Origin of the sequence: Citrobacter sp. Res13-Sevr-PEB04-36 (genome assembly GCF_015672735.1) — a bacterium.
GTDB lineage: Bacteria > Pseudomonadota > Gammaproteobacteria > Enterobacterales > Enterobacteriaceae > Citrobacter.
The window spans coordinates 1-57671 of sequence record NZ_JADABY010000014.1; the positions used below are offsets into that span (position 1 = coordinate 1).

The 57671-nt window shown below is 50.1% G+C and carries 47 protein-coding genes and 1 other RNA gene (1 of these 48 running past the window's edge); 31 read left to right on the forward strand and 17 right to left on the reverse strand.

Annotation, left to right across the window (positions count from 1 at the left end; genetic code table 11):
* From IMQ48_RS03470 to IMQ48_RS03505, 8 genes are all read left to right on the forward strand, one after another.
* Nucleotides 1-75: non-coding RNA, RtT sRNA (locus tag IMQ48_RS03470), on the forward strand; the annotation flags it as partial.
* 584 nt (nucleotides 76-659) lie between these two features.
* Nucleotides 660-896: a hypothetical protein gene (locus IMQ48_RS03475; RefSeq protein WP_137398959.1), complete on the forward strand. Its 237-nt coding sequence runs from the start codon at nucleotides 660-662 to the stop codon at nucleotides 894-896.
* Nucleotides 811-2418: a dipeptide ABC transporter periplasmic-binding protein DppA gene (dppA, locus tag IMQ48_RS03480; RefSeq protein WP_196207923.1), complete on the forward strand. Its 1608-nt coding sequence runs from the start codon at nucleotides 811-813 to the stop codon at nucleotides 2416-2418. The genes IMQ48_RS03475 and dppA overlap by 86 nt, the downstream gene beginning before the upstream one ends.
* 193 nt (nucleotides 2419-2611) lie before the next feature.
* Nucleotides 2612-3631 carry a dipeptide ABC transporter permease DppB gene (gene dppB / locus IMQ48_RS03485; RefSeq protein ID WP_096759162.1) on the forward strand — a complete coding sequence of 340 codons (1020 nt, stop codon included), beginning with the start codon at nucleotides 2612-2614 and terminating at the stop codon, nucleotides 3629-3631.
* A 9-nt stretch (nucleotides 3632-3640) separates the two neighbouring features.
* Nucleotides 3641-4543, forward strand: coding sequence for a dipeptide ABC transporter permease DppC (gene dppC, locus IMQ48_RS03490; protein WP_096759163.1), 903 nt, complete (start codon nucleotides 3641-3643; stop codon nucleotides 4541-4543).
* Between the two features lie 10 nt (nucleotides 4544-4553).
* Complete coding sequence (gene dppD, locus IMQ48_RS03495; protein WP_196207924.1) at nucleotides 4554-5537, forward strand: dipeptide ABC transporter ATP-binding protein; 984 nt, start codon at nucleotides 4554-4556, stop codon at nucleotides 5535-5537.
* On the forward strand, nucleotides 5534-6538 hold the full coding sequence (gene dppF / locus IMQ48_RS03500; RefSeq protein ID WP_196207925.1) for a dipeptide ABC transporter ATP-binding subunit DppF: 1005 nt from the start codon (nucleotides 5534-5536) through the stop codon (nucleotides 6536-6538). Before dppD ends, dppF begins: the two co-directional genes overlap by 4 nt.
* Before the next feature lie 176 nt (nucleotides 6539-6714).
* Entirely contained in the window at nucleotides 6715-7917 is a 1203-nt protein-coding gene (locus IMQ48_RS03505; protein WP_196207926.1) for a sigma 54-interacting transcriptional regulator, read from the forward strand.
* 46 nt (nucleotides 7918-7963) lie between these two features.
* Here the strand turns inward: IMQ48_RS03505 and IMQ48_RS03510 are convergent, their stop codons facing one another.
* Together IMQ48_RS03510 and megL are read right to left on the reverse strand one after the other, a co-directional pair.
* Entirely contained in the window at nucleotides 7964-9262 is a 1299-nt protein-coding gene (locus IMQ48_RS03510; protein ID WP_196207927.1) for an amino acid permease, read from the reverse strand.
* A gap of 118 nt (nucleotides 9263-9380) precedes the next feature.
* Complete coding sequence (megL, locus tag IMQ48_RS03515; protein WP_196207928.1) at nucleotides 9381-10577, reverse strand: methionine gamma-lyase; 1197 nt, start codon at nucleotides 10575-10577, stop codon at nucleotides 9381-9383.
* Between the two features lie 427 nt (nucleotides 10578-11004).
* Between megL and IMQ48_RS03520 the strand changes: the two genes are divergently transcribed.
* From IMQ48_RS03520 to IMQ48_RS03535, 4 genes are all read left to right on the forward strand, one after another.
* On the forward strand, nucleotides 11005-11112 hold the full coding sequence (locus tag IMQ48_RS03520) for a type I toxin-antitoxin system toxin Ldr family protein (protein ID WP_196207929.1): 108 nt from the start codon (nucleotides 11005-11007) through the stop codon (nucleotides 11110-11112).
* A gap of 225 nt (nucleotides 11113-11337) precedes the next feature.
* Complete coding sequence (hmsP, locus tag IMQ48_RS03525) at nucleotides 11338-13323, forward strand: biofilm formation regulator HmsP (protein ID WP_196207930.1); 1986 nt, start codon at nucleotides 11338-11340, stop codon at nucleotides 13321-13323.
* A 178-nt stretch (nucleotides 13324-13501) separates the two neighbouring features.
* On the forward strand, nucleotides 13502-14788 hold the full coding sequence (locus IMQ48_RS03530) for a dicarboxylate/amino acid:cation symporter (RefSeq protein ID WP_196207931.1): 1287 nt from the start codon (nucleotides 13502-13504) through the stop codon (nucleotides 14786-14788).
* 221 nt (nucleotides 14789-15009) lie between these two features.
* On the forward strand, nucleotides 15010-16503 hold the full coding sequence (locus IMQ48_RS03535) for a pitrilysin family protein (RefSeq protein ID WP_196207932.1): 1494 nt from the start codon (nucleotides 15010-15012) through the stop codon (nucleotides 16501-16503).
* 99 nt (nucleotides 16504-16602) lie between these two features.
* Here IMQ48_RS03535 and IMQ48_RS03540 read toward each other — a convergent pair whose 3' ends face one another.
* Nucleotides 16603-17532 carry a sugar kinase gene (locus tag IMQ48_RS03540; protein WP_196207933.1) on the reverse strand — a complete coding sequence of 310 codons (930 nt, stop codon included), beginning with the start codon at nucleotides 17530-17532 and terminating at the stop codon, nucleotides 16603-16605.
* A 229-nt stretch (nucleotides 17533-17761) separates the two neighbouring features.
* Here IMQ48_RS03540 and pdeH point away from each other — a divergent pair, with 229 nt between their 5' ends.
* Both pdeH and IMQ48_RS03550 read left to right on the forward strand, forming a co-directional pair.
* Nucleotides 17762-18529, forward strand: coding sequence for a cyclic-guanylate-specific phosphodiesterase (gene pdeH, locus IMQ48_RS03545; RefSeq protein ID WP_196207934.1), 768 nt, complete (start codon nucleotides 17762-17764; stop codon nucleotides 18527-18529).
* Nucleotides 18530-18607: 78 nt separating this feature from the next.
* Entirely contained in the window at nucleotides 18608-20668 is a 2061-nt protein-coding gene (locus tag IMQ48_RS03550) for an AsmA family protein (RefSeq protein ID WP_196207935.1), read from the forward strand.
* 84 nt (nucleotides 20669-20752) lie between these two features.
* Here the strand turns inward: IMQ48_RS03550 and IMQ48_RS03555 are convergent, their stop codons facing one another.
* The 3 genes from IMQ48_RS03555 to IMQ48_RS03565 form a co-directional block, all read right to left on the reverse strand.
* Nucleotides 20753-22075: an MFS transporter gene (locus IMQ48_RS03555; RefSeq protein WP_196207936.1), complete on the reverse strand. Its 1323-nt coding sequence runs from the start codon at nucleotides 22073-22075 to the stop codon at nucleotides 20753-20755.
* 300 nt (nucleotides 22076-22375) lie between these two features.
* Nucleotides 22376-23401 (reverse strand): inner membrane protein YhjD, encoded by a 1026-nt coding sequence (yhjD, locus tag IMQ48_RS03560; protein WP_196207937.1) that lies wholly within the window; start codon nucleotides 23399-23401, stop codon nucleotides 22376-22378.
* A gap of 47 nt (nucleotides 23402-23448) precedes the next feature.
* Nucleotides 23449-24348 carry a LysR family transcriptional regulator gene (locus IMQ48_RS03565; RefSeq protein ID WP_196207938.1) on the reverse strand — a complete coding sequence of 300 codons (900 nt, stop codon included), beginning with the start codon at nucleotides 24346-24348 and terminating at the stop codon, nucleotides 23449-23451.
* A gap of 119 nt (nucleotides 24349-24467) precedes the next feature.
* On the opposite strand from IMQ48_RS03565, the gene IMQ48_RS03570 reads away from it, so the two are divergent.
* On the forward strand, nucleotides 24468-25226 hold the full coding sequence (locus tag IMQ48_RS03570) for an SDR family NAD(P)-dependent oxidoreductase (protein WP_196207939.1): 759 nt from the start codon (nucleotides 24468-24470) through the stop codon (nucleotides 25224-25226).
* A gap of 366 nt (nucleotides 25227-25592) precedes the next feature.
* Entirely contained in the window at nucleotides 25593-26195 is a 603-nt protein-coding gene (locus IMQ48_RS03575) for a response regulator transcription factor (protein ID WP_196207940.1), read from the forward strand.
* A gap of 18 nt (nucleotides 26196-26213) precedes the next feature.
* On the opposite strand, the gene IMQ48_RS03580 is transcribed toward IMQ48_RS03575, so the two are convergent.
* Together IMQ48_RS03580 and IMQ48_RS03585 are read right to left on the reverse strand one after the other, a co-directional pair.
* The gene (locus IMQ48_RS03580) at nucleotides 26214-26564 is read right to left on the reverse strand and encodes a lysozyme (protein WP_196207941.1); all 351 of its coding nucleotides are present in this window, start codon (nucleotides 26562-26564) and stop codon (nucleotides 26214-26216) included.
* Nucleotides 26565-26636: 72 nt separating this feature from the next.
* Entirely contained in the window at nucleotides 26637-27188 is a 552-nt protein-coding gene (locus tag IMQ48_RS03585) for a GNAT family N-acetyltransferase (RefSeq protein WP_196207942.1), read from the reverse strand.
* A gap of 178 nt (nucleotides 27189-27366) precedes the next feature.
* Between IMQ48_RS03585 and IMQ48_RS03590 the strand changes: the two genes are divergently transcribed.
* Entirely contained in the window at nucleotides 27367-28956 is a 1590-nt protein-coding gene (locus tag IMQ48_RS03590) for an STY4199 family HEPN domain-containing protein (RefSeq protein WP_196207943.1), read from the forward strand.
* Between the two features lie 37 nt (nucleotides 28957-28993).
* On the opposite strand, the gene IMQ48_RS03595 is transcribed toward IMQ48_RS03590, so the two are convergent.
* Nucleotides 28994-30643 (reverse strand): alpha,alpha-trehalase, encoded by a 1650-nt coding sequence (locus tag IMQ48_RS03595; protein ID WP_196207944.1) that lies wholly within the window; start codon nucleotides 30641-30643, stop codon nucleotides 28994-28996.
* 427 nt (nucleotides 30644-31070) lie between these two features.
* Between IMQ48_RS03595 and IMQ48_RS03600 the strand changes: the two genes are divergently transcribed.
* Nucleotides 31071-32465, forward strand: coding sequence for a cytochrome-c peroxidase (locus IMQ48_RS03600; RefSeq protein WP_196207945.1), 1395 nt, complete (start codon nucleotides 31071-31073; stop codon nucleotides 32463-32465).
* A gap of 91 nt (nucleotides 32466-32556) precedes the next feature.
* On the opposite strand, the gene IMQ48_RS03605 is transcribed toward IMQ48_RS03600, so the two are convergent.
* The gene (locus IMQ48_RS03605) at nucleotides 32557-33279 is read right to left on the reverse strand and encodes a hypothetical protein (protein WP_196207946.1); all 723 of its coding nucleotides are present in this window, start codon (nucleotides 33277-33279) and stop codon (nucleotides 32557-32559) included.
* A gap of 191 nt (nucleotides 33280-33470) precedes the next feature.
* Between IMQ48_RS03605 and IMQ48_RS03610 the strand changes: the two genes are divergently transcribed.
* A complete protein-coding gene (locus IMQ48_RS03610) occupies nucleotides 33471-33899 on the forward strand; it encodes a hypothetical protein (RefSeq protein WP_196207947.1) in 429 nt (142 codons plus the stop codon).
* A 19-nt stretch (nucleotides 33900-33918) separates the two neighbouring features.
* On the opposite strand, the gene gorA is transcribed toward IMQ48_RS03610, so the two are convergent.
* Together gorA and IMQ48_RS03620 are read right to left on the reverse strand one after the other, a co-directional pair.
* Complete coding sequence (gene gorA, locus IMQ48_RS03615) at nucleotides 33919-35271, reverse strand: glutathione-disulfide reductase (protein ID WP_196207948.1); 1353 nt, start codon at nucleotides 35269-35271, stop codon at nucleotides 33919-33921.
* A gap of 104 nt (nucleotides 35272-35375) precedes the next feature.
* A complete protein-coding gene (locus tag IMQ48_RS03620; RefSeq protein ID WP_196207949.1) occupies nucleotides 35376-36218 on the reverse strand; it encodes a 23S rRNA (adenine(2030)-N(6))-methyltransferase RlmJ in 843 nt (280 codons plus the stop codon).
* A 214-nt stretch (nucleotides 36219-36432) separates the two neighbouring features.
* Between IMQ48_RS03620 and prlC the strand changes: the two genes are divergently transcribed.
* Together prlC and rsmJ are read left to right on the forward strand one after the other, a co-directional pair.
* A complete protein-coding gene (prlC, locus tag IMQ48_RS03625) occupies nucleotides 36433-38475 on the forward strand; it encodes an oligopeptidase A (RefSeq protein WP_196207950.1) in 2043 nt (680 codons plus the stop codon).
* 8 nt (nucleotides 38476-38483) lie between these two features.
* A complete protein-coding gene (rsmJ, locus tag IMQ48_RS03630) occupies nucleotides 38484-39233 on the forward strand; it encodes a 16S rRNA (guanine(1516)-N(2))-methyltransferase RsmJ (protein ID WP_196207951.1) in 750 nt (249 codons plus the stop codon).
* 107 nt (nucleotides 39234-39340) lie between these two features.
* Here rsmJ and IMQ48_RS03635 read toward each other — a convergent pair whose 3' ends face one another.
* Nucleotides 39341-40540: an NAD(P)/FAD-dependent oxidoreductase gene (locus tag IMQ48_RS03635; protein ID WP_196207952.1), complete on the reverse strand. Its 1200-nt coding sequence runs from the start codon at nucleotides 40538-40540 to the stop codon at nucleotides 39341-39343.
* Between the two features lie 229 nt (nucleotides 40541-40769).
* On the opposite strand from IMQ48_RS03635, the gene IMQ48_RS03640 reads away from it, so the two are divergent.
* Complete coding sequence (locus IMQ48_RS03640; RefSeq protein ID WP_196207953.1) at nucleotides 40770-41273, forward strand: Rrf2 family transcriptional regulator; 504 nt, start codon at nucleotides 40770-40772, stop codon at nucleotides 41271-41273.
* Between the two features lie 87 nt (nucleotides 41274-41360).
* On the opposite strand, the gene dtpB is transcribed toward IMQ48_RS03640, so the two are convergent.
* Nucleotides 41361-42833, reverse strand: a complete 1473-nt coding sequence (dtpB, locus tag IMQ48_RS03645) for a dipeptide/tripeptide permease DtpB (protein ID WP_196207954.1) — start codon at nucleotides 42831-42833, stop codon at nucleotides 41361-41363.
* A gap of 292 nt (nucleotides 42834-43125) precedes the next feature.
* Complete coding sequence (gene uspA, locus IMQ48_RS03650) at nucleotides 43126-43563, reverse strand: universal stress protein UspA (protein ID WP_003023368.1); 438 nt, start codon at nucleotides 43561-43563, stop codon at nucleotides 43126-43128.
* Nucleotides 43564-43956: 393 nt separating this feature from the next.
* Between uspA and uspB the strand changes: the two genes are divergently transcribed.
* Entirely contained in the window at nucleotides 43957-44292 is a 336-nt protein-coding gene (gene uspB, locus IMQ48_RS03655; protein ID WP_096759190.1) for a universal stress protein UspB, read from the forward strand.
* A gap of 67 nt (nucleotides 44293-44359) precedes the next feature.
* Here the strand turns inward: uspB and pitA are convergent, their stop codons facing one another.
* Complete coding sequence (gene pitA / locus IMQ48_RS03660; RefSeq protein WP_196207955.1) at nucleotides 44360-45856, reverse strand: inorganic phosphate transporter PitA; 1497 nt, start codon at nucleotides 45854-45856, stop codon at nucleotides 44360-44362.
* A 229-nt stretch (nucleotides 45857-46085) separates the two neighbouring features.
* On the opposite strand from pitA, the gene IMQ48_RS03665 reads away from it, so the two are divergent.
* From IMQ48_RS03665 to IMQ48_RS03700, 8 genes are all read left to right on the forward strand, one after another.
* The gene (locus IMQ48_RS03665) at nucleotides 46086-47315 is read left to right on the forward strand and encodes an NAD(P)/FAD-dependent oxidoreductase (protein ID WP_196207956.1); all 1230 of its coding nucleotides are present in this window, start codon (nucleotides 46086-46088) and stop codon (nucleotides 47313-47315) included.
* A 114-nt stretch (nucleotides 47316-47429) separates the two neighbouring features.
* On the forward strand, nucleotides 47430-48272 hold the full coding sequence (locus IMQ48_RS03670) for a TnsA endonuclease N-terminal domain-containing protein (protein ID WP_063161222.1): 843 nt from the start codon (nucleotides 47430-47432) through the stop codon (nucleotides 48270-48272).
* Nucleotides 48259-50382 carry a transposase gene (locus IMQ48_RS03675; RefSeq protein WP_196207957.1) on the forward strand — a complete coding sequence of 708 codons (2124 nt, stop codon included), beginning with the start codon at nucleotides 48259-48261 and terminating at the stop codon, nucleotides 50380-50382. Before IMQ48_RS03670 ends, IMQ48_RS03675 begins: the two co-directional genes overlap by 14 nt.
* A complete protein-coding gene (locus tag IMQ48_RS03680) occupies nucleotides 50382-51830 on the forward strand; it encodes an ATP-binding protein (protein WP_196207958.1) in 1449 nt (482 codons plus the stop codon). The genes IMQ48_RS03675 and IMQ48_RS03680 overlap by 1 nt, the downstream gene beginning before the upstream one ends.
* Nucleotides 51831-51870: 40 nt before the next feature.
* Nucleotides 51871-53427: a TnsD family Tn7-like transposition protein gene (locus IMQ48_RS03685; protein ID WP_196207959.1), complete on the forward strand. Its 1557-nt coding sequence runs from the start codon at nucleotides 51871-51873 to the stop codon at nucleotides 53425-53427.
* 11 nt (nucleotides 53428-53438) lie between these two features.
* A complete protein-coding gene (locus tag IMQ48_RS03690) occupies nucleotides 53439-54365 on the forward strand; it encodes a hypothetical protein (RefSeq protein ID WP_196207960.1) in 927 nt (308 codons plus the stop codon).
* Nucleotides 54366-54717: 352 nt separating this feature from the next.
* Entirely contained in the window at nucleotides 54718-55017 is a 300-nt protein-coding gene (locus tag IMQ48_RS03695) for a helix-turn-helix transcriptional regulator (RefSeq protein WP_032705312.1), read from the forward strand.
* Between the two features lie 563 nt (nucleotides 55018-55580).
* Nucleotides 55581-57407 carry an AAA family ATPase gene (locus IMQ48_RS03700; RefSeq protein ID WP_196207961.1) on the forward strand — a complete coding sequence of 609 codons (1827 nt, stop codon included), beginning with the start codon at nucleotides 55581-55583 and terminating at the stop codon, nucleotides 57405-57407.
* A gap of 167 nt (nucleotides 57408-57574) precedes the next feature.
* On the opposite strand, the gene IMQ48_RS03705 is transcribed toward IMQ48_RS03700, so the two are convergent.
* A protein-coding gene (locus IMQ48_RS03705; protein WP_196207962.1) for a DUF305 domain-containing protein crosses the window boundary here: on the reverse strand, nucleotides 57575-57671 show its 3' portion. Its footprint extends 254 nt past the window's final position; only the last 97 of its 351 coding nucleotides appear in the window; the start codon falls outside the window, past its right edge — the gene reads right to left on this strand; its stop codon occupies nucleotides 57575-57577.

Here is a 57671-nt window from a genome sequence, read left to right on the forward strand (position 1 = left end):
AGTGAGAGAACGTTGCGGCAGCAACGGCCCGCAGGGTGAGCCACGTAGTGGCGAGTAATCCTCTATCACCGACCAAATTTAAAACCCTGCTCAACGAGCAGGGTTTTTTGCATTTGAGGCAGAGAGGATTTGTAGGCCTGATAAGCGCAGCGCCATCAGGCAATTAAAGCGCGTGGGGGCCGGTATCGCCGGCCTATCTGTGTGGTGCTGGCAGGACGTATTTTGCGTTTTCCCGTCCCTATTTTGACCTTCATTTTATCTGCAAAAATTGTGTACCACTTCCCACTGTTTGTTAACGACTCTGTGACATATTCCATTGTCTTTTTTTATATTTGCTTGAAACTTTTTTTGCGCTACTTATGGCTGAACCTGGCATTTTACGCTGTGCGCTTTAACGTTCGTGGTATTAATCGCTCAGATATGCAGCATTTATTAAGAAATTTTTCACATTTTGCATAAATGTTAATCACTAAATGTTGCTAAATATGAAGATATTTATTCTGGTATAGGCCGCGTAGCACAAATTTCCCTGCTGAAAATGCCCCTCTGCACTTTTTTTAATCTTTGTTTGTGGATTCTCACCGTTGGCGTAAATCACGGTTACCTGTATTGACGTTTTCACATTCTGTTGACAGATTGTAGGGCATGAGGGGCATTTCATGGAGAATCCGCACTGCAACTCAGTCGCTTATGTGAACGGAATCCCCATCCTCTTAACGCCGACCCGGCCGGGTAAAAAACAAAAAAGGCCAGGCGGTGCAAACCCACTGCAAAGGGTAAAACAACAAACATCACATTTGGAGCAGAAGAATGAGTATTTCCTTGAAGAAGTCAGGGATGCTGAAGCTTGGTCTGAGCCTGGTGGCTATGACCTGCGCCGCAAGCGTACAGGCTAAAACTCTGGTTTATTGTTCAGAAGGATCTCCTGAAGGCTTTAACCCACAGCTTTTCACTTCTGGCACAACCTATGATGCCAGTTCAGTACCGATCTATAACCGCCTGGTTGAGTTCAAAACCGGTACCACTGAAGTGATTCCGGGCTTGGCTGATAAGTGGGAAATCAGCGAAGACGGTAAAACCTATACCTTCCATCTGCGTCAGGGTGTGAAGTGGCAGGACAATAAAGAATTTAAACCGACCCGTACTTTCAACGCTGATGACGTTGTTTTCTCCTTCGACCGTCAGAAAAATGCTCAAAACCCGTACCATAAAGTCTCTGGCGGCAGCTACGAATACTTTGAAGGCATGGGTCTGCAAGACCTGATTAGTGAAGTGAAGAAAGTCGACGACAACACGGTTCAGTTCGTGCTGACTCGCCCGGAAGCGCCATTCCTTGCGGATCTGGCGATGGACTTCGCTTCTATTCTTTCCAAAGAATATGCCGATAACATGCTGAAAGCTGGCTCCCCGGAGAAAGTGGATCTGAACCCAATCGGTACCGGTCCGTTCCAGATGCAGCAGTACCAGAAAGACTCGCGCATTCTGTATAAAGCATTTGACGGTTACTGGGGTACTAAGCCGCAGATCGATCGTTTGGTCTTCTCCATCACGCCTGACGCGTCCGTGCGTTACGCCAAGCTGCAGAAGAATGAGTGCCAGGTCATGCCGTACCCGAACCCGGCTGACATCGCGCGTATGAAGCAGGACAAAAACCTCAACCTGCTGGAGCAGGCGGGCCTGAACGTCGGCTACCTCTCTTTCAACACCGAGAAGAAACCATTTGATGATGTGAAAGTGCGTCAGGCGCTGACTTACGCAGTGAACAAAGAAGCGATCATTAAAGCGGTTTATCAGGGCGCTGGCGTTGCCGCGAAGAACCTGATCCCGCCAACCATGTGGGGTTATAACGACGACGTTAAAGACTACAGCTACGATCCGGAAAAAGCCAAGGCGCTGCTGAAAGAAGCGGGTCAGGATAAAGGCTTTACCGTTGAGCTGTGGGCAATGCCGGTACAACGTCCGTACAACCCGAACGCTCGCCGTATGGCTGAGATGATTCAGGCTGACTGGGCGAAGATTGGCGTACAGGCCAAAATCGTAACCTACGAGTGGGGCGAGTACCTCAAGCGTGCTAAAGCAGGCGAGCACCAGGCCGTTATGATGGGCTGGACTGGTGACAATGGGGATCCGGATAACTTCTTCGCTACCCTGTTTAGCTGTGCGGCGGCGAAAGATGGCTCCAACTACTCCCGCTGGTGCTACAAGCCGTTTGAAGACCTGATTCAACCGGCACGCGCGACCGACGACCACAACAAGCGTATTGAACTCTACAAACAAGCTCAGGTAGTGATGCATGACCAGGCGCCTGCGCTGATCATTGCTCACTCCACCGTGTATGAGCCAGTGCGTAAAGAAGTCAAAGGCTATGTGGTTGATCCATTAGGCAAACACCACTTCGAAAATGTCTCTATCGAATAATTAAAACTCAGGGGTGTTCATGCACCCCATGCCTGGCGGCGCTACGCTTGCGCAGGCCTACGAGAGTAGGCCGGATAAGCGTAGCGCCATCCGGCGTAGTGCTTTACCCACAGTTGTTTATGCGTGGGATAAGATTTGTGAGCAATACAGATTCACGGTTCCAGGCCGTGCGTCATTAGAGAGAATCCGGGTTATGTTGCAGTTCATTCTCCGACGTTTGGGACTCGTCATCCCTACGTTTATCGGTATCACTCTTCTCACCTTTGCTTTCGTCCATATGATCCCCGGCGATCCGGTAATGATCATGGCGGGTGAGCGTGGGATCTCCCCTGAGCGTCATGCTCAACTGCTGGCTGAACTCGGTCTGGATAAACCGATGTGGCAGCAGTACCTCCATTATATTTGGGGGGTTATGCATGGTGACTTAGGCATTTCGTTAAAAAGCCGCTTACCAGTGTGGGAAGAGTTCGTGCCGCGCTTTAAAGCGACACTGGAACTCGGCGTCTGCGCCATGATGTTTGCCACTGCAGTAGGCATTCCGGTCGGCGTACTTGCTGCGGTTAAGCGTGGCTCCATTTTCGATCACACCGCTGTGGGTCTGGCGCTGACCGGCTACTCCATGCCTATCTTTTGGTGGGGCATGATGCTGATCATGCTGGTTTCCGTGCAGTGGAACCTGACGCCGGTTTCCGGGCGGGTGAGCGATATGGTGTTCCTTGATGATTCCAACCCGCTGACCGGCTTTATGCTGATCGATACCGCCATCTGGGGTGAGGAGGGCAACTTCATTGATGCCGTGGCGCATATGATCCTGCCCGCGATGGTGCTGGGCACCATTCCACTGGCGGTGATTGTGCGTATGACCCGTTCGTCAATGTTGGAAGTGCTGGGCGAAGATTACATTCGTACCGCGCGCGCCAAAGGGCTGACACGGATGCGTGTGATCGTCATTCATGCTCTGCGCAACGCCATGCTGCCCGTGGTGACCGTTATCGGTCTGCAGGTTGGTACGCTGCTGGCAGGGGCTATTCTGACCGAAACCATTTTCTCGTGGCCGGGTCTGGGGCGCTGGCTGATTGATGCGCTGCAACGCCGTGATTATCCGGTAGTGCAGGGTGGTGTATTACTGGTAGCGACGATGATTATTCTCGTCAACCTGCTGGTAGACCTGCTGTACGGCGTGGTGAACCCGCGTATTCGGCATAAGAAGTAAGGGGCCATCATGTCACAGGTTACTGAAAATAAAGTTATTGCTGCACCGGTGCCGATGACCCCGTTGCAGGAGTTCTGGCACTATTTTAAACGCAACAAAGGTGCGGTTGTTGGCCTCGTTTATGTGGTCATCGTGCTGTTTATTGCCATTTTCGCCAACTGGATTGCGCCCTATAACCCGGCGGAACAGTTTCGCGATACGCTGCTGGCACCTCCTGCGTGGCAGGAAGGGGGCTCGTGGGCGCATCTGTTCGGTACTGACGACGTGGGACGCGATGTGTTATCGCGCTTGATGTATGGTGCACGATTGTCGCTGCTGGTCGGCTGTCTGGTGGTGGTGCTGTCGCTGGTGATGGGGGTTATCCTCGGCCTGGTGGCCGGTTATTTCGGCGGTATTGTTGATAACATCATCATGCGTGTGGTCGATATCATGCTGGCGCTGCCGAGTCTGTTGCTGGCTCTGGTGTTGGTCGCCGTATTTGGCCCGTCGATTGGTAACGCTGCGCTGGCGCTGACGTTCGTGGCACTGCCGCACTATGTGCGTCTGACCCGCGCGGCCGTGCTGGTGGAAGTGAACCGTGACTACGTCACCGCATCTCGCGTGGCGGGGGCCGGGGCGATGCGCCAGATGTTCGTCAACATTCTTCCTAACTGTCTTGCGCCGCTGATTGTTCAGGCGTCGCTTGGCTTCTCTAACGCCATTCTCGATATGGCCGCGCTTGGCTTCCTGGGTATGGGTGCGCAGCCGCCAACACCGGAGTGGGGCACCATGCTCTCTGATGTGTTGCAGTTCGCGCAAAGTGCCTGGTGGGTCGTGACCTTCCCGGGTCTGGCGATCCTGCTGACGGTGCTGGCATTTAACCTGATGGGTGACGGTCTGCGTGACGCGCTCGATCCCAAACTGAAGCAGTAAGAGGCTCGAGATGGCGTTATTAAATGTAGACAAATTATCTGTACATTTCGGCGACGTTGGCGCCGAATTCCGAGCCGTAGACCGCATCAGCTACAGTGTGAATCAGGGCGAAGTGGTGGGGATTGTCGGGGAATCTGGCTCTGGTAAGTCTGTCAGTTCACTGGCGATTATGGGGTTGATTGACTACCCTGGCCGCGTGATGGCGGAAAGCCTGGAGTTTAATGGCCGTGACCTGAAACGCATCTCTGAGAAAGAGCGTCGGCAGCTGGTGGGTGCCGAAGTGGCGATGATCTTCCAGGACCCAATGACCAGCCTCAACCCGTGCTATACCGTCGGCTACCAGATTATGGAAGCCATTAAGGTGCATCAGGGCGGCAACAAGAAAACCCGCATTCAGCGGGCAATTGACCTGCTGACGCAGGTGGGTATTCCCGACCCGGCCTCACGCCTCGATGTGTATCCGCACCAGCTGTCCGGCGGGATGAGCCAGCGCGTGATGATCGCCATGGCGATAGCCTGTCGTCCGAAGCTGTTGATTGCCGATGAACCGACAACTGCGCTGGATGTGACTATTCAGGCGCAGATCATCGAACTGCTGCTGGAGCTACAGCAGAAAGAAAATATGGCGTTGGTGTTGATTACGCATGACCTGGCTTTGGTGGCGGAAGCAGCACACAAAATTATCGTGATGTATGCTGGTCAGGTAGTGGAAACCGGGGCCGCGCATGATATTTTCCGCGCGCCTCGCCATCCGTACACCCAGGCATTGTTGCGCGCGTTGCCGGAGTTTGCGCAGGATAAAGCGCGTCTGGCCTCGTTGCCGGGCGTGGTGCCGGGTAAATACGACCGTCCGAACGGTTGTCTGTTGAACCCGCGCTGCCCGTATGCCACAGATACATGCCGTAGCGTGGAACCTGAGCTGAACATTCTGGGCAATGGTCGCCAGTCGAAATGCCACTACCCACTTGATGATGCCGGGAGGCCCACACTATGAGTACGCATGAGGCCACCACGCAACAGCCTCTGTTGCTGGCCACCGATCTGAAAAAATACTATCCGGTGAAGAAAGGGCTATTCGCTCCGGAACGTCTAGTGAAAGCACTGGATGGCGTCTCGTTTACCCTTGAGCGTGGCAAAACGCTGGCAGTAGTGGGTGAATCTGGCTGCGGCAAGTCAACGCTGGGCCGCCTGCTGACGATGATTGAAACCCCTACCGGCGGTGAGCTGTATTATCAGGGGCAGGACTTGCTCAAGCATGACCCGCAGGCGCAGAAGCTGCGTCGGCAAAAAATCCAGATTGTGTTCCAGAACCCGTACGGTTCGCTGAACCCGCGTAAGAAAGTGGGGCAGATTCTGGAGGAGCCGTTGCAGATCAACACCAGCTTAAGCAAAGAGCAGCGACGTGAAAAAGCGCTGGCGATGATGGCGAAAGTCGGCCTGAAAACCGAGCACTACGATCGCTATCCGCACATGTTCTCCGGCGGCCAACGTCAGCGTATTGCCATCGCCCGCGGTCTGATGCTCGACCCGGACGTGGTGATTGCCGACGAACCGGTCTCCGCGCTGGACGTTTCCGTGCGTGCACAGGTGCTGAACCTGATGATGGATCTGCAGCAGGATCTGGGTCTGTCCTATGTCTTTATCTCCCACGACCTGTCGGTGGTGGAACATATTGCCGATGAAGTGATGGTGATGTATTTAGGTCGCTGCGTGGAGAAAGGCACCAAAGATCAGATCTTCAACAATCCGCGTCATCCGTACACCCAGGCGCTGCTCTCCGCGACGCCGCGTCTGAACCCGGACGACCGTCGTGAGCGTATCAAGCTGACCGGCGAGCTGCCAAGCCCGCTGAATCCGCCGCCGGGCTGCGCGTTCAACGCCCGCTGCCGTCGTCGCTTTGGTCCTTGTACCCAGCTACAGCCACAGCTTAAAGATTACGGCGGTCAGTTGGTGGCGTGCTTTGCCGTAGATCAGGATGAGAATCCGCAGCAATAAGCGTGGGTTATGACCCAATAACCGGAGCCTTGTGCTCCGTTTTTTTTATATTTCGTTTTTACTTCCACAATGTGAGTCCATTGGCAGAACATTATTCCACAGCGTCTAGAATGTAGTCAGATTATTGAGCGTCACAGAAATATCTACTTCGCAGTTGCTAACTACCTGGAGCAAATGTGGTCACGATACGCTGGGATATTAAAACAATTGATCGCTTGTCTATGGTTGAGGATGTCCTGAAGGAGTTTTCCTGCTGTGATATCAATATCATCTCAATGAAAGTGACGGCTGGCCGGATCCTGATTAAATCCTGGTGCCGTCAGTTGCAGGATATTTCCTGTGTACAATCCTGCTTAAGCCAGCGAGCCGATATTATTAACGTCGCTTACCTTTGCGAAGAGATAAGCGAACTGTCGATGCCTGAACCAGAACGTCCACGCTATTTTTCGGACATTATTTGTAGCAGCCAGAGCATGCAGGCACTGATTGAAAAGGCGATTAGAATTGCGGACAGCAAATATACCGTCCTGATCCGTGGCGAAACCGGGACCGGTAAAGAACTGTTAGCCCGGGCAATCCATAATTCTGGCCAGCGCAGCTTTTATCCCTTTATTCCGGTTAACTGCTCCGCATTACCCGAGTCGCTGATGGAAAGTGAATTTTTCGGCTATGAAAAAGGGGCTTTCAGTGGTGCGGACGGTAAAGGTAAAAAAGGGCTGTTTGAAATGGCCGATAAAGGTACCCTTTTTCTGGATGAATTTGGCGAGATGCCGCTGAATTTACAGGCCAAATTATTGCGTGTACTTCAGGATGGTGGGATTCGCCGCGTGGGTGGGGCGCAGATTATTCCGGTTAACGTGCGTATTATTGTGGCAACCAACGCCAATCTGGAAGATATGGTCGAGCAACGCCTGCTGCGCGCCGACCTCTATTATCGAATTAACGTACTCTCCCTTACTATTCCTCCGTTACGGGAACGTCCGCAGGACCTCAGCCTGTTGATCCGCCACTTTGTGCAGAAATACGCGAAAGAATTTCAGCGCCGGTTAATCCTGGATAAAGCCTGCTTTGATGCTATGCATCATCACGGCTGGCCGGGGAACGTGCGCGAATTGGAAAACACCATCATTCGTCTGATGTTGATGGCAGAATCTGATGTGATTACCCGAGAAGATTTGGGAATAGTGGAGATGTCGTCAGGTAAACAGATTCATGCCGAGCGACCTTTTAAACAGCAGGTTCAGTGCGCTGAGCGTCAGTTGATTGAACAGATGGTAGAAGAGAATGTCTCGTCGCGGCATATTGCCAAAGCGCTGGGCGTATCGCATACAACGGTGCTGAATAAAATTCGTAGTTATCAGCTGGAGAGTGTGAATTAAGCGCCGTCAGGGGTGTGACGGCGCTGTCATCGGGTTATTCAATCCGTTACTCAATCAGCTTCAACAACGGTGACAGGCACAGCAAAATTCCGTACAGCAGGATAAGCCATGTTTTTACTCCGCGCAGTTTTTCTAGCTGTGCGACTTTATAAATCAGGAAGAACGGAATAATGCACGAGACGATACCGTAAAGTGGGCTTCCTAACTGGAAGAACACCAGCACTGATACGCGGAATGATACCCAAATCACCAATGTGGTCACGATAAAGGCGCAAATTCCCAGCGTCAGCACCAGTGGGTTAATTTTCTCAACGTTGATCACACGACCCATTACGTTAAGAATAATACCCTTCATGGCCTCGTGGAATCCCAGATAAATACCGAAAAATGCCGTCAGTACGGCAAAAATATTCAACACTGTGGAAGTGATATGAATAATTTGCCCCGGGATCACCTGAGCTGCCAGTGCCAGCGCGGAAATATTTTGTTCGAAGGCTGATACCGCTTCTTCATGGCTAATGGAGAAGGTAAAGGAAAATGAGAAGAACAGGATCACCGCAATCAACGTAATATAACTGATGCGGTGGGTGCGAATGACCATACGTGTTGCTAATACCCGGTCTGATACTCGTTTGCGGTAGGCGATATTCATAGGATTCAGCACCTGAATAAACACCGCCGAGAAAAAACAGAACGGGATGGTTAGCAAGACATCGCGGAAGAAGACCCCCGCCTCAGGAAATGCGCTGATATTGCTGAAGTTCCAATGGGGAACCATCGCAAAGCCAAACACGATGATGATACCCACTTTTACCACCACCATCGGGCCGGAGATTTTGAATAGCAGCTTTTCCCCGCCGGAGGCAATGGCAACCAGCACCGCAAAGATCGCGACTTTGTAGATGATCGACTGTGAAAGGTCGGTATCGGTGAGCCCGAAGGTTTTGATATAGGACGCACTGTCAAAAACAACGGATAATGAATAGATAAATATTCCGTGGATAATCATCAGGAAATAGATGACGCCGAGAAATACGCCCCAGTTCTTTCCTAAGTAGTGACTAATAATATCGGTATAGTCATTACAAGTTTCACTTTCAGAGAGCGTTTTTAAATAAATATCCTGCACAATATAGGTGGCGGGATAGGCAATAATAAAGGCGACAATAAATACCCAAATACCGGTTAAGCCAATTTGTACTGGCATCAGCACTGTTCCGGCGCCAATCGCCATGCCGATGCAGAGTAATACCCAGCCAAAATCGTATTTTGTAAAAGGTAGCTTTGTTGAGAAGGATGCGGCGGTTGCTGTAGTGTTGCTTAATTGTAATGTGTTGTCCTGCATAGAACCCCCTGCCGAAAATACGCGCTTTTCCCGGGAAAGGAATTACGCGTATAGCCAGGCTGTTGTACCTTGATTCTCAACGGCCTGAGCCGATCTGCGTCGGTTCAGGCCGTAATAGTCAGAATGTTGCCTTTCTGATGGAGTGTTCAAGGTCGTTAATAATATCTTCTGGATCTTCAAGACCAACAGAAAGACGGATAAGTCCGTCGGTAATACCTGCTTTGAGCCGTTCCTCTGGCGCAACGGGCGAATGTGTCATAGACGCTGGGTGCTGAATGAGGGTTTCGGTATCACCGAGACTGACCGCGAGGAGGCACAATTCTACAGAATTGATCATCCGTCTGCCAGCCTCGAGGCCGCCGGCGATTTCGAAGCTGATAATTCCACCCGGTAGGCTCATCTGGCGTTTACCCAGCTCATACTGCGGGTGTGAAGGCAGGCCAGGGTAATACACGCGGGTAATGGCCGGATGTCCTTCCAGGAAACGAGCAATTTTTAACGCGTTTTCACAGTGGCGCTCCATACGGACGCCCAGCGTTTTAACGCCGCGCAGCGTCAGCCAGGCGTTGAACGGACTCATGCAGCCGCCGGTGATATCTTTCAGCCCGACGAATCGTGCCTGGTCGATAAATTCCTGCTTGCCAACAATCACACCGCCAATTACGTCCCCGTGACCATTGATGTATTTGGTCACGCTGTGTACCACGATGTCGGCACCCAACAGCAGAGGTTGCTGGCAGTAGGGTGACATAAAGGTGTTATCCACGACCAGCAATGCGCCCTGTTGATGGGCGATCCCGGCGACCGTTTCAATATCAACCAGCGAGAGCGTTGGGTTCGCTGGCGTTTCGATATATACCACTTTGGTTTCCGGGCGCATGGCCGCGCGGATTTCTTCCGGCTTGGCGGCGTCAACAAAGCTGACGTTAATGCCGAACTTCGGCAAGCTGTGTGACAGGAAAGCGTGAGTACAGCCATAAATGGCGCTGGCGGAAACGATATGGTCGCCCTGCTGGCACAGGGTCAGCAACGAGGTGGTGATGGCTGAAATACCGGATGCAGTTGCCAGCGCAGCGTCGCCTTTTTCCAGCACCGCCAGCTTTTTCTCCAGCGCGTCGGTGGTGGGGTTTCCCAGACGGGTATAGATGTAGCCGGGTTCTTCAAGCGCAAAGCGGGCGGCGCCCTGTTCAGCACTGTCAAAAACGAAGGTTGACGTCTGGAAAATAGGCGTACTGAGCGCGCCAGTGGAAGGGTCGGGCTGTTGGCCCGCATGAACGATCTGGGTATTGAATCCGTAAGCACGACAGTCAGACATGATATCTCCTTTAATTCGGATCAGAACAGCTCACACTCAAATAGCAATAGCTGTGCCAGAAAATTAAGGTTTAAATATCAATGAATTAGATTGTTTTTGTTTCAGGGGGGCGTCAGAAAAGTTGCCAGCTGGCAAAAAACTTTCCAGCGGTTAGCGGATTTATTAAGCCTTAATTGCGAGGCCTTACGCAGACTGGATTATGCTGGGGTGATGGGGTGGATGTGTTGCCGTAGAATCAAAAACAAGCCGGGATGACCCGGTGAGGCGCAATGTTGCGGGGGCTTGATCCCCGGCGGCATCGGTTGCTGGAAAGAGAAAACCCCCGCACGTTGTTCGGTAAAAACCTGGCAACAAAACGGGGGCTAACTTGAACCTCAACAACTCAAGAATAGCCGTGAACAGTTGCCATTGCAACACAGGCGGCTATATGACGCTCGCACAGTTAGGCGTGGCTTTCTGGCACGATTTAGCGGCTCCAATCATCGCTGGCACTATTGCCAGCCTGATTGTGGGCTGGTTGCGTAACAGGAAGTAATGCGCTTTGTGGGTGTTTGGCTGCTGTGATGGCAACATGCGCCCGAACCGGGCCGCAGGGGTTAACCTTGCGGCCTTTTTCGTCTTTATGTCGATAACTTTCCACGCCAGGCGTCAAACCTGCGGCGATAATACGCGATGGGAAGTTTTCAGATAGCGCCTCTCTTAATGACGCTATGATCGGGTATACTCTGACGGCAGTTTTGTCTATCCATGGAGAGTCAGTTTGCGTGTCAGTCGCTCGTTAACAATTAAGCAGATGGCGATGGTTGCGGCCGTAGTCATGGTGTTTGTTTTTATTTTTTGCACCGTTTTGCTGTTTCATCTGGTACAGCAGAACCGCTATAACACGGCTACGCAACTGGAAAGTATCGCTCGCTCTGTCCGTGAGCCCCTGTCGGCCACCATCCTGAAAGGGGATATCCCCGAAGCGGAGACGATTTTACGACGCATTCAGCCTGCGGGCGTAGTCAGTCGCGCCGATGTGGTGCTACCGAATCAGTTTCAGGCTCTGCGGATGAGCTTTATTCCCGAACGTTCGGTCCCGGTGACGGTGACTCGCCTGTTCGAGTTGCCGGTGCAGATCTCGCTGCCGGTCTATTCCCTGGAGCGCTCAGCCAACCCGCAGCCGCTGGCCTATCTGGTGCTGCAGGCGGATTCGTATCGTATGTACAAATTCGTGATGAGTACGCTCTCAACGTTAGTGACCATTTACTTACTTTTATCTCTGATCCTGACGGTGGCGATTTCCTGGTGCATTAACCGATTGATTATTCACCCATTACGTAAAATTGCACGAGAACTGAATGAGATCCCTCAGCAGGCGTTAATGGGTTACCAACTAACGCTGCCGCGCCTGCATCAGGATGATGAGATTGGTATGCTGGTGCGCAGTTACAACCTGAATCAGCAACTGGTGCAGCGCCACAGTGAAGAACAAAGCGACTATTCAATGCGTTATCCGGTCTCCGATCTGCCCAATAAGACGTTTTTAATGGGGTTGTTGGAACAGGTTGTATCCCGTAAGCAAACGACGGCATTGATGATTGTCACCTGCGAAACGCTGCGGGATACCGCAGGCGTACTGAGCGAAACCCAGCGGGAAATCCTGTTGCTGACAGTGGTTGAAAAACTCAAGTCGGTGCTGGCGCCCAGAATGGTGCTTACCCAGGTGAGCGGCTACGACTTCGCCATTATTGCGCATGGCGTGAAGGAGCCCTGGCATGCCATTACATTAGGTCAGCAAGTACTCACTATCATTAATGAGCGGTTACCTATTCACGGCATCCAACTGCGCCCCAACTGCAATATTGGGGTGGCGATGTTTTATGGCGACTTAACCGCAGAACAACTTTACAGCCGCGCACTCTCTGCCGCACTCACCTCTCGGCGGAAAGGTAAAAATCAGATTCAATTCTTTGACCCGCAGCAAATGGAAGAAGCTCAACAGCGTTTGACGGAAGAGAACGACATTCTTACCGCGCTGGACAACCAGCAATTTGCGCTGTGGATGCAGCCGCAGGTGGAGATCACCAGCGGCAAGGTCCTGAGTGCGGAAGCGCTGTTACGGATGCAGCAGCCGGATGGAAGCTGGGAACTGCCGGAAGGGTTAATCGACAGGATTGAATCCTGTGGTCTGATGATTACTGTCGGGTACTGGGTACTGGAGGAATCCTGCCGCCAGCTTGCTGCCTGGCAGGAGCGCGGCCTGATGCTTCCGCTGTCGGTGAATCTTTCTGCACTGCAGTTAATGCACCCTAATATGGTGTCGGACCTGCTGGAACTGTTAAACCGGTATCGTGTGAAGCCCGGCACGCTGATTCTTGAAGTCACCGAAAGCCGGCATATTGATGATCCCAACGCGGCCGTCGCTATTTTGCGCCCGCTGCGTAATGCGGGAGTGCGTATTGCGTTGGATGACTTTGGTATGGGCTACGCTGGCTTACGCCAGTTGCAGCACATGAAGTCGCTGCCGGTCGATGTGCTCAAAATCGATAAGATGTTTGTCGATGGCGTGCCTGAGGATTGCAGCATGATCACGGCGATTATTCAGTTGGCTCATAGCCTCGATCTGCAGATGATTGCCGAAGGTGTCGAAACCGAAGCACAACGTGAGTGGTTGGCGCAGGCGGGCGTGGAAGTGGCGCAGGGATTCTTATTTGCCCGTCCAGTTCCGGCAGATATCTTCGAAGAATGCTATTTAACGAAGTAATGAGCTGATTACAAAAGTTAAAAAAGGGTGCGCTTGTGCGAGCCAGCTCAAAATTTTTAACATTTTTGTATCAATTATGATCTTTGTACATTTCTGTCATGTTGTGTGGGTGTTACTTTAGGGCCGCAGGTTAAATAAAACCTTACAAGACCTGTGGTTTTTACTTTAAGGACACCCTATGAAAACCTCAATATTTAAAAGCCTTTACTTTCAGGTCCTGACAGCGATTGCCATCGGTATTCTCCTTGGCCATTACTACCCTGAATTAGGCGCCCAAATGAAACCGCTTGGCGACGCGTTCGTTAAGCTCATTAAGATGGTCATCGCTCCCGTTATCTTCTGTACTGTCGTTACCGGCATTGCAGGCATGGAAAGTATGAAAGCAGTAGGCCGCACGGGTGCGGTTGCACTGCTTTATTTTGAAGTAGTCAGTACGATTGCGCTGATCATCGGTCTTATCATCGTCAACGTGGTGCAACCCGGTGCCGGGATGAACGTCGATCCGGCAACGCTGGATGCCAAAGCAGTAGCGATTTATGCTGAGCAGGCAAAAGACCAGGGGATCGTGGGCTTCCTGATGGATATTATCCCGGGTAGCGTCATTGGCGCGTTCGCCAGCGGCAACATCCTGCAGGTATTGCTGTTCGCGGTGATGTTTGGTTTTGCGCTGCACCGTCTGGGCAGCAAAGGCCAAATGATTTTCAACGTGATTGAAAGCTTCTCGCAGGTCATTTTCGGCATCATCAACATGATCATGCGCCTGGCGCCAATCGGTGCTTTCGGGGCCATGGCCTTTACCATCGGTAAATATGGCGTCGGTACACTAGTACAGCTGGGGCAGTTGATTATCTGCTTCTACATCACCTGTATTCTGTTTGTGGTGGTGGTGCTGGGATCTATTGCCCGTGCAACCGGCTTTAGCATCTTCAAATTCATCCGCTATATCCGTGAAGAACTGCTGATTGTTCTGGGCACATCTTCTTCCGAGTCCGCGCTGCCGCGTATGCTCGATAAGATGGAAAAGCTGGGCTGTCGGAAGTCGGTGGTCGGGTTGGTTATCCCTACCGGTTACTCGTTTAATCTTGATGGCACATCAATATATCTGACGATGGCGGCGGTGTTTATCGCCCAGGCAACAAACAGCCATATGGATATCTTCCATCAGATAACCTTGTTGGTGGTGCTGCTGCTCTCTTCAAAAGGGGCTGCGGGTGTGACCGGAAGCGGCTTTATTGTACTGGCGGCGACGATCTCCGCCGTGGGTCATTTGCCGATTGCCGGTCTGGCGTTGATTCTTGGTATTGACCGCTTCATGTCTGAAGCACGTGCGCTGACCAACCTGATTGGTAACGGCGTGGCAACAGTTGTTGTTGCTAAATGGGTGAAAGAGTTGGATAGCAAAAAGCTGGATGACACGCTGAATAATCGTGCGCCGGATGGCAAAACGCACGATTTATCCTCTTAATCTCGTCACTTATGCCCGTAGTCCCTTGTAGGGCTACGGGCACCTGCGCATAATTACCCCCTGTACCTGAAGCCGTCGATCCGATGGCTTCGGGATTTTTTCACTTCTTCCGTGACATTTTTATGTTTTCGCGGTCTAACACGAAGTGTTTTAACGTCATATTCAGAGAGTCCTTTCCAGGGCTGTCTTTTTATTACCAGGATTGTTGATCAGGGGTTCACATGCAGGGCACAAAAATTCGACTTTTAGCGGGCAGCTTGCTGATGATGGCCTCTGCCGGCTATGTGCAGGCAGATGCGCTCCAGCCTGACCCGGCGTGGCAACAGGGTACGCTGGCAAACGGTTTACAGTGGCAAGTGTTGGCCACCCCCCAGCGCCCCAGCGACCGTATCGAGGTTCGCCTGCTGGTTAATACCGGTTCACTCACCGAGAGTACACAACAGAGTGGTTTCAGCCATGCGATCCCGCGTATCGCGCTGACGCAAAGCGGTGGCCTTGATGCCACGCAAGCCCGTTCACTGTGGCAGCAGGGGTTCGATCCCAAGCGTCCCATGCCGCCTGTTATTGTTTCCTATGATTCCACGCTATATAACCTCAGCTTGCCCAATAACCGTAACGACCTGCTGAAAGAGTCGCTCTCTTATCTGGCGAATATCTCCGGCAAGCTGACTATCACGCCAGAAACCATCAACCATGCGCTGAGCAGCGAAGATATGGTGACAACCTGGCCGATGGATACCAAAGAAGGCTGGTGGCGCTATCGCCTGAAGGGATCGACACTGTTAGGTCACGATCCCGCCGATCCACTGAAAACTCCGGTCGATGCTGAGAAAATTCAGTCGTTTTACCAGAAATGGTATACCCCGGACGCGATGACGCTGATTATCGTCGGTAACGTTGACGCGCGCAGCGTGGCTGAGCAAATCAACAAAACCTTTGGCGAATTAAAAGGTAAGCGTGAGACACCGGCCCCGGTACCGACGCTCTCTCCACTACGCGCTGAAGCGGTGAGCATTATGACCGATGCGGTACGCCAGGATCGCCTCTCCATCATGTGGGATACGCCGTGGCAACCGATTCGTGAATCTGCCGCGCTGTTGCGCTACTGGCGTGCTGATTTAGCCCGTGAAGCGCTGTTCTGGCACATTCAGCAGACGCTAACCAGGAACAATGCGAAAGACATCGGCCTGGGCTTTGACTGTCGGGTACTGTTCCTGCGTGCGCAGTGCGCCATCAACGTGGAGTCACCGAATGATAAGCTGAATGCGAATCTGGGTACGGTGGCGCGTGAGCTGGCGAAAGTGCGTGATAAGGGCCTGCCGGAAGACGAGTTTAACGCGCTGGTGGCACAAAAAAATCTTGAACTGCAGAAGCTGTTTGCTACCTATGGCCGAACCGATACCGATATTTTGATCAGCCAGCGTCTGCGCTCACTGCAAAATCAGGTGGTGGATATCGCGCCGGAGCAGTACCAGCGTTTACGCCAGAACTTCCTCAACGGTTTGACCGTAGAAATGTTGAATCAGGACCTGCGCCAGCAACTGTCGCAAGAAATGGCACTCATTCTGCTGCAGCCGAAGGGTGAGCCGGAATTCAATATGAAGGATCTGCAGGCGACGTGGGATGCCATCATGGCACCTGTTACCGCTGCGGCAGTGTCGGTTGAAACCGATGAGACTCATCCTGAAGTGACGGATATTCCGCCGGTACAGTAGAGGGTATCGTAACCTGTAGGCCGGGCAAGCGAAGCGCCCCCGGCGTACCCAATGCCGGATGCGGCGTTAACGCCTTATCCGGCCTACAAGAACAATAAGTTACTGCGGCATGGCATCGCGCGGAATAATCGCCCCGCGATGCTGAATCACTGTGCTTGCCGTCAGGTGACCGCGTTTGGCGGCTTCTGCGGCATCACCACCGGTTAAGCGTACGGCAAGATACCCGGCGCTGAACGAATCGCCCGCTGCGGTGGTATCTATCACTTTCTCTTTCGGCAGTTTTACCGCCGGTACATCAATGAGCTCTTCGCCATTGATGGACACCAGGCACGAGTCTGCGCCGCGCTTCACCACCACTTCCTCTACGCCAGCCGCGTGGGTGCGAGCAATCACTTCAGCAACGGGTTTTTCACCCCACAGCGCGTCTTCATCATCCAGCGTCAGGAACGCGATATTGGTGCACTCCAGCATCTGCTGATACACCTGCTGAGTCTCTTCTTTACTGCTCCACAGGCGCGGACGGTAGTTGTTATCAAAAATGACTTTTCCACCGTTGGCACGGCATTCGCGTAGCAACAAAATCAGTTTCTCGCGGCTGGACGGGCTTAAGATCGCCAGGCTTATGCCGCTCAGATACAGGTAGTCGAATGTCGCCAGCTCTTCGCAAATGGCGGCTGATTGTTCACTCTCCAGCCAAAACTTGGCCGCAGCTTCATTACGCCAGTAGTAGAAGGTGCGTTCGCCAGTGCTGTCTGTCTCAATGTAATAGAGACCCGGAAGGCGGTTTTCCATACGCTGCGTTAATGAGGTATCGACATTTTCACCGTGCCAGGAATCCAGCATCTGTTGGCTGAAACTGTCCGTGCCCAGCGCCGTGACATAATGTACAGAAAGGGCCGCAGAATCGACCTGACGGGCGATATAAACGGATGTATTCAACGTGTCGCCACCGAAACCGCGCTGAACGTCTGCGCCTTTCTGTGACAGTTCAATCATGCATTCGCCAATCACGGCAATCTTGCTGGACATAGTCGTAACCTGCTCTGAAAAAATTAACGGTAGTGTGCGCTGTGGGTGTTAAGTGGTCAACTATATTAAAACATCGTTCCATTAATTTTTTGAGCCAACGCGTATTCTGCGCGATTTTTTGCTGCCTGGTTTTTATTTTGCGATGTGCTGAGCGTAAAGTTCTGCGCCTGAGCGCCGATAACCTTTGACGAGTCCGGTCAGTCACACTCTTATTTACAGGACATCTCAGATGATAAAGCAGGTTACCCAGCAGCTCATTACGCCTGATGCGAGTATAGAAAGCTTGCTGGAGAGACGCTATTGGCTGCAGTGCGAGCGTGCTTACACCTACCAGCCGATTTACCAGACTAATGGGCGGCTGATGGCCGTTGAACTACTGACAGTGGTGAGCCATTCTGATAATCCTTCCCAACGTCTAGCGCCAGACCGCTATTTTGCCGAAATAGCGGTACGTCATCGTATTGAAGTCGTGAAGGAGCAACTTCAGCAGCTCCAGCTGAAAAGCGACTTTTTCAGAGCCCACGACCTGCTGGCATCGGTGAACGTCGATGGTCCGACGCTGCTGGCGATGCGCCAGGATCCCGACATACTGAAAATCATTGAATGCCTGCCGTGGCTGCGCTTTGAACTGGTGGAGCATATTCGCTTACCGAAGGGATCGTCATTTGCCTCAATGTGCGAGTTTGGTCCGCTTTGGCTGGATGACTTTGGCACCGGGATGGCAAATTTCTCCGCCCTGAGCGAAGTCAGCTACGACTACATTAAGGTGGCGCGGGATCTGTTTATTATGCTGCGCCAGACGCCGGAGGGCCGGAATCTGTTCACGCTGCTGCTACAGCTGATGAATCGCTATTGCCGTGGGGTGATCGTTGAAGGTGTGGAAACCCTGGAAGAGTGGCGCGACGTGCAAAACTCGCCGGCGTTTGCCGCGCAGGGCTATTTTCTCTCTCGTCCGGTTCCCCTGGATACACTTGAAGAGGTGATACTGTCGCTTTGATGTTGGTGTTATCTGCCTCCTTTTAACCCTGCTGGACTATCTTTAGGACAGGCAAGGAAGAAAGTAAGGAGGTAAAAGATGACGAAAGCAGGCAAAATAACCCTATCCATACTAGGGGTTTTCTTGTTGTTGATCGTCGTACTCATCATTGTGATTGCGACATTTGACTGGAACCGGCTCAAACCGACCATCAACCAGAAAGTCTCTACTGAACTTAACCGACCCTTCGCGATACGCGGTGATTTGGGCGTGGTCTGGGAACGCCAGAAGCAGGAAACTGGCTGGCGAAGCTGGGTTCCGTGGCCGCACATTCATGCGGAGGATATTATCCTCGGCAACCCGCCGGATATCCCTGACATCACCATGGTGCATCTCCCGCGTGTTGAAGCCACACTCGCGCCGCTGGCGTTGCTGACCAAAACGGTCTGGTTACCGTGGGTTAAGTTGGTGAAACCGGATGCGCGGCTTATCCGCTTGTCGGAGAAAAATAACAATTGGACCTTTACCCTCGCGGGGAGTGAAAACCCCGATCCTAATGCTCCGCCGTCTGCTTGGTCATTTCGACTTGATAACATTCTGTTCGACCAGGGACGCATCGCCATTAACGATAAGGTGACGAAGTCGGAGATTGAGATCCTGGTTGATCCGCTGGGTAAACCGTTGCCCTTTAGCGAAGTGACCGGCGCAAAAGGTAAAGAAAGCAACGCTCGCGTCGAGGACTACGTGTTTGGTTTGAAAGCGCAAGGTCGATATAACGGTGAACCGCTAAGTGGTAGCGGGAAAATAGGCGGAATGCTGGCGCTGCGAGGCGAAGGAACACCGTTCCCGATTCAGGCTGATTTCCGTTCGGGCAATACGCGCGTAGCGTTTATCGGCACGATAAACGATCCGATGAATATGGGCGGGGCGGATCTGCGGCTTAAATTCTCGGGAGATTCGCTCGGGGATTTGTACGATTTGACCGGCGTTCTGCTGCCGGATACACCCCCCTTTGAAACTGACGGGCGACTGGTGGCCAAAATAGGTAGCGGGAAATCTTCCGTGTTTACTTATCGTGATTTTAATGGCCGCATCGGCGACAGCGATATTCACGGCACGCTTACTTACACCACAGACCTGCCGCGCCCAAAACTGGAGGGCGACGTTGAGTCGCGCCAGCTGCGGCTGGCGGATTTAGGGCCGCTGATTGGCGTGGATTCAGGAAAAGGTGCACAACGGGCCAAACAATCTGAACAACGCAAAGGTGAGAAGAATGTTCAGCCCGCGGATAAAGTCTTGCCCTACGACCGTTTCGAAACCGATAAATGGAACGTTATGGACGCTGACGTACGTTTCAAAGGGCAACGCATTGAGCACGGTAGCAGCCTGCCGGTAAGCGATCTCTCCGCTCATATCATCCTGAACAATGCCGACCTGCAACTGAAGCCGCTGAAATTTGGCCTGGCGGGAGGCAGCATCGTCTCCCGTATTCATCTGGAAGGGGATAAAAAGCCTATGCAGGGCCGGGCGACTATCCAGGCGCGTCGTTTGAAGCTGAAGGAACTGATGCCGGATGTGGAACTGATGCAGAAAACGCTTGGTGAAATGAACGGTGACGCTGAGTTTCGTGGGAGCGGGAATTCGGTGGCTGCGCTGCTCGGAAACAGTAATGGCAACCTGAAGTTGTTGATGAACGACGGGTTGATCAGTCGAAACCTGATGGAAATAGTGGGGCTGAATTTGGGCAACTATATCGTCGGACAGATATTTGGTGATGACGAAGTGCGAGTGAACTGTGCGGCGGCGAATCTGGATATCGTCAATGGCGTTGCGCGCCCGCAAATTTTTGCTTTTGATACCGAAAATGCGGTCATCAATGTTACCGGAACAGCAAGTTTTGCCTCTGAACAGCTGGATTTAACCGTCGATCCGGAGAGTAAAGGCATTCGTATTATTACGCTGCGTTCACCGCTGTATGTTCGCGGAACATTCAAAAACCCGCAGGCCGGAGTGAAAGCAGGGCCGTTGATTGCGCGTGGAGCCGTTGCCGCGGCACTGGCAACGCTCGTCACACCGGCTGCCGCCCTGCTGGCACTGATCTCACCGTCAGAAGGTGAGGCCAATCAGTGCCGGACGATTTTGTCGCAAATGAAGAAGTGATGTCTGGCCGGATGTTTACCCGGCCTGGATTTCATGCTCAACGTAGGCCGGATAAGGTGGTTACACCGCCATCCGGCAAAAGAATCACAACGACTGATGACGCGTCTCGTGGGTTAACAGCAGCGCGATCAGCGTTAATGCTGCCATCGAGGCCAGATAAATCCCGACGGCCGGCAGGCCATAGTTGCCCTGTAGCCATGCGGCGATATAAGGGGCCACAGATGCACCGAGAATTGATGAAACGTTATACGAGAACGACGCGCCCGTGTAGCGCACCTCGGTCGGGAACAGCTCCGGCAGCAGCGCGCCCATCGGGCCGAAGGTCAGTCCCATCAGGCTCAGCCCCAGCAGTAAGAAGACAAAGACCAGCGCCGGACTGCCAGAACCCAGCAATGGTTTAAAGGCGAACAGGGCAAACAGAATAATAAGCGTGGTGATGATGAGCATACTCTTGCGGCGACCAAACGCGTCGGCCAGCAGTCCGGCAACCGGAACCATCACACCAAAGCCAATTACTGCCATCATCAGCATCCACAGGACTTCATTACGTGGTAAGCCAAGGCCCACAGGGGCGGCGGCAGTACTGAAGGTCATTGAGTAGACGGTCATGATATAGAACAGCGTATAGGTCGCCAGCATGATAAACGTACCGAGGATCGTGACGCGAACGTGTTTTGTCAGCAGGGTACCCAGTGGAATCTTGACCTGCTTTTTCGCCGCAGCGACTTTGGCGAATACCGGGGACTCATGCAGTGAGACGCGAACGTACAGGCCGATAATCACCAGCACCGCCGAGGCAATAAACGGTACGCGCCAGCCCCAGCTCATAAACTGCTCATCGGTCAGCAGCCAGGAGAGCAGCAGAAACGTGCCGTTGGCAAAGAAGAAGCCGATCGGTGCGCCCAACTGCGGGAAAGACCCGTACAGCGCCCGCTTGCGTGGTGGAGCATTTTCTGTGGCCAGCAGCGCAGCCCCGCCCCATTCACCGCCGAGACCCAAACCCTGACCAAAACGCGCCAGCGCCAGCAGGATCGGGGCAAAAATCCCAATCGTCGCGTAACCCGGTAACAGGCCGATGATCACCGTCGAGATCCCCATGGTCAGCAGCGAGGCAACCAGCGTGACCTTACGCCCGACGCGGTCGCCGAAATGCCCAAACACTGCCGAGCCGATCGGCCGCGCCACAAAGGCGATAGCAAAGGTGGCGAGAGACTGCAGCGTGGCTGCTGCCGGGTCGCCCTGCGGGAAGAAGATGTGGGGGAAAACGATCACCGCGGCGGTCGCGTAAATATAGAAGTCGAAGAACTCAATGGCGGTGCCGATGAGTGAGGCGACGACGACTTTATTGCGCGAATTGACCGGGGTATGTTCCTGTTCGTTGTCGAGCGTTGTGGCGGTTGCTTGCATAATATTTTCTTATTTTTTGTCGAACGAACGGTCATATTACGCACAGCAAAAGAGACATTTCAATCTGTAACAAAGGTTGCGCTTGGTCAAAAATAAGGCAAAAAGGGGATAATATTTAGGCCGGAGATTTCGCTTCTATGAAATGCTTCACATAATTTAAAACTTGGATGATAAAACTGGTTTTAGGTTAAATAAAAGTTACGGGTTGGATTTATTCACTGAATCGGTGAGAGTGGGTGGCATTATACTTGCCGGATAAGCGTAGCGCCATCCGGCAATTCACAACTAATCCGGTGGTGGCTATTGCGTTTTCCCCGGCATCAGTGGGTCATCTTTGTATTCCGCGGTGGCTATCCAGGCGGCGCAGAACAGGGTCAGGCGGGCGAAGAAGTAGAAGAATGCCATTAGACCTAATACCGAGCCAAACGCCGCGCCTGACGGGGATTGCACCAGCGACGGCAGCGTGTAAGTCATAATAATTTTGATTGCTTCAAAGCCAAAGGCCGCAATAAAGGTACCGCGAATGAGTGCCTTTTTACGTGGGCGATGACGCGGGAGCCGCCAGAAAATCCAGAAGAACAGCAGATAGTTGGCGAAAATAGAGATTGCCAGGCCGATCAATCGCCAGGCGGGCTTCAGCCAGTCGATACCATCGAGGTACAGGGCCGAGATTATCATCTGCTGGGCGGAACCGGCGATGGAGGTAATTGACAGGGTGACAATCAGCGCAATCAGTAATCCAATCAGTGAGACAAAATCGCGCAGATATTTAACCCAGATTTTCTCCTGATCCTGCGGCGTGCGTTCCCAAACATCACGCGACTGAGCACGAATGGCCTCGCGCAGGTTTCCCATCCAGTTAACCCCGGAATAAAGGGCGATACCCAGCCCTACCAGGCCCACCGTGGTACGTTGCTGAACGGCGGTATTAATGGTGTTTTTCAGCGTGGATGCCAGCGTCGGATCGCTGACGTTGTTCAGGATTTTGCTGAAGATATCCTGCAACAGCGTGGGGTGCGAGGCGAGAATAAAACCAGCGGCGGCAAACGACACCATCAGGATAGGGATCATCGACAGGAACGAGAAATAGGTAATCGCCGCACCAAACTGGTTCCCCATCCGGTCATTAAAACGTTCTGCGGCGCGGATCAGATGGGCGATAATGGGCTGACGCTGAACGCGTTCTGCCAGCGTCAGTGCCGTTTTCAGCGCCTGATGGGTCTTATTGTTGGTCTCTGTCTGGTCACGCTCTGGTGTGTCAATTTTGGCGATCGGTGCGTGCTCAAGTTCCTGAATGGGGCGTTTTAGGTCTTTTTCCTGCGTCATCAGGGCGGTAGTCCTTATTCTGTGCATTCACTGGACAGTATAGCGTGTCAGTCCACATAGTCCTTCATCACGCCGGTCAGCCATTCCATAAACAGGTGTACCCGGCGGGAGAGATTGCGACGATGTGGATAAAGTAGAGAAACTGGCATCGGCTCAGCGCGATACTGTGGTAAGACTTCGACCAGCGTACCCGCGCGTAATGCCTCACGGACGCCTACGCGCGGGACCTGGATGATACCCAACCCGGCAAGACAGGCCGCATGATAGGTTTCGGTACTGTTTACCGTCAGCATACCGCCGGTTTTTATCCAACGAGTCCCGCTGTTGGTCGCTACTTCGAAGCCCTGCGAGCGCGTGCCCAAATTCACCGCGTAATGCACCACTGCATGCGAGGCCAAATCCTCCAGGTTTTCTGGATAGCCAAAACGGGCCAGATACTGTGGGCTGGCACAGTTTATCTGCGTCAGTTTCCCCAGCGGACGAGCAATCAGTCCAGAATCTTTCAGCGTACCCACGCGCACCACGCAGTCGAAACCTTCACGAATTAAATCCACCAGGCGGTCGCTGCTGCTGAGTTCGAGTTCAAGACCCGGGTACTGATGCAAAAAGGCGGGCAGGCGGGGCATCACCAAATTTCTGGCTACGCCAACCGGCATATCGACCCGCAACTTACCGCTGATGCTGGAGGGATCGTGATGGAACAGGCCGTCCAGTTCGTCGAGATTGCTCAACAGATCTTTCGCGCGTTCGTAATAGATCATCCCGTCCTGGGTAAGTTGAACGCGGCGGGTGGTGCGATGCAACAGTTGCGTCCCCAGATGATTTTCCAGCGCCTGGATTTGGCGCGATACGCTACCCTTAGGCAGTCCAAGAGTGTCGGCTGCGCGCGAAAAACTCTCCAGTTCTGCGACGCGGATGAACAACTGCATTGCGTGAATTTTATCCATTTCTATGCCCTATTGTTGTTCGCAGTGAAACAGTAATGCGTAATTAGACATATTTATTGTTTTTCTAACACCTAATAAGCTCAATCTCAATCTTCACTACAGCGAAAATGAGGTTTTTTATGACACAGCGTATCGCATTGGTGACCGGCGGCGGTCGTGGACTGGGTAAAAACGCGGCGCTTAAGCTGGCGAGCAAAGGAATCGATATCATTCTGACGTGGCACAGTAATGAAAAAGAAGCCCAGAAGGTTGTGGGTGATATTCGCCAACTTGGTGGAAAAGCAGCAGCATTGCCGTTGAACGTCGGCGATATTTCGACATTTCCACTGTTTGTTGAGCAGATGCAGGAAACGCTGCAGACACAGTGGCAATGTGAGAGGTTTGATTATTTATTGAACAATGCAGGGATCGGCATAAATGCGCCGTATTCTGCCTTCACCGAAACGCAATTTGACCAACTGTTGAACATCCAGTTTAAAGGTCCCTTTTTCTTGACGCAGAGCCTGTTGCCGCTGATAAAGCAGGGCGGAAGGATCCTCAATGTGTCGACCGGATTGTCGCGTTTTGCCTTGCCGGGTTATAGCGCCTATGCCGCCATGAAAGGGGCGATGGAAGTGCTCACCCGCTATCAGGCGAAAGAATTGGGAGATCGCGGGATTACGGCGAATATTATTGCGCCTGGCGCGATTGAAACGGATTTTGGCGGCGGGAACGTGCGGGACAATGCACAGCTGAATGCGTATATCGCCTCGCAAACCGCCCTGGGACGTGTCGGGCTGCCGGATGATATTGGGGATGCTATTGCCGCACTGCTCAGCGATGAACTAGGCTGGATGACCGCACAGCGCATTGAGGTTTCGGGCGGGATGTTCCTGTAAACCAGTAACGTGCTTATTTGACTGCAACCTCAGGTTAAATAAGCATTTTATGCTATATTATATTTTGTAACATATTCGCCTGATGTTCTGGATTCCTTCTTTTTTCGAAAAAAAATAGACTTGGATTAATTAATTTTAATTGATGAATGATTTGTGCTGGAAATAAGGAAATCCTTAAATTAAAGCCTTGTTTTTATCTCTTTGTGTAATCCTTTTATTTGAGCTGTAAATATTCATAATTTCTGCTTTTTTATTCTTCTGCTATCGGTAGAATGGCCCATGCCAAATGGTGAGTTCTTATTTTACCCCATGGGTAATACCCTTCCGCGTGTTAAGGCCGATATCTTATTCAGACGGAGAGAAATAATGCAGGTAATAATGTTTGACAGGCAGTCGATATTTATTCATGGAATGAATGTAAGTTTACAAGAAAGTATTCCAGGAGTGGATGTTCAGGGTGTCAGTCAGGCAGATGACCTTTGGCAAAAGCTGGAAGCAAGCCCGGATGCGTTAGTGATGCTTGATGGCGATCTTGATGGTGAGTTCTGCCGCGGATTGCTCCAACAGCTTGCGCAGCGCTACGTGAGAGTAAAAGTGCTGATTACCGCTACGGATTGCCGTAAAAAATGGTTGCAGGAAGTGACGCAGTTGAATGTGCTGGCCATTGTACCACGCGATGCCGACGCAGAAACGTTCACGCTGGCGCTCAATAGTGTGGCAATGGGCATGATGTTTTATCCCAGAGATTGCTTAACGCCAACTGAGAGTGGTAGCCAAAATATTAAAACATTAAGTGCGCGTCAGCGTGAGATCCTGACCATGCTGGCGGCTGGAGAGTCCAATAAACAAATTGGTCGCCTGTTAAATATCAGCACCGGAACGGTAAAAGCGCATCTGGAGTCGCTGTATCAGCGCCTGGAGGTTAAAAACCGTACCCAGGCGGCAATGATGTTGAACGAAGCACATTAACCAACGCTTATTTCACAGTCAGAACATTTCTGGCTGTGAAATATGAGCAGGCCACATTTCTGATGTACAACATCGGGATATCCCCACGCTAAACATCCACGCAATTAACGCTTCCAGTTGAAACAGATCTTTTAGGTGTGGCAGCTTTGCATGGATTAATTCCTCGCAGGTGCACAGATCCGTGAACAGCAGTGTTTCTGCCTTTGCCACTGAAATTGGATTGTTGAAGGTTTCACCTGCGGTGATTTCATGCCCGTAACCAATGACCCAGACCCCGTGTTCATCCTGATATTTTTCCAGTGACAATCCTTGCCCCTGTTTAATAAAGGCGATACAGGCGGGGGTAAAATATGATGAATGGCAGTGCATACTGATTTCTCTGCAAAAAGTCCATTCTAGAGAAAATGTCTCGTTATGGCACCTACCATATAGCCCGTTTTTTCAGTAAAACGGCTTATGACGTGGGGGGGGATATTCCTGCTTTAACAGGCCGAAAACCCAGTCATCGTGCCAGGTTTGCTGCAGCCAGTAGCTCTCGCGCAGTGTACCTTCGAGAATGAATCCCGCTTTTTCGAGCAAACGTCGTGAGGCATAATTGCCTGCGGTGACGCAGGCCGTCATACGGCGCAGCCCACCGGTGGTAAACGCGAAATCACACAAGGCATACAAGGATTCAGCCCCATAACCCTGACCTTGCGCTTCGGGGGCGAGCAGAAACCCCACTTCGGCACATTCATTATTTTCGTGAACATATCCAGTGACGCCGAGCGGCGATCCCGAGTCGTTATCGCACATGACCAGGCATAGCCAGTGCGGGCTTCCAGGAGACCATTCGGCTAAGCGTGAGTCGAATATTGCCCGTACGTCTTGTTCGGAGCGCGCATCGGAGACATAGTGCATTACACCAGGATTCTGCTGTAATGCTAAGAAAAAATCCCAATCGGCTTCCGTCAGCGGGCGGCAGGTCAGACGTGGTGTTTTTAACACTGGCACAGGCTTATCTCCTGAATAATTTTCAATGATTACGAGGTAATCACTGTAAAACATATTTATTTGTTATATGAATGTGTTTCAGTTTACACCAGCACGTTTTTACAGGGTGCTGCGTTTATAAAAAGAGCAATAAAGTTCATCGTGAGGCCGCACTTGTGCAGCCCTTTTAGGGACGATAATGACTAATAGCGCATTACCGGCGACATGTACGCCATTTGAACATTGTTTAGGGATTATCCGCCAGGCATCAGTGGAAATCCTGCTGCTGTTAGGCGTGCATGTTGCAGAAGGCAAAGATCCACGCTGGTTTTTGGAACAGCTCGATCAGGCCCGCCTTAATCTGGGTGGCTGGGGGGTGGTTGCCCGGCGATTGCAGATGAACGATGCACAATTAAGCCAATTTACCTTGCGATTACGCCATCTTCAGCAAAACGTTCCCCAATATGAAAGTGGTCAGGATGTCAGTGAAAACCAGCTTATTTCTGCACTGCGTTTTGTCGCTTCTCTGGAGCAGTTGCGCCAACTTCAACCGCTGCTGAATTATCAAACTGATATTGACGCCGGGAGTGCCGAGGCGCAGATGCAGGCTCAGCGCCAGCTCCGCGCAATAGAGTTAACGCTGAAAGCGCTCGTGGCGAGGGTATGGCCGGACCAGCATCCGCTTAACAGCTTCTTGAAACAGCACTTTGGTGCCGATCGACTGCGCCGCTGGCTTAAGCTTGGCGAGGGGCGTGATGCGCTTGATGGCATGTTGTTTAGCGAACTGGCGCTGATGGTGGTCGATAAGAAACTGTTCGTGCGCCATTTTACTCAGATTTTTAATGACACTTCGGTACTTACGCTGTTTGTTGAACCGCGCTTAACGCTGCGTATGTTTCTTGATGATTGCCGGCTGGCACGTAATAGTATTATTGCTCAGCAGCCGCTGACCCCGGTACAGCTGATGCTATTAAAGTACCAGTACCGACATATCACGCACCCTGTACAGCGGGCGTTTGAAGAACGTCGTGTCCGCATCAATCCCGCATCGTATCTGGAATCAGATGAGAGTCTTGTTCGCCAGTTCTGGGAAACGGCAAAGCAAAAGGCCGAACAGATCGGGGATGATAAACAAGAAATTGCCGACAGCATTGACCCGCCGGAAAAGCGGGCGCAGCGTACGGCTGAAGAACGTGAGCAGCTGATTTCCGGCGTGCTGTGGGGGGCCGTTGGCGCGATGGTGCTTATGATATCGCTGGGCGCGTTCTGGTTATTCAACTCGCCTGCGCCGCCGGCGCCTGCTGGTCAATCGGTTGACATTATACAGGAGGAGCCGCGGCGTGACGCGCCCTCCGCGCGGGACACGGTGACCCGCATGGGCATTTCGTGGGATGCGTTTACCATGCGGGCGGCTATCGATCGCAACGATACCCGCATTACGTCATTGTTTTTGCAGGGTGGGATGGACTGGAAGCTGGCGTGGACAGAACAGGCGTTCTCTGCGGGTCATACCGCTGTGCTGAAGCTGCTGTTGCGCTATCCCTCGCAGATGGATGAAACCCAGCCCTGCCAGCAGTTTATGAGTACGCTAAGTCATGTGATGTCTAATGGGGCATCGCTGACATCGCTACATAAAAGCTATCTGCAAAGTTTTTGCTCCAAACCGGATGTTGTCGCGCGCCAGCGCTATGATGCCGAACAAGCTGAGCTGCGTGCTCGCGCGGAGCCAAACGCTGAAAACAAAAAATGGCAGAAAATTCATACTGCTCTGTATGACGCCATTAACTGACAGCCTGAATCGCCAGCGATATCAGTCTGCCAGACTGTTACGGTTCGCCGTAGAGGCCGATTAATCGACGCACGACGCCGTTGGTCCAGCCAAAGCCATCCTGTAAAGGGTACTCGCCGCCGCCGCCTTCACGCGGCGTGCCGTCGGCGATATGGTACTTCTCGATCAGTTTGTGGTGTTCCAGATAAAAAAGATTAACCGTTTTCAACCAGTTGCGGGCAATCTCATCTCCCAGGTGGTCGTCACCGTATAGCTTGAAGCCCTGAATCGCCATCCACTGCAGCGGCGCCCAACCGTTGGGTTTATCCCACTGCTCACCTGTTTCATATTCCGTCGCCATAATGCCACCGGGGGTTAACAGGCGGCTGCGTATAGCATTAGCGAGCCGGTCGGCTTGTGCATGGGTCGCCATACCGACGTACAGCGGTACGATACTGGCGGCGGAGAAGAGGGCCATTTCTTCTCGCCGCCAGTCATAATCCCGATAACAGCCGTTCTCATCGTCCCACAGATAGTGGTCCACGGCGGCGCGGCGGTCGGTGGCTTTCTGGCGAAACAAGGCCTCCGTTTCCCGTTCGCCTTTCAGTGCAGAAATGTTAGCAATGGCGCTCTCCAGCTTGTACAGGAAAGCGTTAAGGTCAATGGGGATGAATTGGGTGGTGCGGATGCTGGCAAGTCGGCCCGCATCGCGTAGCCAGCGTGAGGAGTAATCCCAACCGGAAGCCGCACCTGCGCGCAGATCCCGATAGACCTCATTGGGCGGGCGACCCGAATGTTTGGCTGTTTCAACGTCTTCGAGCCACGACTCATCGCGCGGGGTATCACGATCGTCCCAATAGCGGTTGAGTAGAGAGCCATCCGGCATTCGGATGACATGGCGGTACGCCTGGTTAAGCGCCAGGGAATCTGCGCCATCCATCCAGAACGCGTATTCCATTTTGAGATGATCCAGATAACGACGTGCACCGCGCACGCCATCTTCTTCAAACAGTTCCACCATCAGCGCAAAGACCGGCGGTTGAGAGCGGCTCAGGTAGTAGGTCCGATTGCCGTTCGGGATATGACCATAGTTTTCAATCATCCAGGCAAAGTTATCCGCCATACATTTCAACAGATCTTCCCGACCGCTCTCCGCCAGACCGAGCATGGTGAAGTAGGAATCCCAGTAATAGGTTTCGCTAAATCGTCCACCCGGCACAATATACGACTGTGGCAGCGCCAGCAGCGAGGACCAGGGAATATGATCCTGCGGTTCGCGCGTGAGCACAGGCCACAACTGGTCAATATGTTCTTTCAGCGAGTCCTCCGGGTTGGAAACGTACTCACTCGAAGGGGTCTCGGGTAGCCAGAAATGGTTCTCGACAAAGCGTTGCAGGTCAAAGTCCCGGTGCCGCTTAACCTTGCGATAGCGGATTAGAATGTCCAGCGGGTCCATTTTTGGCGCACAGTCGGGGAAGGTTTTGCTGTCGGCAAACAGCTTTGACGACTGGACATGCTCGAACAGTTCAAGATAGCGGTCGGCGGGTGTTAGCGCATCTGAGGCGGGTAGCCCTTCAATCATCTCAGGCTCAGGCTCCGCCTCAATCATTTCATCCAGCTTTAACTCGCACGGATCCATTTCATAAAGCAGATCGAGGTCGATCGTCAGTTCTTCTGAAGGGGCGTGGGGTAGTTTCTGGTTGAGCATAATGAGAAAGACCTCCGGTAAAGAGATGTTGAAAGGAAACGGCTATTGCCCGGCTGTCTGTTAAGCGTAGACATTCGCTTCGGTGTCGGGTGAGTAAAGCGTGCTATTGATCACGTTTTTAGGGTTTTTAGAACTTAACGAAAATTATATCCCTATGATAACCATCAATAAAATTTAGATCGTCGTGATCTGGGGGAATATCATTTTCAGAACATTCGATTGCAACGAGGTGTGAACAGCATGACCCCACGCGACGTATGATAATAGGTGCAGGCTATTCTAATGATAGTTCTGGCCCATGTAATTGATTGATACTTATCAAAATAATAACCCCCATATTTTCTATGATGGCTAAGTCTGACAAAGATTATGCATTATTTATTTTAATTTCTGGGTCACAATAACTCACAACGGTGAGGGTAGAATAATGAAAATCATTACCCGTCTTACCGCGATTGCCATAGCAGGCATCGTAATTTGTTATTTTGGATTATCCGGTTATGTGTGGTATCACGATAATCAACGTAGCAAACAGGCTGATGTTCAGGCCTCTACGCAGGAAGCCAATAATAAGGTTTTAGGATTTTTACGCGAAAAGGGATGCGATTATTGTCACACACCTTCAGCTGAATTACCCTTCTATTCTTCCTTTCCTGTCGCTAAACAATTGATGAATTACGACATTCAATTGGGATACAAATCATTCAATCTTGAAGCAGTTCGCGCCGCTCTGGTTACGGATAAACCCGTTTCGCAAAGTGATTTGAATAAAATTGAATGGGTGATGCAATACGACACCATGCCGCCAACGCGTTATACCGCGCTGCACTGGGCCGGTAAGGTTAGCGATACGGAGCGAGCAGAGATCCTGGGCTGGATTGCGAAACAGCGTGAGCAGTACTACGCCAGTAACGATACCGCCACGCAGCATCGTAATGAACCTGTGCAGCCGATACCGGAAAGCATCCCGACCGATACACGCAAAGTGGCGCTGGGCTTTACGCTTTATCACGACCCACGCATTTCCGGTGACAGCACGATTTCTTGCGCGCACTGCCACGCCTTAAACGCAGGCGGCGTGGATGGTCGGAAAACGTCAATCGGCGTAGGCGGCGCGGTTGGCCCTATCAATGCGCCAACGGTATTTAACTCGGTCTTTAACGTGGAACAATTCTGGGATGGTCGGGCGCCAACATTGCAGGTACAGGCCGGCGGTCCACCATTGAACCCCATCGAAATGGCGTCTAAATCCTGGGATGAAATTATCCAGAAACTGGATAAGGATCCGCAACTCAAGCAAGAGTTTATCGCGGTTTATCCGCAGGGATTCAGCGGGGACAATATTACCGATGCGATTGCTGAGTTTGAGAAAACGCTGATCACGCCAAATTCGCCGTTTGATAAATGGCTACGCGGTGACGAGGCGGCGTTAACGGCCCAGCAAAAACAGGGTTATCAGTTGTTTAAAGATAATAAATGTGCGACCTGTCATGGCGGTATTATTTTAGGCGGACGCTCATTTGAGCCCTTGGGTTTAAAAAAGGATTTTAATTTCGGTGAGGTCACTGCTGCAGATATTGGTCGTATGAACGTCACCAATGAATTACGCGACAAGCTGCGCCAGAAAGTCCCTGGATTGCGTAACGTTGCACTGACTGCGCCTTATTTCCATCGCGGTGATGTGCCTACGCTCGATGGTGCAGTAAAACTGATGCTACGTTATCAGGTAGGTAAAGAACTGCCGCAGGAAGATATCGACGATATCGTGGCATTCCTCGAAAGTCTGAACGGCGTGTATACGCCGTATATGCAGGGTAAATAATCATTCCCGCCTTCCAGCCTGTGAGTTTCGCAGGCTGGATTCTTCCCTCAACGAGCAGGTTTACGGTTGAGTGTGAATATTGAGTGATGAGTTAAGCAATTTCTTCCTCTTCTTCCCGCACATAGCTTTCTTGTGCTTGCGCAAATATTTCTTCGGAGGAAACGAGAGCGTGGTGTCCCTGACCTTCAGGTTGAATAACAATCTTCAACGATTGAGAAAGGGGGACTCCGTCTTCTTTTTTGTTCTGGCCGATAACTGCGCCAGGTGCAAAAGGAGCAATTGCTGAGGCGAAAGCCTGAACCATTTTTTCGCGACTACCGTAATGTGATTTTTTGATGTTGAGTGCGTTACTGATGATAGCGCAGTCAATCATCGTTCCGGTCAGCCAGTCGCATGATGAAGAGTATCCTGCGCACCAGCGTAAACCACTTCCCTGGGTGTACTCCTTCAGTAATGGTGTTTTAGTTCCAGCAAAACACGATCCCAGCATCAAACCGCTGATGTTCTTTTCTGCGGCTTTTTCACTGACTGCTTTCAGAATATCTTTTAACAGAATGCCGCTGATGTGTGTTTCGCTACCATGAGCGGCTACGTAAACGACAGTGTTGCGAAAAACCTGCATGCAAAGGCATTCAAGAGCTATTTCGAAGCTCTTTTTATTGTAGAAATTTAGAAAATAGACTTCAGTATCGCCCTGGAGCCTGGCGATCCCTTGAATAAAGGGAACGACAGACGTTCGGTTTGAGTCATGCTCATCCAGTTTCCAGGGTGATTCGATGACCAGAATACAGTTGCTGCTTTTACTTTTTGGCATGAAATATACACCTAAGTGAAATTGATGTTTTATATTTGTGTAATGACTATGTTTTTGAACTTTTATTTTGCTATGCAACTCTGCAAATAACTGGATAGAAACGGTCTTGTTTTCACATGGTAAAACAGGTCATTTAAAGGTCCCTCTTATTTGTTATCCATCCAGATAACATCATAATTATTGGAACCTTTATGAACCTTAACGCTAAGCGTCAGGGGGTTATCCCTTTGTATTTGCAAAATACTCGTGAGAAGAATACTTTGCAATATCAAGAAAATAAACCCACTCAATTTGTTGTAAATGGCTTACATGAAAACCAGCAATTTATCGACCAGCATATTCAGAACCAACCCGTAAAAGCGATTTTCTTTCGCAGTAATTTAATCAAAAGCAGTTTCAAAAATATTCTTATCGAAAATTTAACGTTGAATCGTTGTTATCTCGAAAATCTCGTTTTCGAAGATTGTGCCATGCGAAATGTTTGGTTTTCGTACTGCATGATCACTCAACCTGTGGTTTTGCGGCGTTGTAATGTGGCGGGGATGCGTCTGCTGAATGTACATCGGAGGATGTTTATTTTTGAAGAATGTACCGGCGTCGGGGAATTACTTATTTCCTGACACCGGTAACCGGGGTGTTTTAACGCATGGTCACAAATTCTTCCGACGCGGTCGGGTGAATGGCGACTGTGTTGTCGAAGTCTTTCTTGGTTGCGCCCATTTTCAGTGCCACCGCAAAGCCTTGCAGCATTTCATCCATCCCAAAACCAATGCCATGAATACCGACAATCTTCTCTTCCGGACCGACGCAAACTAGCTTCATACGGCATGGCTGACGGTGTGTGGTGACAGCGGTATACATCGCGGTAAACGATGATTTATACACTTTCACCTGGTCATCGCCGTGTTGTTCGCGAGCCTGCTGCTCGGTTAAGCCTACGGTGCCAATTGGCGGGTGGCTGAAGACTACGGTCGGGATGTTGCTGTAATCCAGATGCTCGTCTGGCTTGTTGTTAAACAGACGCTCGGACAGGCGACGGCCCGCGGCAACGGCAACGGGTGTTAATTCAACGGCACCGGTATTGTCGCCAACGGCGTAAATTCCTGGAACGTTAGTGTTCTGGAATTTATCAACGACGATGTAGCCTTTTTCGTTGGTTTTCACGCCAGTAACTGCCAGGTTGAAGTTGTCGGTGGCGGGTTCACGGCCGATCGCCCAAATCAGGCAATCCACGGTCTGACTGCGGCCATCTTCCAGCTCCAGGGTCAGGCTGCCATCAGCGTTTTTAACTACCGCTTTTGGAATCGCGTGCGTATGCAGGGTTGGGCCTTCGGCATTCATTACCTCAACCAGCGTGTCGACGATCATCGGGTCAAAGCTGCGCAGCGGCGCGTGTTTACGCACGAACAGATGCGTTTCTGCGCCCAGACCATTAATCACGCCCGCCAGTTCTACGGCGATGTAGCCTGCACCAACAACGGCTACACGTTTCGGCAGGGCTGGCAGCTCAAAGAAACCGTCGGAGTCGATACCGTATTCCACACCCGGAATGTTCGGATGGCTTGGGCGACCGCCGGTGGCAATCAAAATATGATCGGCAGTGATGGTTTCACCGTTCACTTCAACGGTTTTGGCATCAACGAAGCGGGCAAAACCTTTGATCACGTCGACGTTATTTTTACCCAGCACGTTATCGTAAGAGGTGTGAATGCGGTCGATATAGGCGGTACGCGTGGCGATCAGCTTGTCCCAGTCGAATTTATTGATGGTGGTATCGAAGCCGTAGTCCGGGCCGTACATATGGATTGCTTCACGAACCTGTGCAGCATGCCACATCACTTTCTTCGGTACACAGCCAACGTTGACGCAGGTGCCGCCCAGTTCTTTGGCCTCAATCAACGCGCATTTCTGGCCGTACATTGCTGCACGGTTAATGGAGGCAATACCGCCGCTGCCGCCGCCAATAGCGATGTAATCATAGTGCTTGGTCATGACCGCTCCTTCATGTTCATTGTAGGGCGGAGACGCGTTACGCCATCCGCCAAAATATTCGCGATTGTATACCTGAAATCAAAAGGTTCCACCGATGGCTGCGATTACTCCGGCACGATCCAGCTTACCGATGTATGACCGGTTCCCGCCGGAACCAGTTTGCGGTGCAGCCATGGCAGCACGTTGTTCATTTGCTGTTCCAGCTTCCACGGTGGGTTAACCACAATCATGCCGGACGCCGTCATGCCGCGCTGATCGCTGTCCGGACGAACCGCCAGCTCAATTTGCAGGATGCGGCGAATGCCGGTCGCTTCCAGCTCTTTGATCATACGCTTGATTTGCTGGCGCAGGACCACCGGATACCACAGGGCATAGGTGCCGGTAGCGAAACGCTTGTAGCCTTCGTGGATGCCGGCGACTACCGCCTGGTAGTCGGTTTTAATTTCGTATGGCGGATCGATGAGGATCAGCCCGCGGCGGGAGACTGGTGGTAATTTCGATTTCAACTGCTGATAGCCGTCGGCTTTTGCCACGCGCGCGCGCTCATCTTTCTGGAATTCGGAGCGCAGCAGCGGAAAATCGCTCGGGTGCAGTTCGGTTAACTGCAGGCTGTCCTGCTCGCGCAGCAGCTGGCGGGCAATCAGCGGTGAGCCCGGGTAGTAGCGCAACTGGCCGCTCCGGTTGAAATGGTTCACTACGCTGATATAGGGTTCCAGCTCTGCCGGCAGGTCGTCCTGCTGCCAGATGCGGGCGATGCCTTCCAGATACTCGCCGGTACGTTCAGCACGTTCACTGCTCAGCTGATAACGGCCCGCACCGGCGTGGGTGTCCAGATAGAGAAACGGTTTATCTTTCTCTTTGAGCGACTCGATGATCAGGCTCTGAACCGTGTGTTTAAGGACGTCGGCGTGGTTGCCAGCGTGAAAGCTGTGGCGATAACTGAGCATGGGTAAACGTGTTCCAGGTTATAAACGTAGGCCCGATAAGCTGTGTGCCATCGGGCGAAAATAGAGCGTATCGCCACAGTATACAGAAAAGTCGCCACTGCCGCGAAAGCGCAACGCCTGGCATTGAAATCCTCTACACTTAACCCCATTCTACAAATAATATGCACAGCGCCGGATACGCGCTTCATTCACTCTTTTCAACAGGACTGCGCTAATGACTAATCCATTGCTGACTCCCTTCGAACTGCCGCCGTTTTCCAAAATTCAGCCGGAGCATGTTGTACCCGCCGTCACTAAGGCGCTAAACGACTGCCGTGAAAACGTCGAGCGCGTGGTTGCGCAGGGTGCGCCGTACACATGGGAAAATCTTTGCCAGCGGCTGGCGGAAGTGGACGATGTCCTGGGGCGTATATTTTCTCCGGTCAGCCACCTGAACTCGGTGAAAAACAGCCCAGAACTGCGCGAAGCCTACGAACAAACGCTGCCGCTGCTGTCTGAATACAGTACCTGGGTTGGGCAACATGAAGGTCTGTACCAGGCGTACCGCGATCTGCGTGATGGCGATCATTACGCCACCCTGAATACCGCGCAGAAAAAAGCGGTCGATAACGCGCTGCGTGACTTTGAGCTTTCCGGGATCGGCCTGCCGAAAGAGAAACAGCAGCGTTATGGCGAAATCGCAACCCGCCTGTCTGAACTTGGCAACCAGTACAGCAACAACGTGCTCGACGCCACCATGGGCTGGACCAAACTGATCACCGACGAATCTGAGCTGGCCGGTATGCCGGAAAGCGCGCTGGCGGCAGCAAAAGCCCAGGCCGAAGCCAAAGAACAGGAAGGTTACCTGCTGACGCTGGATATCCCGAGCTATCTGCCGGTGATGACCTACTGCGACAACCAGGCATTGCGTGAAGAGATGTACCGCGCCTACTCCACCCGTGCGTCCGATCAGGGGCCCAATGCGGGCAAATGGGACAACAGTCCGGTGATGGAAGAGATCCTCGCGCTGCGCCACGAACTGGCTCAGTTGCTGGGCTTTGAAAGCTATGCCTTTAAATCTCTCGCCACCAAAATGGCTGAGAACCCGCAGCAGGTGCTCGATTTCCTGACCGATTTGGCGAAACGCGCCCGTCCGCAGGGTGAAAAAGAGCTGGCCCAGCTGCGCGCCTTTGCGAAAGCGGAGTTTGGCGTTGATGAGCTGCAACCGTGGGATATCGCCTACTACAGCGAGAAACAGAAACAGCACCTGTACAGCATCAGCGACGAGCAGCTGCGACCGTACTTCCCGGAAAACAAAGCCGTTAACGGCCTGTTTGAAGTGGTTAAACGTATTTACGGTATTACCGCCAAAGAGCGCACTGATGTTGATGTCTGGCACCCGGAAGTGCGTTTCTTCGAGCTGTATGACGAGCACAACGAACTGCGCGGCAGCTTCTATCTTGATCTCTATGCGCGTGAAAACAAACGTGGCGGGGCATGGATGGATGACTGCGTCGGCCAGATGCGTAAAACAGACGGCACGCTGCAAAAACCGGTCGCTTACCTGACCTGTAACTTTAACCGTCCGGTCAGCGGCAAGCCGGCGCTGTTTACCCATGACGAAGTGATCACCCTGTTCCACGAGTTCGGTCACGGCCTGCATCATATGCTGACCCGCATCGAAACGGCCGGTGTTTCCGGTATCAACGGTGTGCCGTGGGATGCCGTCGAACTGCCGAGCCAGTTTATGGAAAACTGGTGCTGGGAGCCACAAGCGCTGGCGTTTATCTCTGGTCATTATGAAACCGGTGAACCGCTGCCAAAAGAACTGCTGGATAAAATGCTGGCGGCGAAAAACTACCAGGCGGCGCTGTTCATCCTGCGTCAGCTGGAGTTCGGTCTGTTCGACTTCCGTCTGCACGCTGAGTTTAACCCGCAGCAAGGGGCGAAAATTCTCGACACCCTGGCGGAGATTAAAAAGCAGGTTGCCGTTGTGCCGGGCCCAACATGGGGTCGCTTCCCGCACGCTTTCAGCCATATTTTTGCCGGCGGTTATGCGGCGGGTTATTACAGCTACCTGTGGGCTGACGTGCTGGCGGCGGACGCCTTCTCCCGCTTTGAAGACGAAGGGATTTTCAACCGTGAAACCGGCCAGTCGTTCCTCGATAACATCCTGACCCGCGGCGGTTCTGAAGAGCCTATGGAGCTGTTCAAACGCTTCCGTGGCCGTGAGCCGCAACTGGATGCGATGCTGGACCATTACGGCATCAAGGGCTGAAAACTGGCGTGAAAATTTGTTTACTGGATGAAACGGGCGCCGGAGACGGCGCCTTATCTGTTCTGGCTGCCCGCTGGGGCCTGGAACATGATGAAGACAATCTGATGGCGCTGGTGATGACACCGGCGCACCTGGAACTGCGCAAGCGCGATGAACCCAAGCTCGGCGGCATCTTCGTTGATTTTGTCGGCGGGGCGATGGCCCATCGGCGTAAATTTGGCGGCGGTCGCGGTGAAGCAGTGGCAAAGGCGGTCGGCATTAAAGGCGATTACCTGCCGGATGTGGTGGACGCGACGGCCGGGCTGGGACGCGATGCATTCGTGCTGGCGTCGGTAGGCTGCCGTGTGCGGATGCTGGAACGTAACCCGGTGGTTGCCGCGCTGCTCGACGATGGCCTGGCGCGCGGTTATGCCGATGCGGAAATTGGCCCATGGTTGCAGGAACGTTTACAGCTGATCCACGCGTCCAGCCTGACGGCGCTCACCGATATCACCCCACGCCCGCAGGTGGTATACCTCGACCCGATGTTCCCGCATAAGCAGAAAAGCGCGCTGGTGAAAAAAGAGATGCGCGTGTTTCAGTCGCTGGTGGGGCCGGATTTAGACGCTGATGGCCTGCTGGAGCCTGCGCGCCAGTTAGCCATCAAACGCGTGGTGGTCAAGCGTCCGGACTATGCCCCGCCGCTGGCGGATGTCGCCACGCCAAACGCGGTAGTGACCAAAGGGCATCGGTTTGATATCTACGCTGGGACAGCATAGTTTGTAGATCTGTGCGCTGTGCTGCCTGATGCGCTGCGCTTATCAGGCCTACGACAGCGTGTGGTTTGTAGGCCGGATAAGGCGTTAGCCGCATCCGGCATTACCCATTAAACAAACGGTGCCAGCGGGTCGGCAATCTCAAAAGCGACTGCGCGGTCCGCTTTCGGTGGATAAATCAGCTCGCTGACGATTGATAGCTTCAGTTTCTTCGCCTCTGCGCGCGTCAGTTTCACCTGCTGATCCCAGCCTTCGGTATACACCGCGCCCCATGCGCCGAGATCCAAACAAGTGACATAGTTTTCCTGGCGGTAGGGCAGCGGCATCACATCCAACAGGCTGGCGGCGGCGTTGTTCCCGGCAAATTTACCCAACAGAATCGCGTGCTGACAGGTCATTAAGGCGTGGTTGCCTTTGTCATCGGTGGCGGCCCTGGCAACATCACCCGTCGCGTAGATATCCTCATAGCCTACAACCTGAAGATGCGTATTCACATGCAGGCGGCCCTGGCGATCGCGCGGGGCGTCGATCTGTGCCGTCAAGCCATTCGCCTGCACGCCAACCGTCCAGATAACAGTTTGTGATGCAATCGTCTGCCCGTCTTTCAGCGTCACGCCGGACGCATCCACGCTTTCGACTTCTGCATTGACCTGCCATTCCACGCCCAGTTCAGCAGAGGCTTCGGCGATCACATCGCGCAGCTGCTGGCTCCAGCGTGCACCCGGCTGTGGACCGCGTTCAACTACGACAACTCTGGTCTTAGCATCAGTGCCGAGAATGTCGCGCAGGCGACCCGGTAATTCCAGCGCCATTTCGATCCCGGTAAAGCCGCCGCCGCAAACTACCACGGTATTGCGCGCCTCGCTTTCTGGCCTGTGTGCGAGATCTTTCAGATGCTGCTCCAGTACGGCTGCGCTTTCCAGCTGATCGAGATCGAAGGCGTGCTGCGCAGCTCCGGCAACCCTATTGCGATTAACTTCACTGCCGCTGGCCAGAATTAGTCGGTCGTAGCTGAGAAGTTGTTTTTGGCCCGTCGCGTCCGTCCAGCTCACTTCTTTGGATTGCGGTAGCAACTGGGTGACCGTGCCGCGCAGGAAGTTCACGCCGGTGACATTAAACAGCGGCTGCAGAGGCGCAACCAGCGTCTGGACATCATTCTCATAAAAACGCGGGCGCACGCGCAGCTCTGGCTGCGGCGCAATCACAGTAATATCAATGGGCTGCTGATGTTTATCCGCCAGTCGTGCGGCGCTTAATGCTGCCCACATACCGGCAAAGCCGGCACCTACTATCAGAATTTGTTTACGCATTGGTTTTCTCATTAGTGACCATGAATTATTTACTCGGATTCTATTGGTCGCAGTTAAGGATTGCAATGTGATTCCTTGTCTATTGACTATTTTGTGCGTGGGGTTTTTATTATTTATTTGATATTTAACGAATTATATTTTTAATGAACAAAGGTGGGGTCTGAGTATCTGGCATGTACAAAGTGAAAAAGTTACAATAACTCAGATTAATTTTGGCTGAGATAAGAGAATGGCATTCTACAGTTCCGGGGTTGAGTACGGTATTCATAGCCTGATGTGTATGGTCGACAGCAAAGGCGATGCGCGGGATATGAGCGTACGGGAAATTGCTGAGCTACAAAGCGTGCCGTATGACTATCTGGCCAAAATCTTTACCCGTCTGTCGAAGGCCGGACTGGTGCGCAGCATTGAAGGAAAGGGTGGTGGTTTTCAGCTTGCGAGGCCCGCAGAGCACATCACGGTGCTGGACGTGGTCAACGCCATTGACGGCGACAAGCGCATCTTCGAATGCCGTGAAATCCGCCAGCGTTTAGCTGTCTTTGAGGAGCAACCGCCGGAGTGGGCCTGTGAAGGGATTTGCGGCGTGCGCTCCGTGATGGACATGGCGCAACAACGCATGGAAGAGGCGCTTGGCCAGCACACGATCCTGGATTTGGCGCGTAAGATGTACCGCAAAGCGCCGGATACGTTTGTCGTTGAAGTGCAGGAATGGATCGACGCGCGCAAAGGATAGCAGATAAAAATGCCCGAAAGCACAAGGCTGTTCGGGCACGTTAAATGTGAGCCGGAGAAGACGCGAGTCGCCATCCGGCACTAAGGGTTATTGCTCGGTACTTGGTGTATTAATCATCCGGTTCAGCCAGGGCACCATAATCGCCATTACCACAGTGACTGCCAGCGTAACCAGCCCGATTTTACTGAAGACGTTGGTATAGATAGGTAGCGTTTGTAGCGGATCGGTGATGTTTTCCGGTACAGCGGTGAACGTTGCCACGTAGCCGCCCATCAGGAACGCCGCAGCCTGGGTCAGGAACCACATCCCAAGAATAAAGCCCATCAGATGCTGCGGCACCAGTGCGGCGACCATGGCCAGCCCCAGGGCGCTAATCAGCAACTCACCCAGACTCTGGAACAGATACACCAGCACGATAAACCACGGGGAGGTCAGTCCCTGCGCATCGGCAAACCACATACCGGCGGCGGCAGCGGTCAGGAAGCCCAGTGAGCACAGGAACATTCCGAGCGTAAACTTCATCGGCATGGTCAGGTCTTTGCCTTTGTTGCCCAGACGGGTATAAATCACCGCCAATACCGGGCTGGCAAGAACGACCCAGAATGGGTTCAACGCCTGGAAGCTCACCGGGTTGATGGCGAAGCCGAGGATTTCGTGGTGTACGTTGTTGATGGCAAAGAAGTTCAGAGATGTTGGCATCTGTGCGTACAACACGTAGAACACCACCGCTTCCAGCATCAGGATAAAGGCCACAAACATCTTATTGCGCCCGGTTTTATCCAGTTTGAATGCCTGGCGGAAGAAAATAATGGTGACGATAATTGACAGGAAGATCAGCACCAGGTTGGCAACTTTCACATTGTGCATCAACCAGGCGCACACGAAAATCATCACCACGGTACCGGCCAGAACACACAGCAGGTTGCGGAATACCAGTGGTTTATGGTCTGGCTCAGAACCGATGTCCTTCACCATTCCGCGGCAGGCAAAATAGACCAGCAGAGCAACGATAAGCCCCGCGCCGCACAGGTTGTAGGTAACGGCATAGCCAAATTTATCGGCAATGACCGGCGCCAGGGACAGTGACAGCAGGGAACCGATGTTAATCGACATATAAAACAGGGTGAAGGCGCCGTCCAGTCGGGCGTCTTTTGGCGGATAGCATTTTGACAGCAGGCTTGCCGGGTTGGCTTTAAACAACCCGTTACCCACAGCGATAGTACCCAACGCGATAAAGATCAGGTCGGGTTTCAGCAGCGACATCCCAGTCATGAAGTAACCAATGGCTAACACGATGGCACCGAGAACCAGCGTGCGCTTGGTGCCCAACAGGTGGTCACCGACGTAGCCGCCAATGGAGATCAGGCCGTACACCAGCGCAGCAAACGCACCGAAGGTGATAAACGCCTGTTCCTGAGAGAAGCCGAGTTGTTTAACAAAAAATACCGCCAGGATGCCCTGAACGCCGTAATAGCCAAATCGTTCCCATAATTCTACAAAAAAGATCATGAAGAACGGACGAGGTTGCTGCAGCAAGCCCGTAGGTGCTCGTGTATTCATATTCCTTCGCCTTTCAAAGCCATCCCGAAAAGTATGAACGCGTATTCTAAAACGCGCCGAAAAAGTCTTATTTTGTTATAGACTGCGGTGATTGACCGCGCGGGTAGAGTATTATAGAGATAGTTTTCGATCCAATTAGTTGATCACACTAATTATGATTTATTTGTTGGATTGATGTACTGAGGTGTAATGATTTGTTTGAAAGACACAAAAACAAAAACGCCCGCACAGGCGGGCGCTTACAGGCTTAAATGTTTACATCGGGGCGGGTTATACCCCGGATGCTAGCATTTTATGCTTCTTCGTCATCTCGCAGCGGAACAATTAACATGTCGACGTGAACGGTGTTAATCAGTTGACGCGCAGAGGACATCAGCTTGCTCCAGAAATCCTGGTGATGACCACAAACAACCAGGTCCATATCGTATTTTTTAATGGCATCAACCAGAACCTGACCCAGATCGCCGCTGCCGCTCAGGGTTTCGGTGATAGGGTAGCCTGCATTGGTGGACAGCTCGGTTAATGCGTGGTGAGTTTCTTCAGAAATGCGTTTCTGCATGTCGCCCAGATTCACGTCGATTAACCCGGTGTACAGGTCGGAATAGTTTACGTCAACGTGGATAAGGGAAACTTTTGCATTGTAAGGCCGTGCCATAGAGACCGCTTTTTCAACCAGAACTTTGCTTTCCGGAGAAAGATCAACCGCGATGAGAATGTGTTTATAAGCCATAGTGTTACTCCTTCCATAAGTTGTCGATGACTAGCCTTCTGGCGATCGTTTGCCGCCGCGTCATCCGCATCCTGCGGACCTTATGCGCGGGGCTAGCCCAGTCGTAAAGACGTACCCTATAGGGACTATCCTTACATTATAGCGACCAGGATAATCCGTCAATCCGCCTTGATTGCCAAGTAGTTAAACAAATTTTTCAGTTAATTGTATTGATAGTGATTAACCTTCTGGCAAAAAAATTAACTAATCTCCTACACTATCTAAAGAGGCGTTCGGATGCGTGACACTAACACGAGCGGTTTCGGTAGCACTCTTCACTGCATAGTTTGGTAGGGTATCGGGGAGCGGTAGTCCCGGAGAGGAACTCCGTGGGCGGGTCGCCGGGGAGGGGGTATGATAAGCACCATTGCGTTATTCTGGGCTTTGTGTGTCGTTTGCATTGTTAATATGGCGCGCTATTTTTCGTCGTTACGCGCACTGTTAGTGGTACTTCGTGGTTGCGATCCATTGCTTTACCAGTATGTTGATGGCGGAGGCTTTTTTACCTCGCATGGGCAGCCCAACAAGCAGATGCGTCTGGTGTGGTATATCTACGCTCAGCGTTACCGCGATCATCATGATGATGAGTTTATTCGCCGCTGTGAGCGTGTTCGCGGCCAGTTCATTCTCACCAGTTCGTTATGTGGCCTGGTATTAATCAGTATGGTTGCGCTGATTATCTGGCACTGAATCTGATGGCAGTGTTTAAAAAAAAAGCGGACCTGTTTGCAGGCCCGCTTTTTTATTGTGCATTCGCTTAGATCAGCTTCAGGGAGAGCCAGTACAGCACCCCGGAAAGAATAATCGCTGCAGGCAAGGTGAAGACCCAGGCCATCAAAATGCTGGTCACTGTTTTACGCTGTAAGCCGCCACCGTCAACGACCATCGTCCCCGCAACAGAAGAGGAGAGTACGTGGGTGGTGGAAACCGGCATACCGGTGTAACTGGCGAGACCGATAGAGACAGCGGCGGTCATCTGCGCCGACATCCCCTGAGCATAGGTCATGCCTTTCTTACCGATTTTCTCACCGATAGTGGTTGCCACGCGACGCCAGCCAATCATCGTACCGCAGCCGAGAGCCAGCGCAACGGCCATGATGATCCACACCGGAGCGTACTCAATGGTGCTCAGCATGTCGGTTTTCAGTTTCTTCAACAGACGCTGATCGTCGTTGCTTACGCCAGGCAGTTTCACGACCTTATCGGTGGTATCGGAAATGCACAGCATAATACGGCGCAACTGTCCGCGCTGATCAACGCTTAACTTGTCGTAGGTTTCCAGATTCGCCAGCATACCTTTCGCACGTTCCAGCGCGTTAATGGTGTTAGCCGGGTGACAATGGAACTCTGTCGGTGTCGCAGCGCTGGCTTCCGGTGACGGAATCAGCTGGTCTACGCCGGTCGCCTGCTTGAGCAGGTCAGGGCGTTGCTGGAAGAAGGTTTCGACGTTGTTGATGGCATCGCGAGTACGGGTAATCTCGTAACCGGAAGCATTCATGTTTACCACGAAACCTGCAGGCGCTACGCCGATCAGCACCAGCATGACCAGACCAATGCCTTTCTGTCCGTCGTTTGCGCCATGAGAGAACGCCACGCCGATAGCGGAGAGGATCAGTGCGATACGCGTCCAGAATGGCGGCTTTTTCTTGCCGTCTTTCTTTTCACGCTCAGCAGGTGTCAGGTGAATACGCGCCCGCTTTTTGGTGCCGTTCCAGTAACGGCGCAGCAAAAAGATCAGACCGCCTGCAAACACCAGGCCGACAATAGGAGAAATAATCAGTGAACCGAAAATGTTAATCACTTTCGGGATGTTAAGTGCATCCACGACCGATGTGCCGTTCATCAACGCATTGGTCAAACCAATACCGATAATCGCGCCAATCAGCGTGTGGGAGCTGGATGCAGGCAAACCAAAGTACCAGGTACCCAGGTTCCAGATAATTGCCGCCAACAGCATAGAGAACACCATGGCGAGGCCATGTGCAGATCCCATGTTTAGCAGCAGATCCGTTGGCAACATATGCACGATGGCATACGCTACGCTGAGACCACCCAGCAAAACACCAAAGAAGTTAAACACCGCAGCCATGATCACCGCTAATTGCGAACGCATTGCACGGGTATAGATCACAGTAGCGACGGCATTGGCTGTATCATGGAAGCCGTTAATTGCTTCGTAGAACAGAACAAAAGCCAGAGCAAGCAAGAGTAAAAGCCCGGTATGTAAATCCAGGCCAGCAAACAAATGTAGCATAGGACGTTACGCCATTTTGAGGACATGAACGCGGCGCATTATCAGTGACTTTGGCGGCGCGGGCAAAGTGAAATATAGAGTTTTTTTGATTTGTCTCCTGCTTTGGTTTACCCCACTAAAGAATTATCCTATATAATTCAGATGAATACCTATTATTGGTGGTTTGGTGCTGGTGCGACCACTGAGGAATCTTTACAATTCACGCCCGCTTTTTAGAGAGGATCGCAACGTGGAAAGGTTTGATACCGTTATTATAGGCGCTGGCGCAGCGGGTATGTTTTGTGCCGCGCAGGCAGGACAAGCAGGGAGTCGCGTACTGCTTATTGATAATGGTAAAAAGCCAGGGCGCAAGATCCTCATGTCCGGCGGGGGGCGTTGTAACTTTACCAATCTTTATGTCGAGCCTGCGGCCTATTTGAGTCAAAACCCCCATTTTTGTAAGTCAGCGCTGGCGCGCTATACCCAGTGGGACTTTATTGATCTGGTGGGTAAACACGGTATTGCCTGGCATGAAAAAACGCTCGGCCAGCTTTTTTGCGACGACTCTGCTCAGCTAATTGTCGATATGCTGGTGGCCGAATGCGAAAAAGGTAACGTTACGATGCGCTTACGTAGCGAAGTCCTGAGCGTTACACGGGAGGAGGAGGGCTTCACGCTGGAGCTCAACGGCGCGAGTGTCGGTGCGACGAAACTGGTGATTGCCAGCGGCGGGCTTTCCATGCCGGGCCTGGGCGCGACGCCGTTTGGTTATAAAATTGCCGAACAGTTTGGGCTGAATGTTCTGCCAACGCGTGCTGGCCTTGTACCCTTTACGCTGCATAAACCACTGCTGGACCAGCTTCAGGTGCTTTCCGGCGTCTCTGTTCCTTCCGTCATTACTGCCGAGGATGGCACCGTATTTCGTGAAAACCTGCTCTTTACGCACCGTGGGCTTTCGGGGCCGGCCGTTTTACAAATTTCCAGTTTTTGGCAGCCAGGTGAATTTGTCAGCATTAATTTGTTGCCTGATGTAGACCTCGACAGTTTCCTCGATGAACAACGCAGCGCGCACCCCAATCAGAGTCTGAAGAACACGCTGGCGATGCAATTACCGAAGCGACTGGTGGAGTGCTTGCAGCAGTTGGGGCAAATCCCGGACGTGACGTTGAAACAGCTTAACCTACGCGATCAGCAAGCGCTGGTGGAAACGCTGACCGAATGGCGCGTGCAGCCAAACGGCACGGAAGGATATCGTACCGCGGAAGTCACGCTGGGCGGCGTCGACACTAACGAACTGTCATCGCGGACGATGGAAGCCCGTAAGGTACCGGGTCTTTATTTCATCGGCGAAGTGATGGACGTCACCGGCTGGCTGGGCGGCTATAACTTCCAGTGGGCATGGTCGAGCGCCTGGGCATGCGCGCAGGATTTAGTGCTGTCCGAGGACAATAAAGTTGTACACAAAGCACTAAAGTTGTAACCATTCTCAAAAAACGACGCTAATGTTGTATACTTACTGAATGTGTGGTTATAGGGTTGGAGACTATAAAATGCACATATAGGTACGTATCAATGTCGTTTTTTGGGTACGATCATGGGTAGGGGTAGGCGTCTCAAATCCTATTTGGATTATGAAAATGCGCTAGGTGACGGCATAGGAGTGGGCTATGGCCAAAGTTATCAGCCCTGGCTTAGAGCTCAGGACGTTAAATCCCGTGGAAACCGTTCGATAGTCTTTGGCCTTAAGACGTTTCGAAACCATCATCTCCTTTCTTCTGTCGAAAGTAACTTTTTCTATCTGGCTGAGTTTAATGACTCGGTGATTGATATCCGGGAACAATTCCCACTCTTTCCTCTCCGGCTTACCCAACAAATAGCAAATCATCTACATTTTCAACATCCTATGGTGAGGGGAGTAAGAGGAGTACCTGTCGAAGTTCTGAATGTTATGACAACCGATTTTTTACTGACCTTGAGAACTCCTGAAGGCGGACTTCGATACAAAGCTATAGCAGTAAAACATAACGAGAGCATACCTGAACGCGAAGCCCAAAAACTTGAAATAGAGAGGATGTTTTGGCAGTTGATTGATGTTGAGTTTCAAATTTATGTTGGCTCGGAACTCAATAACGTCGTCGGTAAAAACATTTGCTGGGCTACTTCTGTATTAAGAGATGGTTCTGAATTTTATGATAAATATCCTCTTGATAAAATCCTATGGAAGCTTAAACCAGATGTTTATCCCATAGTAGGACTACGAGCAATGATTTCATCAATCTTTGGGGTAGATGCACAAGAAGCGATGATGTTATTGCAGGCAATGATTGGATTAAAAATGATAAATGTTGATTTATCATATCCAATACTCGAAACCGGTCTGATAAAGATAATTTCCAATGACCACTATATAGGACTGAACGCAAATGGATATTATTAGGAATTCAGTCTGGCTCTCTCAAGGCACTTATTTGCTTGCAGAGGGACTTTACCGTGTTTTGGATTTTGACAGAAAGGTTGATTTGTTAATTTTGTTTAAAATAAAATCAGAAAGAACGGGTAAGCCAATCCCTTTCTCATTTTCAATGTTTAAATATTATATTGAATCAAATAGCATAACTTGTAAAGATTATATATACCCTTCATATATGTTAGTAGATGAGAAAGAAATAACAGATGAAGACAGAGGAAGGCGAGATGAAAATTACAATATCATTAAAGATCTTGTAGATGACAGAATGTTTCTGTTCGACTATGCATTACATAAAAAGTCTCACCTTTTAATGGATTACTCCAGAAATAAAAAAATATCACAATATACTATCAGAACGCTTCTGGCGTTGTACTGGCGACATGGGCAGGATATTTATGCATTGCTACCCGCATTCTCGAACTGTGGAGCCGCTGGGAAAAGTAGAATCAAACATGAAATTAAACTTGGGAATTCCAAAAAAAACAGAGCATTACCTAATGAACGATCACGTGTTTTCATTCTTAATGAAAGAGATATAAAAAATATTAGAAAATCTCTCATTACGTATCATTATAAAGTTAACGGAGATACGATAAAGAAAACATTAGAGAGACATATTGATTTGTATTTTAGGGATGAAATTAAAACAGCAAACCTAGAAAATAGAGCTCCATATGTTCCTTCTTTAAAACAATTTTCATACTGGAATAAAAAACTCTTCACTAAAGATTTCTCGATAAATAAGAAGAACACGAAAAAAGAAATAGACCTCAAAATGCGGGCGCTTTTAGGTAGTGTGGCTAATACAACTGTTTTGCCGGGTGATGTTTTCGAAATAGACTCAACTGTCGCTGATGTACATCTTATTTCGAGTTTAAACAGACGAAAAGTCATTGGGCGTCCTACTATTTATACAGTGGTGGATCGTGCAACAAGAATGATTGTTGGCCTTCATGTTTCTTTATATCATGCTTCATGGCGAGCCGCCCGACAAGCGTTAGCAAATTGCTTTATGCCAAAAAAAGAATATTGTAGATTATTTGGAATCTCTATTACTGATGATGATTGGCCTTGTTCTCATATTCCATTAACATTGATGTGTGACAACGGGGAGATGATTGGTCTTAAACCTCAGGAAGAGATGACCCCCCTGACAAAACTTGAGTTTGCGCCAGTCGGTAGAGGCGACAGAAAAAGCATTGTTGAACGCTGTTTCGGCATTATGAATGATGAGGTTATTCATAGGCTTATTGGAACAACACGAAGGGGAAAGATTGTTAAAGGAGAGCCAACACCGCAATCCAGGGCTTGTTTAACGATTCAGGAGGTCACGTCTTTACTGATTCGGGAGATACTTGCACATAATCAGAGAACGTATGAAGAACTGGCTTATATCAATCCCTTACTGATTGAAAATGATCTCGTAATATCACCAAAAAATAGTTGGATGATAAGCTTAAAGCACGGGAGATTCAGCGCAAGAGCCGTTGGGGCCGACGAAGTGATCGCACGATTGTTAATCCCTGTGAACGCTAACATTACCGCCGGTGGGATTCAGTACAATAATCTTTTTTATGAATGTGATCCTGAAATTGCATCAGGTGCCAGAGTATTTGGAAGAACCACTTGTGAAGCAAGAATAGATGACAATTGCGTAGATTATATATATGTAAGATTTGACAAAAATAGCATTTTCAAAAAACATTACCTACTTAAGAAAAGAGATGTATTTAAAGGAAAAACTCATCTTGATACAGATGTAATGGCTGATTGGGTAGATACTCAAAAAGAAATTAATTTATTTACTCTGGATTCGCTCAGCAATATCAATAATAAAGATGAATTTAACAGGAAAGGTAACGAAAGATTAAATGAAATATACGAATCTCGCCGGGTACATGGTAAAGATATTAAAAAGAACAGGAAAAATGAACTTGATTCATTAGGGCGAACTCATGTTGCTAATGGAAGATCTGAACCCCTACTTCCTTCATCCAGTAATGTTCTGCTTTTGCCTGGCCGGGAGGAGAAACAAAGATGGTTAAAAGGTAAGAAGAAGACTGAGGACGCAGAATAATGAACCTTATACGGAGCGTTTCAGCGATATATAAAGAACAGGAGTTACCTGAGTATCGTGGCAATCCCTTAATTGAAGCACTTCCTGAAGCGCTTACGGAAGATGAAGTACTTCTGGAAATGAGTTATTTCCCCGAAATTGACGAAAAAATCCGCTGGACTGCCCCGGCGAATGTTAGAGAGCAGTATGTCGAACGTATAAAGAAATTCCGTTGCCCTCAAACCAATCTTATCCAGGCTTATAAAATGATTTTACGGGCACTTAGGGAAAGCTATGCAGCTCGTAATCCTTTAAAAAGCGGAACAATTCAATATCTTCATTACTATGGAAATGAGCGTCCTGATATTGAACCCGACAGTGGATATTTTAAATCCCAGGCTGAAACCATTACGATAGTTGGAATGAGTGGTTCTGGAAAAACTACCATGATTGAGCAAGTCATGGATCATTTCCCTCAGATTATAGAACACAGCAGCTATAAAGGAGTTTTTCCCGGCTTCAGTAAGCAAATCGTATGGGTAAAGATTAATTGTCCATACAATTCAAGTGTGAGAGACCTTTGTGAAGAGATTTTACAAAAATTAGATGATGCAATTGGTATTGAACGAACTGCACCTGAGATTAGAAATGGTGCTCTGGCTCGCCAGATTGCACAAAGAATTAAATCATCATTTTTGGGTATCCTTGTTATTGATGAAATGCAGAGGCTTAAATTTTCAAGAACCGGGGGGGAGAGTAAGTTGATTGATTTTTTACATGAAATTGTAGATTCCATGGGGGTATCTATGGTTTTTTGTGGAAATCATCCTTTTGACGAGACGCTGACAAAGAAAATGAGAATTGCCAGGCGGGCAGAGTCTGGTGGTTACATGAAAATTAAGAATGTTAGATACGATTCACAAGACTGGCAATCGTTTATTCATTATTTATGGCCATTACAATGGACAAATGTTGAAACTCCATTAAATGATGAGTTAAACGAAAAATTATTCATTTTATCTAAAGGCAACATTGGATTGGCTCAGATGATTTATCGGGGGGCACAATTAAAGGTTATCGGTAGCGGCAATGAAATCATCACTGGTGCAGTCTTGTCGGCCTCTGTACCGGTACTCGTGAGTCATACGGAGGAATATAAGGATACTTTACTCCCGGGGGCCGCGACTGAAGATGAGGAAGCTAAATGGCTCTCTTCATCTAATGAGGGTGATGCTTCGGCTAAAATCATGGCAGAGAAGTCCCTAAAGGCTTTGATCCCTGGGGATATAGACAGGCCACAGCACAAGGAATTCGTAGGAAAAATAGACGAGGTTTTGCGCAATTTCGACGAGAAAATACTGTCTCTTGACCACGATCTTGTTATCAACAGAACAGCTGAAAAGAAAAATACCTACGATGCTCTTCAGCGTTGCGGGCTTATAAATATAGATCCACTTAATAAATTGTAATGAGGTAACAGTTCGTAACGGTCAAAAAGAGGTGTGGGAAATGAGAATGTTGCCTGTTTTGCCTGATGAATCCTTGTTCAGCCGGTTTTGTCGGACAACTACCGTGTACGGTATGTCCCCATCTTCTCTGTTAACGATCATTTTCAACAAACCTGATATGAACGTCCATCCAATTCTCAATTCAGGATTAAAGGCTATTTCTCTTCATACATCCGAAAGTGCAGATCAGCTCTGGCATGAACAGACTTTACTCCCTCTTTTTGCCTGGGCACTACCAATCAGTCGTAATGAAATTATGGATTTCAACACGACCCCTGCCAGGCTTAATCGATTGTGCCGCCTTAGTAATTTTTCACTAGGGCAGCGCACACTATTGAAGTTTTGCCCGGTTTGCGCTCGTGAAGATACTTTTCATTATGGTGTTACTTATTGGCATCTGGCGCATCAGCTTCATGGGGTTACAACCTGCCATCGGCATCCGGTAGCGCTTGAAAGTATCCATGTCCCTTCTTCACCGCACATACGTATTGGACTGATGCCTCCTGTTTCGTATACAGAACAACTTAGCAATGAGATAGACTTCGATTTTGCTAAGTTTTGTTATGAGTCCATAAATATAATCAGAAGAAAAGATATTACACACCCCAATTACATGGATGTACTTAAAAAGTTGAATTTATTATCATTGGATGGAAATTTAAAGAAAAATGTATTCTACGCACATGTTTATGCTAAGTGCCAGTTATTTGGGGAGGGTTCATCGGAGCTTTTACCAACTTCCCTAACTGATTATCACTACTGGGAGCCTATACTCAAAGACAAATGTTGTCAGCATCCCACAAAGCATCTTTTGCTTTGTTATTGTTTGTTAAATACTTGCTGGCCAACGTATGCAGGAAGTCGTACTAATAAAAAGAAAGAAATCTTTAAAAGTCATAAGAAATACAGTTTTCATATAACTGAAAATAATACTAGTGTTAGCAACCTTGGGAAGGAATTTAGTCGCAGCAGATGTTACATTAAAACACTTATTTATAAAAAATACCTGAGGACGTTTAAGCGAAACACAAAAATTAATATATTCACTGAATTGCTTATCAAGTCTATGGCTGTAAGGGGGTTTAGTCTGGCATCCATAGCTGAGAAAAACTCATTATCGGAAGGAGCTGTATCCTCTGTAATTTCATCTTGTTACGGTTTATGCTCATGGCGTAAAAAATGTAAAAAAGATTCTTTAAGACGGCGTCATAAGCAGAAGATATTAAGATTTATACATAATCAATCCGTTTCTATAACACGAAAGTTAGTCAAAGAAAGTTGTTATGCAAGTTTCTATTGGCTAAATAAACATGAATGTGACTGGCTTAATTCCTGTCTTCCTAAAACAATACGATGCTATAAAAATAAAAGAGTAGACTGGAGCGAGAGAGATATTATCTCATCATCATTAATAAATGATGTTTTATCTCAGGGGCAGTACTCGATGTCACTTACAAGTCTAGATGCTTTACTGGGAGGGCATGGCTGGCTTTTAAAATACAGAGATAAACTACCAATGACAATGATACTTCTCAGAAAAATGGAACTAATTAAATAAGAGGGAGTTATATGGTTTACGAAAATGAATTGTGGCACAGTTTTCTTCTGCGTTCACAGATAATGTATAACTTATCCAATTGCAGGAACATAATATCAAAGCATGGCGCACTAAGGTACGATGCCTTTCCTCGGTTCGAACTGATTGATATGTACAAATTGCATAGCTTGCAGGATATATATGACATTCTTGCCACTAGAAATGGTTATATACTAACTTCCAATATAGTGTCGTTATCTTCTGGTGTTTACGGGTATTTTAACGCTGTTGAAGATGCCTGTCGGAAAAATTTTCACATAACTAATTCATATCCATTGGTAAACATCTCAAACATTCGTTACTGTAACAAATGTATTGTTGAAGATATACACTCTAAAGGCATTGGTTATCTGCGTCATAGATGGTTGTTTGAATCTAAATGTGCAGTTCATAGTACCAGTTTATATGAGGTTTGTTTTGATAACTATTTGAATGCAGTGAAAGGACTTAGTGATTTAATTATAAGTGGAATAAATCCTCATGGTTATTGTTCCCTTGTGGTTGACGTTTCAAACCCTTTCAAAAATCCAGTGTATATATTACCATGTGCCCGTAATAAAATTTTAAAATGGATTTCGGACAATAAAAATATGCTGATTTACTTTCTCTTTGATCTCTTCAAATGTAAGTCGCATTCAAGTTTATCTAAGGTTATCGAAGTCAAGATAATGCATGATAGATATATTTCTGCGGTGTTCAAGATGTTAAGTGAAGTTAATTTTTGTAATTTCAACTCATTTATTGCTGATCTTTTTGAGGACGTAAGTTATGCCTCTATCGGACTTGATGATTATTCTGTTAATGAGCATTTTCTCAGGCTAAGGGCTACAGATTGTAAATTTTGCCAGTTGAATGGTAAATATATTTGCTCACTTTCCAATGTAAAACTTCTTCGCTAATTTCACTTCATTTATAAAATACTAAGAAAGCTAATTAGATAAGGTTATATATTTTGACTGGGGCAGGAATAAATTATCACTCATCGAGTATCCCTGGGGGTTACCACCTGTGTATGATGCCGGTTAGCAACAACGTCTAAAAGACCTGCGATCACGTGGGTCCCTCTCCAGCAAAGGGGCAAGGGGTGCTATATAACGGTGTACTGCTTACTCAATACGGCCTTGTATTTGAAAGATGCCGCATCTTGGCAAGATTCGTATTACAGCCTATAGTCTGTTAATGAGCATTACAGCCTATATGCTGTAATTCCTTGCGTTGTGCTTGTTAACCCGTCGATACGGAAGGTCACTTATGAACACTCAATACGCTTTGAAGACCTTGAATCAGTTACGTCCTGTTTTAATCGGCTTTCGCAAAGCCAATGGACTGACGCAAAAAGATGTTTCTGAACGTTTGGGTATAACACAGCAAACTTATGCCCGACTGGAGGCCAACCCTGCAAGTGCGGGTTTTGAGCGTTTGTTTAGGGTGTTCAGCGTCCTTGGAGTGGAGATCGTACTTTCATCCAGGGAACCATTGTCAGATGCAAAGCCCGAATACGGAGCTATGCACAATGATTCTTCACTTCCAGCCAGGCGGGAGAAATGGTGACGCCAGGCGCTTCCCGGTCTAATTTTTCTGCAGCAAGATTAACCCCTTAGCGGCCTGAAGTATCAGGTTGCTATAAAGCCTTTCATTTCTTCTGTTATGTTAAATACACCATTTTGAGCTATTTCGCTCGGCCTTAAATTATCTCTTCATTCTTCAGTGAAAATTTTATGTCGATCACATTATCGATGAATTTAGGAAATAAGCCGTAAATGAAAATCTATCTTCTTTTAAATTCATCAGTGTCAGTAGCAAATATTACGCATAAAAGAATGATTATTATTATCATTTAAATCATAAAGCTCATGAGTCAATTCCAAAAAATATAATAAGCATTGAAATCATTACCCGTGATTCTGGAGTTTTAACTTTGCCATGTAACCAACCACAAGTTAGTTTCCGGTGTTTTGAGGGGCAGTAAAGTTCTGAAAGCGCGACCAGATCATAATCCCGAAATGTCGTTAAGATATTCTGAATAACGGTTATCCCTGCATGTTGGCAGGCATTTGAAAATATATTTTGTATTCAGGTTGCAGCAAAACGCTTTCTTACACACAGGACTTCATATGCGGCTCAGAAAATTAAAACTGAAAAACTTCAGAGGCTACAGAAACTCTACTGAAATCATTATTGATGAAAGCATGACGGGTATTGTCGGTCGTAATGACTTTGGGAAATCAACGATTCTGGAAGCGCTGGCTATTTTTTTTGAAACAGAAGGAATGAAGGCTGACAAGAATGACATGAACTGTTTCAGCCTAAGAGAAGGGGACGGCCGTTTTGAAATAGCCTGTGAATTTGATGACCTGCCCGATTTTATCATGATCGACGACAGGGTGCAGACCACGCTCGCCTCAGAACATCTGCTGAATGAAGACGGCAATTTTGAAATCGTCAAAACGTTTAAAGCAACGACCTCAGGAAAACCGGAGCAGACCTGCATCCGCTGCATCCACCCGGATGAGGAGCCCCTGAGAAATTTACTGGGCATGAAAATTTCTGAGCTCAAGGCGGTGGGAAAAGAAGTTGAAAAAAATGTGGCGGATAAACGCACTGCATCGTTATGGCGTCAGGCCATCAGGGAAGCCGCAGCCCCCTATACCTGTTCGGAAATTATGCTGGATGTCGATAAAGAGTTCGGAACCGACACAAAATCATTATGGGGTAAGATCCTCGATTTGCTGCCCACGTATGCGATTTTCAAAGCCGACAGGGAAAGCAGCGACGGGGATTCCGAAGCTAAAAACCCCTTACAGCAGGCCGTAAAAGACGCTCAGGCTGCGCTGCAGGACAAAATTACAGCGCTGGAAAATGAGATTCAGGACAGCGTCCTGGATGTCGCACAGAGAACGCTGGATAAATTACGTGAAATGGCCCCCGAACTCGCCAGTGAACTGACTCCACGATTTAAGGAGAAACCCAAGTGGACCTTCAATTTCACCCTGGACGGGGAAAATGGCATCCCCATCAATAAGCGCGGCAGCGGGATAAGGAGGCTTATCCTGTTGAATTTTTTTCGGGCTGAGGCTGAAAAGAATGTCGCGGGGACGCCCAGAAATGTGATTTATGCCATAGAGGAGCCTGAAACGTCACAGCATCCGAACTATCAGATGATGCTGATGAAAGCGTTACTGGCACTGGCAGGCCAGCCGCACCGTCAGATTATCGTCACCACCCATGTCCCGGCGCTGGCCGGATTGATCCCTGTCGAAGGCGTACGTTATGTTACCCGAAATGAGGCGGGTGAACCCGTAGTAAAAATGCCGGATGACGCAGTGCTGAAGGAAGCCACTGAAAGCCTGGGGGTGCTGCCAGAGACCGGTATGGAAAGGGCGCAGGGGATTGTTCTGGTAGAGGGAAAGTCGGATGTTACTTTCCTGAGGCATGCGGCCAGTTCATTAAAACAGTCAGGTGTGCTGCCAGCCTCTCTGGAGGACGTGAAAATAGTGCCAGTCCTCATAGGAGGGTGTGGTAGCGTCAAACACTGGGTTACATTGAATCTGGCCAACGATCTGGGGCTTCCCTGGTGCGTATTTCTGGACTCCGATATTGGGGGAGACCCTGCACAGGTTCTGTCCATCCAGAAGCGTAAAAAAGAAGTAGAGGAGGCCGGTAAGGTATTTTTCGCTACGCGCAAACGTGAGATAGAAAACTATCTGTGCCCGGATCTTATCGAGGAAATTACTGGTGTAGCCGTCACGTTTACGGACACCTGTGATGCTAAAAAAATAATCGGCCGGGCTGTGGGAATGAAACCCGATAATGTACTAGATAAATTCTGGCCTCAGATGACATCGGAAAGAATCATCTCAAGATCAATCTATCATGACGGAACGCAGGAGAGAAGCGAGCTGGTTGAGATCCTGAGCGACATTGTATCCATGACGAAATAATGTATTAAATAAGCATCTCAGGTGCATATATTCCGGTCCCCAACAAAGGACCGGAGTACAGAGTAGTAAAAACCCGAAATTAATCGGGTTTTACTTATTCAACGTTTAACAGGCTCACTGCCCGGAAGTGGTGTAAAATTACGTTTAACGAAGCGGTTTTACAATCTTTATTTATGACTGCCAAGCCATTTATTCATCTGCTCGATTTCACCTTTCTGAGCTTTTATGATGTCCTGCGCCAGCTTTCTCATTTCGGGGTCTTGA

Excerpts from the sequence above, each read along its gene's own strand:
- IMQ48_RS03530 (WP_196207931.1), top strand. The coding sequence starts at position 13,502 with ATGAAAACCTCAATATTTAAAAGCCTTTACTTTCAGGTCCTGACAGCG.
- IMQ48_RS03475 (WP_137398959.1), top strand. The coding sequence starts at position 660 with ATGGAGAATCCGCACTGCAACTCAGTCGCTTATGTGAACGGAATCCCC.
- IMQ48_RS03520 (WP_196207929.1), top strand. The coding sequence starts at position 11,005 with ATGACGCTCGCACAGTTAGGCGTGGCTTTCTGGCACGATTTAGCGGCT.
- IMQ48_RS03595 (WP_196207944.1), bottom strand. The coding sequence starts at position 30,643 with ATGCTCAACCAGAAACTACCCCACGCCCCTTCAGAAGAACTGACGATC.
- pdeH (WP_196207934.1), top strand. The coding sequence starts at position 17,762 with ATGATAAAGCAGGTTACCCAGCAGCTCATTACGCCTGATGCGAGTATA.
- dppA (WP_196207923.1), top strand. The coding sequence starts at position 811 with ATGAGTATTTCCTTGAAGAAGTCAGGGATGCTGAAGCTTGGTCTGAGC.
- uspB (WP_096759190.1), top strand. The coding sequence starts at position 43,957 with ATGATAAGCACCATTGCGTTATTCTGGGCTTTGTGTGTCGTTTGCATT.
- IMQ48_RS03600 (WP_196207945.1), top strand. The coding sequence starts at position 31,071 with ATGAAAATCATTACCCGTCTTACCGCGATTGCCATAGCAGGCATCGTA.
- IMQ48_RS03605 (WP_196207946.1), bottom strand. The coding sequence starts at position 33,279 with ATGCCAAAAAGTAAAAGCAGCAACTGTATTCTGGTCATCGAATCACCC.
- pitA (WP_196207955.1), bottom strand. The coding sequence starts at position 45,856 with ATGCTACATTTGTTTGCTGGCCTGGATTTACATACCGGGCTTTTACTC.
- IMQ48_RS03640 (WP_196207953.1), top strand. The coding sequence starts at position 40,770 with ATGGCATTCTACAGTTCCGGGGTTGAGTACGGTATTCATAGCCTGATG.
- yhjD (WP_196207937.1), bottom strand. The coding sequence starts at position 23,401 with ATGACGCAGGAAAAAGACCTAAAACGCCCCATTCAGGAACTTGAGCAC.
- IMQ48_RS03510 (WP_196207927.1), bottom strand. The coding sequence starts at position 9,262 with ATGCAGGACAACACATTACAATTAAGCAACACTACAGCAACCGCCGCA.
- IMQ48_RS03540 (WP_196207933.1), bottom strand. The coding sequence starts at position 17,532 with ATGTCCAGCAAGATTGCCGTGATTGGCGAATGCATGATTGAACTGTCA.
- IMQ48_RS03635 (WP_196207952.1), bottom strand. The coding sequence starts at position 40,540 with ATGCGTAAACAAATTCTGATAGTAGGTGCCGGCTTTGCCGGTATGTGG.
- IMQ48_RS03575 (WP_196207940.1), top strand. The coding sequence starts at position 25,593 with ATGCAGGTAATAATGTTTGACAGGCAGTCGATATTTATTCATGGAATG.
- IMQ48_RS03620 (WP_196207949.1), bottom strand. The coding sequence starts at position 36,218 with ATGCTCAGTTATCGCCACAGCTTTCACGCTGGCAACCACGCCGACGTC.
- prlC (WP_196207950.1), top strand. The coding sequence starts at position 36,433 with ATGACTAATCCATTGCTGACTCCCTTCGAACTGCCGCCGTTTTCCAAA.
- gorA (WP_196207948.1), bottom strand. The coding sequence starts at position 35,271 with ATGACCAAGCACTATGATTACATCGCTATTGGCGGCGGCAGCGGCGGT.
- IMQ48_RS03590 (WP_196207943.1), top strand. The coding sequence starts at position 27,367 with ATGACTAATAGCGCATTACCGGCGACATGTACGCCATTTGAACATTGT.
- IMQ48_RS03610 (WP_196207947.1), top strand. The coding sequence starts at position 33,471 with ATGAACCTTAACGCTAAGCGTCAGGGGGTTATCCCTTTGTATTTGCAA.
- IMQ48_RS03690 (WP_196207960.1), top strand. The coding sequence starts at position 53,439 with ATGGTTTACGAAAATGAATTGTGGCACAGTTTTCTTCTGCGTTCACAG.
- IMQ48_RS03670 (WP_063161222.1), top strand. The coding sequence starts at position 47,430 with ATGGGTAGGGGTAGGCGTCTCAAATCCTATTTGGATTATGAAAATGCG.
- uspA (WP_003023368.1), bottom strand. The coding sequence starts at position 43,563 with ATGGCTTATAAACACATTCTCATCGCGGTTGATCTTTCTCCGGAAAGC.
- IMQ48_RS03700 (WP_196207961.1), top strand. The coding sequence starts at position 55,581 with ATGCGGCTCAGAAAATTAAAACTGAAAAACTTCAGAGGCTACAGAAAC.
- IMQ48_RS03555 (WP_196207936.1), bottom strand. The coding sequence starts at position 22,075 with ATGCAAGCAACCGCCACAACGCTCGACAACGAACAGGAACATACCCCG.
- IMQ48_RS03695 (WP_032705312.1), top strand. The coding sequence starts at position 54,718 with ATGAACACTCAATACGCTTTGAAGACCTTGAATCAGTTACGTCCTGTT.
- IMQ48_RS03685 (WP_196207959.1), top strand. The coding sequence starts at position 51,871 with ATGAGAATGTTGCCTGTTTTGCCTGATGAATCCTTGTTCAGCCGGTTT.
- IMQ48_RS03680 (WP_196207958.1), top strand. The coding sequence starts at position 50,382 with ATGAACCTTATACGGAGCGTTTCAGCGATATATAAAGAACAGGAGTTA.
- dppB (WP_096759162.1), top strand. The coding sequence starts at position 2,612 with ATGTTGCAGTTCATTCTCCGACGTTTGGGACTCGTCATCCCTACGTTT.
- dtpB (WP_196207954.1), bottom strand. The coding sequence starts at position 42,833 with ATGAATACACGAGCACCTACGGGCTTGCTGCAGCAACCTCGTCCGTTC.
- IMQ48_RS03550 (WP_196207935.1), top strand. The coding sequence starts at position 18,608 with ATGACGAAAGCAGGCAAAATAACCCTATCCATACTAGGGGTTTTCTTG.
- IMQ48_RS03535 (WP_196207932.1), top strand. The coding sequence starts at position 15,010 with ATGCAGGGCACAAAAATTCGACTTTTAGCGGGCAGCTTGCTGATGATG.
- dppC (WP_096759163.1), top strand. The coding sequence starts at position 3,641 with ATGTCACAGGTTACTGAAAATAAAGTTATTGCTGCACCGGTGCCGATG.
- megL (WP_196207928.1), bottom strand. The coding sequence starts at position 10,577 with ATGTCTGACTGTCGTGCTTACGGATTCAATACCCAGATCGTTCATGCG.
- IMQ48_RS03565 (WP_196207938.1), bottom strand. The coding sequence starts at position 24,348 with ATGGATAAAATTCACGCAATGCAGTTGTTCATCCGCGTCGCAGAACTG.
- IMQ48_RS03675 (WP_196207957.1), top strand. The coding sequence starts at position 48,259 with ATGGATATTATTAGGAATTCAGTCTGGCTCTCTCAAGGCACTTATTTG.
- dppF (WP_196207925.1), top strand. The coding sequence starts at position 5,534 with ATGAGTACGCATGAGGCCACCACGCAACAGCCTCTGTTGCTGGCCACC.
- IMQ48_RS03580 (WP_196207941.1), bottom strand. The coding sequence starts at position 26,564 with ATGCACTGCCATTCATCATATTTTACCCCCGCCTGTATCGCCTTTATT.
- IMQ48_RS03570 (WP_196207939.1), top strand. The coding sequence starts at position 24,468 with ATGACACAGCGTATCGCATTGGTGACCGGCGGCGGTCGTGGACTGGGT.
- dppD (WP_196207924.1), top strand. The coding sequence starts at position 4,554 with ATGGCGTTATTAAATGTAGACAAATTATCTGTACATTTCGGCGACGTT.